Raw genomic sequence first — 56,601 nt, 5'->3', positions numbered from 1 at the left:
CGCGCCCTTCGGGGCGAACGCGCCCTCCTGGCCGAAGGAGATCACCGGGAGCAGCAGGTCGAGGGTGTAGAAGACCGGGTTGAAGGGCGGGGCCTCGTCCGGCTTCAGCGCCGGCGGATGGTGCAGGGCGTACGAGACCGAGCCGACCGCCAGCAGCGACAGCAGCCAGATGGCGGCGCGCAGCGGGCGGAAGCCATAGCCGACGGTCGCGTCCTGGACCTGGCCCCAGAGGCGGCCGTACCAGGGAAGCGTGCGCCGGTGGCGGCGCTGTTTGGCCAGCTGGACGAGGCGGGCCGCGTCCTCGTCGCCGATACGGCGGTAGGCGGCGGTCAACTGCTCGTAGGCGTGCGGGACATAGCCGTCGCTGTCCCGCTCCAGCATGGGCAGGCGGCGTTCGGCGGGTTCGTGCGGGGTGAGGGTCGTATAGCTGAGACCGTCGAGATGGACCGTGTCCGGCAACTTCTCCGGTTCCACGAACAGGACTTCCACCTGGGCCCGGCGCAGGTTGAGGCCGCCATCCAGCGGTTCGCCTCTGCGCAGCCACAGTTCTCCGACCGTGCAGCTGGTGGCCCGTAGCGCCATGTCGCCGGGGTTCGACAGACGCGCGTACGACAGGTCGAGGCGACCGGCGACACGGGCGCCCCGCAGCCCGATCCATCCCTCGACGTCCGCCTGCCGCAGCAGGAGGTCGCCCTCCACGGCGAGCGTCATGGCGTCGAGGGCGACCTGGCCGGGGTGGCGAAGGCGGGCGTCGGTGAGATTGACCGATCCGTTGACGGTGGCGCCGTTGAGCCGTATCTGCCCGTGCGCCTTCAGCCCGGGGGCATGGAGGTTCTTGCCGACGGTCATCTGGTTGAGCTGCAGCACCGGCTCCGCGGCATCCGGCGCGCTGAACTCGGCGCTCTCCATGTACAGGCTCCCCGCGATCTGCGCCCCGCCGAGCCGCACGAGCCCCCGGAACCGGGAGCGGGTCATCCGCAACACGCCCTCCACCTGCACGGCGTGGGAGGTGAGCCCGGGCAGGACCGACTCACTGAGGTTCAGCTCGCCGAGCCGGCAGGCGTAGAAGCGCGGAACCTCGTCGAAGTAGCAGTGCCGCAGCCGGGCGGGGTGGTCGACCGTGGCGTACTGGAGGTCGAGCATCCCGGAGACACGAGCGCCCATGAGACTGAGCAGCGCTATCTCGCCCTCCTCCTGAGGGCCGTTGAGCAGCAGCGCCCGCAACACCTCGGCGCGTACGGTCCGTTCCGGCCCCCAGTCGGCCCCGTCCGCCACGTCCTCGTCGGTTCCGGCGCGGAAGTCCACGGACTCCCCGCGGGCAAAGGCCCGCCACACCCGCTCCTCGGCCCGCGTCAGATCGTTGATCTCCATCAGCGGGGACTCTGACGCGGGCCGAGGCAGGTGTCAACTCGCCGGTTACGCCCTGGCGTTCCACTCCGCGACAACCGGCCACCCGTGCTCCGTCGACAGCCGGCTCAGCGTCCCCGTCTCCAGCCGGAACAGCCGCCCGTCCGACGGCGGCAACCCCAGTCGGCGGGCCGTCAGTACGCGCAGGAAGTGGCCGTGGGCCACGAGGAGCACGTCACCCTCGGGGAGCACCGGGGCGACCCGGGACAGGACCCGGTCGGCGCGCTCGCCCACCTGCTCGGGCGATTCGCCCGGCTGCCCGTCCGGGCCGGGCGGCGCCCCGTCGGTCCACAGGTCCCAGTCGGGGCGGGTGCGGTGGATCTCGGCGGTGGTGACGCCCTCGTAGGCGCCGTAGTGCCACTCGTGCAGGTCCGGGTCCGCCGCGGCCCCGGACAGGCCCGCGAGTTCGGCGGTGCGCACCGCGCGGCCGAGCGGGCTGGTGAGGACGAGCGCGAAGGCCCGGCCCGCCAGCAGCGGAGCGAGCGACTTGGCCTGTTCCTCGCCCCGCCGGGTCAGGGGCAGATCGGTCCAACTGGTGTGCTGACCCGACCGGCTCCACTCGGTCTCGCCGTGGCGGACCAGCAGAAGGTCGCCCATGACCGCTACTTCGCCGACTCGACGGAGTGACCGCCGAACTGGTTGCGCAGTGCCGCGATCATCTTCATCTGCGGTGAGTCGTCCTGCCGGGACGCGAAGCGGGCGAAGAGGGAGGCCGTTATCGCCGGCAGCGGCACCGCGTTGTCGATGGCCGCCTCGACGGTCCAGCGGCCCTCGCCGGAGTCCTCCGCGTAGCCGCGCAGCTGCTCCAAGTGCTCGTCCTTGTCGAGGGCGTTGACCGCGAGGTCCAGCAGCCAGGAACGGATGACGGTGCCCTGCTCCCAGGAGCGGAAGATCTCGCGTACGTCCGTGACGGAGTCGGCCGCCTGCAGCAGCTCCCAGCCCTCGGCGTAGGCCTGCATCATGGCGTACTCGATGCCGTTGTGGACCATCTTCGAGAAGTGCCCGGCGCCGACCTTGCCCGCGTGGACATAGCCGTACGGGCCTTCCGGCTTGAGTGCCTCGAAGATCGGCTGGAGCCGGTCCACGTGCTCCTTGTCGCCGCCGACCATGAGGGCGTAACCGTTCTCCAGGCCCCACACACCGCCGGAGACGCCCGCGTCGACGAAGCCGATGCCCTTCGCCGCCAGCTCCTCGGCATGCTTCTCGTCGTCCGTCCAGCGGGAGTTGCCGCCGTCGACGACCGTGTCGCCGGATTCCAGCAGATCACCGAGTTCATCGACGACCGACTGGGTCGGGCCGCCGGCCGGGACCATCACCCAGACCACGCGCGGGCCTTCGATCCGGTCGACCAGTTCGGTCAGGCTGCCGACATCGGAGAGCTCGGGATTACGGTCGTAGCCGATGACGGTGTGCCCGGCCTGGCGGATGCGCTCGCGCATGTTCCCGCCCATCTTGCCGAGACCGATGAGGCCCAGTTTCATCGCTGTCATGCCCTTTCACTTCTTCCTGAGCTGCGGTGGCTGCTGATCGCGGGCGGTCTGTCAGACACGGGCGCTCCCCGCCTTGCCGCCACCGCGCAGGGCGATCGCGTACATCTCGTCCGCGTTCAGGCGGCGCAGTTCCTCGGCGATCAACTCGGAGGTGGGGCGGACCTTCAGGGCGAGGGTGCGTGCGGGCTGGCCGGGCAGGGAGAGGGTGGCCAGTGGGTCCGTGGGGCGGTCGATACGGATCTCGCCGTTCACGGTGCCGAGCTGTACACCCGTGACAACAGGGCCGGGCGTGACCACGCGCTCGACCGGCACCCGCAGCCGGGCCTCCAGCCAGCGGGCCAGCAGCTCGGCGCTCGGGTTGTCGGCCTCGCTCTCGACGGCGGCCGAGATCACTTCCGCACGGGCCTGGTCGAGGGCCGCGGCCAGCATCGAGCGCCACGGAGTCAGCCGGGTCCAGGCGAGGTCGGTGTCGCCGGGCGCGTACGAGGCCACGCGCTGCTCCAGGGCGACGAGCGGGGCCTCGACGGCGTACATGTCCGTGATCCGGCGCTGGGCCAGCGCCCCCAGCGGGTCCTTCGCGGGCACCTCGGGGGCGTCCACCGGCCACCACACGACGACGGGCGCGTCCGGCAGCAGCAGCGGAAGGGCCACCGAGTCGGCGTGGTCGCCGGCCTCCCCGTACAGCCGGAGCACGACCGTCTCGCCGGTGCCCGCGTCCGCGCCGACCCGCACCTCGGCGTCGAGGCGGGACTTCGTGCGGTCGCGGGGCGAGCGGGAGACGCGCCTGATGACGACCAGGGTGCGCGAGGGGTGCTCGTGCGAGGCCTCCTCGGCCGCCTTGATCGAGTCGTACGCGTTCTCCTCGTCCGTCACGATGACCATCGTCAGGACCATGCCCACGGCGGGGGTGCCGATGGCGCGGCGGCCCTCCACGAGGGCCTTGTTGATCTTGCTTGCCGTGGTGTCGGTCAGGTCGATCTTCATGGCCTGCGCCAGCTCCGTCCGTTTCGCGTCCTGGATCTCCATTGTCGTGCAGCGACATGGCGACCGCGTGGGATCAACCACGCCCGGCGCCCGGGGATTCCCGGCCGGAGATCGTGCGCGGACACGGAGAAGGGGCGGGCCGTTCGGCCCGCCCCTTGTGGGGGGTTTCCAGAAGTGGCGTTGGTGTCAGCTAGCTGACTGGAGTACCTGCACGTAGTCGACCACCATCGGGTGGCCGGGCTCCGTGGCGGCGTCCGGGCCGCCGCCGAACGCGTTCGGGAAGGCGCCGCCCATCGCGACGTTCAGGATGATGAAGAAGCCATGGTCCGTGGCGTTGGTCCAGGTCGTCGCGTCGAGCTGGTTCTCGCGCACCGTGTGGTAGTTGTCGCCGTCGACGTAGAAGCGGATCTCCTCTATGTCGCTCGACCTGTCCCACTCCATGGCGAACGTGTGGAAGCCGGCCGTGCATGCCGCGCCGGGACACGCGGTGGAACTGCCGATGCCGGTGTTCTCGTTGCAGGGGCCGCCCGGGGCGGTGCCGCAGTGCATCGTGGCGAACACCGTGTTCTGGCCCTGGGTGTTCTCCATGATGTCCAGCTCGCCCACCATCGGCCAGTTCTGGTAGTTGCCGCGGTAGGGCTCGCCCAGCATCCAGAACGCGGGCCAGTAGCCCCTGGCCGCGGCGCCGGTGACGTTCGGCGTCTGGAGCCGGCTCTCGACGCGCAGCTTGCCTCCGGCGGGCGGCTCGAAGTCGGTGCGGTTGGTCTCGATGCGGCCGGAGGTCCAGTTGCCGGAAGCGTCGCGGCGGGGCGTGATGCGGAGGTTGCCGTTGCCGTCGAGGGCGACGTTGTCCGTGCTGTCGGTCATCGTCTCGATCTCGCCGGTGCCCCAGTTGGCGGGGCCGCCGGGGTAGCTGGTGCCCGTGGCGTACTGCCAGTTGTCGCGGTTGACGCCGGTGCCCGCGGCGCCGTTGAAGTCGTCGGTGAACACTTCCGTCCAGCCTGACGGGGGCGGGGGCGGCGACGCGTTCGCGGGCAGGGTGATCGCCGCGGCGCCGGCGGCCAGGCCCAGCGTGCTCAGTACGGCGATGAGCCAATGCCGACGAGTTTTGCGCTTGCTGTGAGATCCACTCATGGGTACCTCGTTCGCAGTGGGGGTGCGGGTGCGGGTGGGGAAGCGGGTGGGGATCCTTCATTGAGAGCGCTCTCAATGAAGCCGCGCCGACAATTTGCTCCCTGTAACTCCAGTCGTCAAGAGATAAAGCAGAGAAAGTGCTTGCGGGGGAGCGGAGTTCACACCCTGAACGAGAGGGAGGAGCGGGCGCCCGGGCGACGAAGGCCCCGGTCACAGGGACCGGGGCCTTCGTCGGGGTGGCGTCGGGCGGGATTGGGGCGGGACCGGGTCAACGGTCAGGATCGTTTCGTCAGTTGGGGCTGTCGGGGCGGAATTGCCGTGCGCAGGGGGGGCGATGATGGGAGTGGGCCAGGACTGAGCGGACATATGCGGCTCTTCGCGCATGCGCCGTCCCAGTGCCGAGCGGGCCCCGGTGCGCGTCCTTGCCGGTGAGAGGGATATCGTCCGCGTGGATCAGTGGGCGCGCCGGGGGGCGTGGAGCAGAAGGAACGAGCCACGAGACGCGAATCAGACGGCGTGATCGAGCCGTGCATCAAAAAAATCAAGCCGAGCCTCGCATGGTGGGAACCTTCGGGCCGTTTCTGACTTCCTACCGTGTGCCGCGTTGTGGCCCGAGTATCCCTTTCCTCATCTTCCTCATGGGTCACGAACGCCGCACACCACGCTCACTGACCACGCACAGGAGAACACGTATGCCCAGCCGCCGTCGCTTCCTCGCCGGGTCCGCAGTCGCGCTCGGCGTCACAGGGGCGGCCACGGCCTGCGAGTCGGCCACAACCCCGTCCACCGACGCACTTCCGCAGGCCCCCGTCATGCCCGCCGCCCAATCCCCGGCGAACGGGCTCAACTTCGTGGTGATCCTCGCGGACGACCTCGGATACGGCGAGCTCGGAGCGTACGGCCAGAAGCTGATCCGCACCCCGCGCCTGGACGCCCTCGCCGCCGAGGGCCTGCGCTTCACGGACGCCTACGCGGCCGCCCCGGTCTGCGCCCCCTCACGCTGCTCCCTGCTCACCGGACTGCACAGCGGCCATGCGACCGTGCGCGAGAATCCGTGGGGGCCCGGTGGCCAGGCCGCCCTCACCGACCGCGACTTCACCTTCGCCGAGGCACTGCACGCCCGCGGCTACCGCACCGCGCTGATCGGCAAGTGGGGCTTCGGCCCCGAGGAGCCGAACCAGCCGAGCCACCCCAACGCCCGTGGTTTCGACGAGTTCTACGGCTACATCTCGCACCGGCACGCGCACGACTACTACCCGTCGTACCTGTGGCGGAACGACGAGCGGGAGCAGATCCCGGAGAACGAGGACGGGGCGAGACGGGCCTACGCCCCCGACCTCCTCGAGGCCCGCGCCCTCGACTTCATGGACGCGCACAAGGACGAGGCCTTCCTCCTCTGCCTCACGCCCACCCTGCCGCACGCGCCGAGCCGCGCGCCGGAGATGGGGGCGTACGGCGCCAGCCCCTGGTCGCGGCCCAACAAGTTGCACGCCGCCCAGGTCAGCAACTTCGACGCCCTCGTCGGCAAGGTCACCGACCGGCTGGAGTCCCTCGGCATAGCCCAGCGCACCGTCGTGATCGTCACGAGCGACAACGGCCCGCACGAGGAGGGCCGTACCGACCCCGAACTCTTCGGCGCGAGCGGTGGACTGCGCGGCATCAAGCGCAATCTGTACGAGGGCGGTATCCGCGTCCCGCTCATCGCCTGGTCGCCGAAGCGTGTTCCGTCCGGTGTCACGGACCGGCCGACTCCGCTCACCGACCTGCTGCCGACCCTCGCCGAGCTCGCGGGCGCGCCCGCCCCGGCGGACGTCGACGGGCTGTCCATCGCCCCGCTGCTGCGTGGTGGCACGGACGCTGCCCGCCATGACCACCTGTACTTCTACCGCAACCACAACGGCCAGAGCCCGGGCGCCAACGCCATCGACCAGGGCCGGGGCCGGCAGCTCGCCGAGGCGCTGCGGCGCGGCGACGTGAAGGCGGTGCGGTTCGCGCCGGGGCAGGACCGCAACGCGCCCGACGACCAGTGGGACGTCGAGCTGTACGACCTCGCCAGGGATCCCGGCGAGCGGGACGACATCGCCGACAAGCGGCCCGCCGAGGCCGACGCGCTGGTGCGGCTGATGCGTTCGTCGTGGGTGGACCGGTACGAACGCAAGCCCTTCGGGGTGACGCTCGACGTGGCCGCACGCGGCGACGGGTTCACGGTGACGGCCACCCTCGCGAACGGCTCCGCCAGGCCGTGGACGGCTGCCGGGCTCGAACTCCGGGCCCCGGGGGACTGGAGCGTGCAGGCGCTCGGCCCGGTGAACGCGGATTTCGTCTCCGCGGGTGGTCGGCTCAGTGCGCGGTGGACGGTGACGCCCACGTCCGAGGGTGGGTGGCTGAGCTGCGTGGGCACGGCGCGGCATGCGGGGGCGTCGGTGAGGTACGTGGCGAGTGCCCACACCAGTAGCTCTGCGTGAGCGCTCCGCTGGGTGGCGCGGGGTAGCTGCGGGTGCGTTGTGGTTGCTCGCGCCGTTCCCCGCGGGGTGCCTCCGGCGGTGGGGCGGGTGCGGGTTCGTGGTGGCTGGTCGCGCCGTTCCCCGCGCCCCTGGGTGGGTGGTGGGTGCGGGGCCGTGGGCCGGTGCGTCAGCCCGTCGCAGGCCGGGCGTACGACCCGGAGCTGGTACAGGGTCCTGGTTCTCCGAGACAGAACCTAAGCGACGGGCATACGACGCACCGGCCCACGGCCCCTCCCGCCGGGGGGAGGCTGCGGGAGCGTTGGGGTGCGGGCTTTCCCGGGGCGCGTGCTTTTCGGGGTGCGGGCAGCCGCAGGCTTTTCAGGGGCGCGGGGAACTGCGCGACCAGCCACGACGGACCCGCAGCCGCGACACGACGTGTCACCCCCACCCCCTTGCGGGGGTCTGGGGCGCAGCCCCCGGTTTCGGGAAGGGGCGGCCTGGTCACTTGGTGGCCTGGGTCGGCTGTTTGCCCGGGTCCGGCTGCCAGCCCAGTGCCCGTGAGATCCCGCGGGCAGCGAGCCGTACCGCCGGGATCAACGCCGGTATCTGGGCGTCGCGTTCGGGGACCACGACGGAGACGGCCGCGATGACGGAGCCGTCCGCGTTCCGGACCGGAGCGGCCACCGACAGGGCGTCCTCGGTGACCTGACGGCTGCTCACCGCCACGCCGGAGCGCCGCACTTCGGCCAGTACGCGGCGCAGGGTGGCCGGTTCCGCGATGGTGTGCGGGGTGAAGACGGCCAGCGGCTGTGCGCAGTACGCCTCCTGGGACGCCGCGTCGCTGTACGCGAGCAGCGCGAGTCCGACCCCGGTGGCGTGCAGTGGCCAGCGGGCGCCCACCCGGATGTGCACGCCGACCGCCGAGCGCCCGGAGATCCACTCGATGTAGACGACCTCGTCGCCGTCCCGCACCGCCATCTGCACGTTTTCGTGTGTGGCCTCGTACAGGTCCTCGAGATATGGGAGCGCGATCTGTCGCAGGGCCAGGCCGCGGGGTGCCAGTGCCGCGACCTCCCATAGGCGCAGGCCCACGTGGTACGTCCCGGATGCGTCGCGTTCCAGGGCGCCCCATTCGCTGAGCGCGCCCACCAGGCGGTGGGCGGTGGTGAGGGAGAGCCCGGCCCGGCGGCTGATGTCCGTGAGGGAGAGCGCCGGGTGGTCGTGGTCGAAGGCGGAGAGTACGGAGAGGAGGCGGTCGGGCGCCGAGCGTACGGTCATCGGGTCCTCCCGGCTCGTCTCGTCCCGGACTCAGCCGAGTTCGGACTCTGCTATCCGTTGCAGAAGCGTGTGCAGCGTGTCCCGGTCGGCGGGGTCGAGGGGGTGGAGCAGGGCGTTCGTCGCGCGTCGCCCCGCTTCGTGGGAGTCGCGCAGGAACGCCCGGCCGTCCTCGGTCAGGACGATGATCCGGCTTCGGCGGTCGTCTGGCGAGGGGCGGCGCTCGGCGAAACCGAGCTTCTCCAGGTCGTCGACCAGGCCGACGATCGCGCTCGGGTCGTATCCCAGACGAGCGCTCAGCTCCCGCTGGAGCGCGCCCTCGGTCGTGGTCAGGTAGCGCAGCAGCGCGTAGTGGCGCAGCCGCAGCCCGGACTCCTGGAGGAACGCGTTGAACAGCTGTCCCGAGCGCAGACCGATCCGGTACAGCAGATAGCCGGTGTCCGAGTGCAGCCCGCGCATCCATGGCTCCTGAGCGTCGATGGCGTCGGGGTTGGTCGCGTGCTGCTGGCCGGCGATGGCGGGCTCCCTGGTCGAGGCCCCGGACGGGGGCGGGTGTGCGTGGTGCTCACAGCATGGCGCACGACTCGGCTCGCAACAACTATTGACGTCGACAATTATTGTCCTTAGCTTCGATCTCGTAGCCGCAGCTCTGACTCGACTCGCAGCCGCATCCGCTTCTCGAAGGGACCCCGTCGTGCCCAGCATCGATCTCACCGGCAAGGTGGCCGTCGTCACCGGCTCCGGCCGTGGCCTCGGCCTCGCCTACGCGCACGCTCTCGCCGCCGCAGGCGCCTCCGTGGTCGTCAACGACGTGGACGAGGCCGTCGCCGAGCAGGCCGTCAAGGCGATCACCGCAGCCGGTGGCAGCGCGGTCGCCGAGGTGGTCCCGGTCGGTACGTCCGAGGCCGCGGACCGGCTTGTCGCCCGCGCCGTGGAGGAGTTCGGGCGCCTCGACATCCTGGTCACGAACGCCGGCATCCTCCGGGACCGGGTCCTGTGGAAGATGACCGACGAGGACTTCGACGCGGTGATCACCACCCACCTCAAGGGCACCTTCACCTGCGCCCGCGCCGCCGCCGTGCGCATGCGCGAGCAGGGCGAGGGCGGCACGCTGATCCTGGTCGGCTCCCCGGCCGGGCAGCGCGGCAACTTCGGCCAGACCAACTACTCCGCCGCCAAGGCGGGCATCGCCGCCATGGCCCGTACGTGGTCGATGGAACTGGGCCGCGCGGGCATCACCGTCAACGCGATCGTGCCGGTGGCGGCCACCGCGATGACCGAGACCATCCCGGCCTTCGCCCCCTACATCGAGGCCATGAAGCAGGGCGAGCCGCTGCCGGACTTCCTGCGCAAGGGCGAGGGCTTCGGCACCCCCGAGGACTGCGCCGCACTGATCCCGTTCCTCGCCTCCGAGGCCGCCCGCGGTGTGACCGGGCAGGCCATCGGCATCGGCGGCGACAAGGTGACCCTGTGGTCCCATCCGCAGGAGATCAAGGCGGCGTACGCTGACGGAGGCTGGGCCCCCGACACCCTCGCCGACGCCTGGCCCACCTCACTGGGCGCCGAGCCGCAGACCGTGGGCGTCCCCGCGCCGAAGTTCCCGGAGGCGTGAACCATGACGACCCTCAACGTCGAGGAACTCGTCGCGATCGACGTCCACACGCACGCCGAGGTCTCCTCCAAGGGCAAGTCCTCGCTGGATGACGACCTGCACGACGCGTCCTCCGCCTACTTCAAGGTCGAGGGCAAGCGAAAGCCCACCATCGAGGAGACGGCCGCGTACTACCGCGAGCGGAAGATGGCCGCCGTGATCTTCACGGTCGACGCCGAGTCCGCGACCGGCACCGAGCCCATCGCGAACGAGGAGGTCGCCGAAGCGGCGGCAGCCAACCCGGACGTGCTGATCCCGTTCGCCTCCATCGACCCCTTCCGCGGCAAGGCGGGCGTGAAGCAGGCCCGCAGGCTGGTCGAGGAGTACGGGGTGAAGGGGTTCAAGTTCCACCCCAGCATCCAGGGCTTCTTCCCCAATGACCGGTCCGTGGCGTACGAGCTGTACGAGGTGATCGAGGAGACCGGCACGATCGCCCTCTTCCACACGGGCCAGACGGGCATCGGCGCCGGAGTGCCCGGTGGGGGCGGGATCCGGCTCAAGTACTCGAACCCTCTGCACGTGGACGACGTCGCCGCCGACTTCCCGCACCTGAAGATCATCCTGGCGCACCCGTCCTTCCCCTGGCAGGACGAGGCCCTCGCGGTCGCCACCCACAAGCCGGGCGTGCACATCGACCTGTCCGGCTGGTCGCCGAAGTACTTCCCGCCGCAGCTCGTGCAGTACGCGAACACGCTGCTCAAGGACAAGGTGCTGTTCGGCTCCGACTACCCGGTCCTCACCCCGGACCGCTGGCTCGCCGACTTCGAGAAGCTCACCATCAAGGACGAGGTCAAGCCGAAGATCCTCAAGGAGAACGCGGCCCGGCTGCTCGGACTGACGAAGCCGTAGGGGGCTACCGATGCGCAATGAGGGACTGGGGTCGTGGCCCGCACGCCGGGCCCGCAAGACACCCCGCCGCACCGCCCTGATCCACCACGACACCGAGGTGACGTACGCCGAGCTGTACGAGCGCACCACCCGCCTCGCACACGCCCTGCGCGCGGCCGGGATCCGACGTGGCGACCGGGTCGCCTACCTCGGCCCCAACCACCCCTCCTACCTGGAGACGCTGTTCGCGGCGGGCACGCTCGGCGCGGTCTTCGTGCCGCTCAACACCCGTCTCGCGGGGCCCGAGATCGCCTACCAGCTCGCGGACTCGGGCGCCAAGGCGCTCGTCTACGGGCCCTCCCATGCCGGGCTCGTGGCCGGAATGCCGGGCAGTACCGATGTGCGGTCGTACGTCGAAGTCGGCGCCGACTACGAGGAGTTGATCGCCGAGGCGTCCGCCGAGCCGATCGACCAACCCGTCGGCGCCGACGACACCTGCATCGTCATGTACACCTCGGGGACGACAGGCCGCCCCAAGGGCGCGATGCTCACCCACGGCAATCTGACCTGGAACGCGGTCAACGTCCTCATCGACCACGACCTGATCGCCGAAGAACGCGCCCTGGTCTCCGCCCCGTTGTTCCACACGGCCGGCCTGAACATGCTCACCCTGCCGGTCCTGCTCAAGGGCGGCACCTGCGTCCTGGTCGAGGCCTTCGAGCCGGCCGCCACCTTCGACCTGATCGAACGGCACCGGATCACCTTCATGTTCGGCGTCCCGACGATGTTCGACCAGGTGGCGCGGCACGAGCGCTGGGCCGACGCAGACCTGTCGTCGCTGCGGATCCTGACCTGTGGCGGCTCCCCGGTGCCGACCCCGCTGATCGCGAAGTACCAGGAGCGCGGGCTCACCTTCCTCCAGGGCTACGGCATGACCGAGGCATCGCCCGGCACGCTCTTCCTGGACGCCGAGCACGCGCTGGACAAGGCGGGTTCGGCCGGCGTGCCGCACTTCTTCAGCGACGTTCGTGTCGTACGGCCCGATATGGCGCCGGTCGAAGTCGGCGAGACCGGTGAAATCGTCGTACGCGGGCCGCATGTCATGCCCGGCTACTGGGGGCTGCCGGACGAGACCGCGGCCACCTTCAGCGACGGCTGGTTCCGCAGCGGGGACGCCGCGCGGGTCGACGAGGACGGCTACGTCTATATCGTCGACCGCATCAAGGACATGATCATCTCCGGTGGCGAGAACGTCTATCCCGCCGAGATCGAGGACCTGCTCCTGGCCCATCCGGACATCGTCGAGTGCGCGGTCATCGGCGTGCCCGACGACAAGTGGGGCGAGGTGCCGCGGGCGGTCGTCGTGCCGCGGGAGGACGTGGAGCTCGACCCGGACCAAGTCCTCGCCTCCCTGGCCGGGCGCCTGGCCAAGTACAAGATCCCCAAGTCGGTCGTACTCGCGGAGGAACTCCCGCGGACCGCCTCCGGCAAGCTGCTGAAGTCCCGGGTCCGTAAGCGGTACGGGACCAACTCTTCCAACTCTTAGCTAAGGAACGGCATATGAGCATCACCGTGAACGGCATCGACGAGCTCAAGAAGCTTGCGGGGAGTGACCTCGGTACCAGTGAGTGGATCGAGGTCACGCAGGAGCGCATCAACACGTTCGCCGACGCCACCGGGGATCACCAGTGGATCCACGTGGACCCCGAGCGCGCCAAGGAGGGCCCGTTCGGCGCCCCCATCGCCCACGGCTACCTCACGCTCTCCCTCTTCATCCCGCTGTTCACCGAGTTGCTGGACGTCGAGGGCGTCTCGACGAAGGTCAACTACGGGCTGAACAAGGTGCGGTTCCCCTCGCCGGTGAAGGTCGGGTCGCGGATCCGGCTCGTCGGGAAGCTGGCGGAGGTCGCGGACGTGCCGGGTGGGGTGCAGATCACGGTTGACGGGACGATCGAGATCGAGGGTGGGGCCAAACCGGCGGCTGTGCTGCAGAGTCTTTCTCGGTTTTACGCGTAAGCGCTCCGCTTGGGGCGCGGTTCAAAGCTGCGGGCCCGTTGTGGCTGGTCGCGCAGTTCCCCGCGCCCCTTACGGGGCCCGCTGTGGCTGGTCGCGCCCACGCGGCGGAGCCGCAAATTGATACAGCCCCGCGCCCCTATTAGCGGGCGCCCGCTTTAACGCGTACCCACCACGTCCACGAACACCGGATTCGAGTAGAACCACGTGTCCGCCCACGGATCGCCGTTCCCCGGCTCGTGCGGGATCGGACCGTGCGGGTCAACTGCCGCCCCCAGATAGCCCGTTGCGTTGCGGTTGCCGTCGCTGCCCCGCAGACGTACGTAGAAGGACTCGTCGCCCGCTGTGAGCGGAATGCGCAAGGTGTACGTGCCCTTGCGGCCCGTTACGTCCAACGCGCGCACGACCTTTGTGTCGGGGGCGCGCCAGTTGTCGCGGTCGGTCGCCGGGCCGGGTACCGCGCCGCGGATGACGTCGAGGTGGGCCAACTCGGGGAGGATTCCCTGGGGGTTGGGGCGGGAGGCGGTCGTCACGGTGACGTACAGGGTGAGCTTCTCGCCCTTGCGTACCCGCAGTCGGCCGCCGAGCGTCACGCCGCGGCCGAAGTCGCGGTCCCGCTTCACGCGGACCTCGAGGCCGTCCAGCAGATGCCCGTGGTCGAGCCAGACGCGGCCCGCGCGCAGGCCCGCCATCACCGAGCGGTAGCCGTAGCGGGTCACGCCCACGTGGGTGCGGCTGAACTGGCCGGGCCAGAAGTCGCCGCCGGGCTGGGGCTCGGTGGTGTTCACCGGGTCGGGCAGGCGGCCGGTGTTGTCGAAGTTCTGGCCGGGGAGCCAGTCGCCGTTCTTCCAGGTGTCGAACACCACCCGGTGCACATCGGAGTTGGTGGTGATCGTGAACAGCTTGCCCTCGGCGAGCATGGCGTCCCACAGGCCTCCGACGGTGGCCGTCATCCAGTCGAAGCCGCCGTACGTGACGTAGGCGTCCGCCGGATAGCCGGGCCAGGAGTTCTCCGAGGGCTTGTTCTCGTACTCGCCGCGGATCGAGGTCGGACCGCGCCAGCCGGGGATGGCGCCGCCCTGGGCGCCGGGTGCGCCCTCCACGCCGATCATGATCTCGGGGGCTGCGTCCCGCCAGTTGCGCATCTCGTGCGGGGAGTCGATGCCCAGGCGTAGTGGGTGGTTGGCGAGGACGAGCACGTCGTCGACGTAGCCGTTTCGGCGCTGCTCGGCCAGCCACTTGATGGCCTTGACGGCGTGCGCCTCGTTGCGTGGGGTGTCCGGGTGGTTCGGGCCGCCCTTGTCGTAGCCGAGCAGCTTGCCGTCGTAGGCGAGCTCGAACTTCGTGAGGATGTCGACCTCGTGTGGGCCCGGCGCCGCGAAGACCGTGCAGTGCTCGGCGCCGGGGATGTACCACTCAAGGCCCTGGAAGATCAGCTGACGCGGGTTCGCGGCCCGCGCCTTGAGGATCTCCTGGTGCTCCAGCTGCGCCCCGAACTCGGCGTGCCCGAAGTTGGAGTGCTCGTTGAACACCAGCCAGTCGAGGCCGTACTTGGCGCCCGCCTGAACGACCTGGTCGAAGGTGTACTTCGCGTCGTGGCTGTAGACGGAGTGGACGTGGTGGTCGCCGACGAGATAGGCGAGGCGGGGGTCGTTGCCGCCGAGCCCTCGGCTGTCGGCGACTGCGGGCGTCGCCAGGGAGCCGGCGGCGAAGGCGGCGCCGAACAGGCCCGCACGGCGCAGGAGTTGACGTCGGGAGACACCCTGCGGGTCCAGGGCGGCGGGGGAGACGGACGGGTCGGCCCAGTCGGGCAGTTGCTGCTCGGACATGGTGGGTGAGGGCCCCTCGGGTCAGTGGTTCATGAACGACGTGACGGGCAGGGCGCGTTCGACGATCCGTACGTCACCGAGCCGCCCGTGCAGGATCTGGTCGATCTTGCCCGCGTACTCGTAGCCGCCGAGCAGCCACGGCAGGCCGAGCGAGGTGAGCCCGACCGAGCGAGCGGTGGGATTGCGGGCGACGGGGCAGCCCTGGACGTACAGCGTGGTGTGCGAACCGTCGTTGACGACGGCGACGTGCCACCACACCTCGCGGGCCGTCTCGTCGCCCCAGTTGGTGGCGATGCCCTGCTGGTTGAGCGGCCGTACCGCCCACTGCGGGCCGGGCCCGTCCGACAGTGACAGCGTGGCGAGCGGCTCGTCCGGGTCGCCCTCGGTCTTGCCCGCCGCCCCGCCCGTACCGGTGCGGCTGATCAGCCCGCCCCAGGCGTTGCGCGACGGGTCCCAGTCGGCGGGCAGCTGGTAGAAGGCCTCGAAGGTGTAACCGCCCCTGAAGGTCGCCGAGTTGAGCGGTGCGTTCTCGGCCGTCCGCAAATAGGCGCCCCGCAGCGGCGACTTGTCGCCGTGGAAGTAGAGGCTGCCGTGACCCGGCTGGTCGGGGTGGTGTTCCGACGACCAGGTGAGGGAGCCGTCGGCGACCTTGACCACGGTGAGGTCGTTGCCGCGCCCCGACAGATCGCGGACCGTGCCGTCCATGGCCGCGCCTTCCGCATGCCCGTCGAACCGCCAGTACGCCACCGTCCCCCGCACCAGCATCTCGGAGGCGGGCCGCGGCCCCCGCGGAGACACCGGGGCGAAGCCGGAGAAGCGCTTCTCGAAGTCGATCGCCACCGAGAACCGGTCCTGGGGGCCGGTCAGTTCGATCTCCTGCCGCTCCAACTCGTTGAGCCCGTCGCCCGCGCGGCCCAGGATCCACGGGGAGATCGTCTCGACGTCGATGGTGTCGCGGTCGAGGTCGAAGCGGTAGAGGCGGATCATCGCCGCGCCGCCGTAGTAACGGTTCTGGTAGTTCGTCAGGTGCAGATGTACGTCGTTCCCGGCGGCGTTCCTGCGGACGGCGCGGGCGGCCGGCCAGTAGTGCCCGTTGAGCGTGAGGAAGATCTGGTCGTGCTCCTTGATCAGCCGGTCCCAGAGCTGCTGCCCGTACGTGGACAGGGTGTCGGCCTCGTAGACCAGTTCATGGGTGGTGAGGATGACCGGTGTCTTCGGATGCCGCGCGATGACGTCCTTGGCCCAGGCGTACCCCTGCGCCGACAGCCGCCAGTCCAGGGCGAGTACGAGCCACTGCCGGCCGGCCGCCTTGAAGAGGTGGAAGGTGTTGTAGCCGTCGGGCGAGGCGCCGCCGAAGGTCGGCTTGTCCTTGAACCGCTGCGGGCCGAAGGCGTCCAGATACGAGGTCGGGCCCCGCTGGTCGTCGGTGGAGGACTTCACGTCATGGTTGCCCGCGAGCACGCTGTAGCCCACGCCCCGCCGGTCGAGCAGCTCGAACGCCTTGCTCGCGGCGGTGACTTCGGCCTGCGCGCCGTTCTCGGTGACGTCGCCCAGGTGCGAGAGGAAGACGATGTTGTCGTCCTCACCCTGCTCCAGGATGTAGCGCAGCGATGCCTCGATCGGGGCGGGGTTGATGCTCGCTCCGTCGAAGAGGTATTGCGTGTCGGGCATCACGACGAGCGTGAAGCGGCTGCTGTCGGGGTCGGGTCTCCAGCGGGTCTTCGAGGCGGACACCGTCGGCACGGGCGCCGCCTGCGCCGTGGCCGTCGGCAGTGCGACCGCCGCCGTGGCCGCGCCGATCAGCGCGGTCGCCCGCAGGAAGTTCCGTCTGCCGGCGTCCGCCTGCTCGGCCTCGGCCTGGTCGTGCTCATGCGAAGTACAAGTACACACGTCTGCTCCGTGAGAAGAGGGACTGCTCCGGGAGAGGGGGTGGTGAGTTCAGAGCACGCGCAGGGTCCAGGCCCAGCGGTGGATGCCCGGCGTGATGAGGTACTGCGCCGAGGTGTCGGGTCCGCACGACGCCGTGCCCAGACCCCGGTGCGCGGCGTCGAGGTGCACGACGCAGCCGGGCCGCGGCACCAGCTCGTCGTGGTGCGCGGCGGCGGCCAGGTCCTCGGCGCGGTAGCGGGAGACCGAGACCTGGCTCGGCGCTCCCAGGTCCACGGCCAGTCCCGTGGCGTCCGGCGCCGACAGCGTGAACCGGCGCACCCCGTGCCGCCCGCCGCTTTCCTGGGGCCGCAGATAAGGGGTGAACAACTCGTCCACCGGGAGCGAGTGATGGCCGACGGGCGCGCCCGCGCTCCGGTCCGGATAGGACTCCCAGGGGCCCTGCCCGTACCAGTCCAGGACATCGAGCCCGCCGACCGTCTCGAAGACCGTGCCGACCCGCGCCACATCGTCCAGCGCATCGGGCAGTTCGGCCGATTCCTCGATACGGAGACCACCGGCGACCGGGGTGATCACCTGCTCGTGGCGGACGATCCCGGCACCGGTCGCGTACTCGGCCCGCACCGTCACGCGTGCGCCCTCGCGGTCCACACCCACGACCTTGCGTACGAGCGCGTCCAGGCCCCAGTCGCGCCAGCGGGCCGCCATGCCGCCGATCTCGTCGTTGTCGGTGGAGGCGCGCCACAGGCTCAGGACGGGTGGCGAGGCCAGCATCGGGTGGACCAGCAGCCCCTCCCCGTCCACCTCCACAGACGCACCGGACACCGACTCCTGCGAGGGCGCCGCAGCGACCCCCGTACTCAGCCGGACCTGTGGCAGACACACCTCCGTGCCGCGCGGCGCCCAGGCCTCGTCGCGTGCCGTCGTGACCCGCAGGGTCAGCCAGGCCTCGCCCTCCGGGATCGGGAACGGCATCGCGATCGTCTCCGAGCCGCCCGGCAGTACGTCGGGCAGCGCGGCCGGTGCGGTCTGCGTGTCGCCGTTCTCGTGCACGAGACACCATTCGGCGTTCAGCCACTCCAGACCCCGGAAATGCTGCCGGTTCTGGACCAGGAACACCCCTCGGCAGTACCTCAGCCGCACCGGCGCCGCGATCTCCCGGTGCTCGTACATCGCCGGTTTCGGCGTGCGGTCCGGGAACACCAGCCCGTCCGCGCAGAACACCCCGTCGTTCGGGCTGTCCCCGAAGTCGCCGCCGTACGCCCAGCGATGGCCGGATGCGGCGACGCCGTTGTCGTACAACCCGGCGCCTGCGCGCCCAGCCGGTCTTCCGTCGTTCACACGCTGGAGAATGCCGTGGTCCCAGAACTCCCAGATGAAACCGCCCTGAAGTCCTGGGATGGACTCGATGGCCGCCCAGTGGTCGGCGAGTGTGCCGTTGCTGTTGCCCATGGCGTGCGAGTACTCGCACTGGATGAGCGGCTTGGTCTGCTCACCCGACAGGGCGTGCGCGACACAGTCCTCGACCGGCGCGTACATCGGGCAGGCGATGTCGGAGGCGACCGACAGATCGGCCCAGTCCAGCTTGGCCGCGCCCTCGTACTGAAGGGGGCGGGTGGGGTCGTGCCGGCGTATCCAGCCGGCCGCCGCGTCGTGGTTCGCGCCGTAGTCCGACTCGTTGCCCAGCGACCAGATGATGACGGACGGGCGGTTCTTGTCGCGCAGCACCATGCGCGAGACGCGGTCGACGAAGGCCCCGAGGTAGCGGGGGTCGTCGGCGATCTCGTGGGCGTGGTCGTGGGATTCGATGTTGGCCTCGTCGACGACGTAGAAGCCGAGTTCGTCGGCGAGGTCGAGGAGCGTCGGGTCGTTCGGGTAGTGCGCGGTACGGATCGCGTTGAAGCCGAAGCGTTTCAGCACGATCAGGTCCGCGCGCATGTCGGCGGCGGAGACGGTGCGTCCGGTGAGGGGGTGGAAGTCGTGGCGGTTGATTCCGCGAATGAAGATTCGCTCACCGTTGACGAGCAGGTTCGGACCCCGGACCTCTACGTCCCGGAAGCCGACCCGGTGGTGAGAGGTGTCGGCGACCGAGCCGTCGGCGCGGTGCAGCCGGACGGTCAGCTCGTACAGCTCGGGCGTCTCGGCGGTCCAGGGGCGCACCGCGCGCACGGTCGCCGCCAGCCGGACCTCACCGAGGAAGTCGGACACCCGCATGTCCTCGGCGTTCACCCGGTCGAACTCCGCGTCTTGGACGAGCAGTTGGCCACCCAGTGCCCCGGTGACATACCAGCCCTCCGGCAGCGCGCCCGCCGCATTCCGCACCTGGCAGTCGACCCGCAGCTCCCCGTCCTGGTGCGCCCGCACCGTCACATCCGCCAGATGCAGCGGATCCGTCGCGTACAGCAGCACCGAGCGGGTGATCCCGGCGTGCCACCACTGGTCCTGGTCCTCGATGTGCGAGGCGTCCGACCACTTGATGACGGTCAGCCGCAGCGTGGCGGGATCCCCGGGGCGTACGACATCGGAGAGGTCGAACTCGGCGGCGAGATGGGAGTCCTTGGAGATGCCGACCGGACGGCCGTTCACATGGACGAGCAGCACGCTCTCGGCGGCGCCCACCTGGAGCACGATCCGGCGGCCCGCCCACTCGGCGGGGATGTCCACGGAACGCTCGTACACGCCCGTCGGATTGGCGGTGGGCGAGCTGGGCGGGAACTCACCCCACGGCATACGGAAGTTGGTGTACTGCGGCAGATCGCCCAGGTCCTGCATGGTCCAGGCGCCGGGGACCTCGATCCGCGTCCACTCGCCCGAACATCCGTGGGGAGTGGGCAGCAGCTGGAAGTGCCAGGAGCCGTCCAGGGACAGCGCGTCGCCGCGGCGGTCCACGGCGTTCATCGGCAGCCGCCCCCAGGAGGTCACCTCGGGTGTCTCCCAGGGGCGCAGCGCGATCAGCGGATCGCGTCTCATCAGCGGATGGCTCCCTTGCCGAGGTCCGCGATGATCTGCTTGGCGCCGATGGCGAAGACGATCAGGAGCGGGATGAGGGCCAGTACGGCGCCGGTCATGACCATCCCGTAGTCCGTGGTGCCGTGGACGCCGTTGAGCTGAGAGAGGGCGACCTGGAGCGTCACGTTGTCCGGGTTGGTGAGGGCGATCAACGGCCAGGCGTAGTCGTTCCACTGGCTCATGAAGGTGAAGATGCCGAGGAAGGCGAGGCCCGGCCGGACGACCGGCAGCGCCACATGCCAGTACTGACGCATGAAACCGGCGCCGTCGAGCTTCGAGGCGTCGAGCAGTTCGTCATGGATCGCGCTCTTCATGTACTGGCGCATCCAGAAGATGCCGAACGCGTTGGCCGCCGCCGGGACGATCAGCGAGGTCATGGAGCCGATCCAGCCGAGGTTCGCCATGATCACGAACTGGGGGATGGCCTGAAGCTGGGCCGGGACCATGAAGATCGCCATCATCACCGCGAACAGCACCCGCTTTCCGGGGAACTGGAACTTGGCGAAGACGAACGCGGCCAGCGAGTCGAAGAACAGGACGAGGAACGTCACCGTGGTCGCGACGAGCAGCGAGTTGAACATCGACCCGAAGAAATCGATGCTGTCGAAGAGCTTGCTGACGTTGTCGTCGAAGTGCGAGCCGGGCAGCAGCTTCGGCGGGTACGAGAAGATCTCGGTCGACGTGTGGGTCGACATGATCACGGCCCAGTAGAACGGGAAGGCCGAGAGCAGTACGCCGACGATCAGGGACACGTGGAGGGCGATGCCCCTGCGCCGGGTGCCCTCGATGAGTTTGGGCCTGGTGGGCTTGACGGGCTCGGCCTCGGCGGGCCTGGCTTCGGTGGTTGCCATGGTGACCGGTCTCCCTATTCTTCGCCCCGGCGCTGCACCAGGCGCCAGTTGATGATCGAGAAGAGGACGACGACGAGGAAGATGCCCCACGCCACGGCGGCGCCGTAGCCGAAGTCGTTGTTGTCGAAGGTCTGCTGGAAGAAGTAGAGGACCATCGTCCGGCCTGCGTGGTCGGGACCTCCCGAGAACGTCGACTCGTTGGCCGTGGTCTGCAGCAGCACCTGAGGCTCGGAGAAGCTCTGCAGTCCGGTGACCGTCGAGATGACGAGCACGAACAGCAGCACGGGCCGCATCAGCGGAAGCGTGATCCGGAAGAAGGTCTGCACGGGTCCCGCCCCGTCGACGCGCGCGGCCTCGTACAACTCGCCCGGAATCGTCTGGAGCCCGGCGAGGAAGATGATCGCGTTGTAGCCGGTCCACTGCCAGGTCATCAGGGTGGCGATGGCGACCTTGATGCCCCACGGCGTGTTCAGCCAGGCCACCTGGTCGAGACCGACCGCCTGCAACAGGGCGTTGATCAGGCCGAAGTTGGTGGAGAAGACCGAGCCGAAGATGATCGCGACGGCCACGACCGAGGTGACGTTCGGCAGGAAGTACGCGAAGCGGTAGAGGTTCCTGAAGCGGACCGCCGAGTTGAGCATCACGGCCGTGATCATCGCCAGGAAGATCATGGGGAAGGTGGCCAGCGCCCAGATGATGACGGTGTTGCCGATCGAGCTCCAGAAGTCGGTGTCGCTCAGCAGGTACTTGTACTGGTCGAGCCCCGCCCACTCCATCGAGCCGAGGCCGTCCCAGCGGTGGAAGGAGAGGTAGAGGGAGAAGCCGACCGGGATCAGGCCGAAGGCCAGGAAGAGCAGATAGAAGGGGGAGAGCGCGAGGTACAGCCGCCAGTAGCTGAGGATGCTCTTCTTCGGTTGCTCGGGCGGGGTCTCCACCACGGCCGCGGGGGGCTTTTCGACCACGGGTGCGGTCGCCATCAGACGCTCACCCCCAGGTGCTCGGCGATGCGCCGGCAATCGCTCATGGCGTCACTCCAGGCTTTCTTCGGGTCCTTGCCGAGGACGCCGACGTTCTTGATCTCGTCCCTGATCGGCTGCCCGAGCGCGACGTCGAACGGGCTGTTGAAGGCGACCGGGATCTTCTCGGCGGCCGGGCCGTAGACGTCCATCGTGATCTGGTCGCCGAAGAACGGGTCGGGCCGGCGCAGCTTCTTCATCTCGTAGGAGGCAGGGGTCGACGGGAAGAGTCCGGCGTCGAGGAAGCCCTGGGCCTGGTTGTCCGCGTTGAGCAGCCAGGTGATGATCTCGAAGGCCTTCTCCGGCTCCCGGCACGCCTTGGTGATCGCCAGGAACGAGCCGCCGACGTTGGAGGGGCCGCCCGGACAGTTCGCCACCCGCCACTTGCCTTTGGTCTTCGGCACTTCGAGCTTGAGGTCGCCCGCGGCCCAGGAGGCGTTCAACGCGCTGGGCAGCAGCCCCCTCTCCTTGGCCGAGATCGAGTCGGGCGTGCCGCTCACGAGGCTCGAGACGAGCCCGCGGCGCTTGGCCTCCACCGCGCGGTCCCAGCAGACGCGCACATGCTCCTGGTCGCCGATGAAGTGCTCGTCCTCGTCGACGAACCGCTTGGTGCCCTGGCCGATCGACATCTCGAAGACACTGCCGACGTCGTTCAGCAGGAACGCCCCTCGCACACGCTTCTTCAGCTGCTCGCCCGCCGCGAAGAACTGCTCCCAGGTGGCCATCTCCTTGGAGACGTCGGCCGGTTCGTACGGCAGCCCGGCCTTCTCGAAGACGGCGGGCTGGTAGTAGTGCACGACCGGGCCCACATCGATGGGGAAGCCGATGAGGCTGCCGTCCGGAGCGACCCCCTGTTGCCACTTCCAGTCCAGGTACTGGCTCTTGAGCTTCTCCGCACCAAGCGTCCGCAAGTCCACGAACTGATCCGCGTTCGGCAGATACGACGCCATGTCCTCGCCCTTGAGCCCCGCGATGTCGGGGACATGGGCCTGTCCGGTCATCGTGGTGATCAGCTTGGAGCGGTAGTAGCCGCCGATCTGGATCGCGTCGAGGTCGACGGCGCTGTCGTAGCGGGCCTTGGCCTGCTTGACGACCGTGTCGCTCAGGCCGCCGCTCCAGTACCACAGGACCATGTTCCGGCCGGTCGAACCGGTCGGAACGGCGCAGCCGGATGCCAGGCCGCCGAGCGCCGTGGCGGCCGTACCGGCCAGGCCCGCGCGCAGGAGGCCCCTTCGTGAGAGCCGCACAGCTCCCACCGCCTTTCGGGTCTGTTCGCGTCTTCGCATACGAGAGTTCAGTGCTGCCGGGTGGGTGCCGGTGGCGTCACGGGGGCGTGGCGGGTCGGCGGTCCCGGGTCCGCCGGCATGCGGTCGGCCAGGAAGCCGTACGCCCGCCGCAGTCCGGGATCACGGACGGACTGCCACCACTGGTGGACGCCGTACCAGCCGGGCGCGGCCAGGGCCCCGCCGTGATGGCGTACGGAGAGTCCGGCGGCCAGCACCGCGAAGCGCAGCCGCTCGCCGAGCGGCCAGCCGCCGAGCGAGGCCGCGACGAAACTCGCGCCGAAGACGTCTCCGGCGCCCGTCGAGTCCAGGACGTCGACGTCGAGGGCGGACACATCGGCGTACTCGTCCGTGGTCTGGTCGACGGCGACCGCACCGTCGCGGCCACGGGTGACCACGGCCACCGGCACCAGCTCGGAGAGCTTGCCGAGCGCGGCGGCGGCGGTGTCGGTGCGTGTGTAGGCCATTGCCTCGGTGTCGTTGGGCAGGAAGGCGTGGCACAGGGAGAGCTGGTCGAGGAGGTCGGAGGACCACTGCTGGGTGGGGTCCCAGCCGACGTCCGCGTAGATCTGTGTGCCGTTCGCCGCCGCCTTGGCGAGCCAGGCGCGCGGCTCGGCCTCGATGTGCACGAGGGCGGTGCGCGCCTCGGGCGGGTCGCCCATCAGTGTGTCCTGCGAGTACGGGGGTTCCTGGCCGTGGGTGACCAGGGCCCGGTCGTGGTCGTAGGCGAGCGCGACGGTGACCGGGGTGTGCCAGCCGGCCGCCGTGCGGGAGAGCGAGAGGTCGATGTGCTCCTGGCCGGCGAGGACGTCACGGCAGTACGCGCCGTAGTAGTCGTCCCCGAAGACCGTGGCCAGGGAGGTGTTCAGGCCAAACCGGGCCGCCGCCACGGCCAGGTTCGCGATCCCGCCCGGGCCGGCTCCCATCCCCTCGGTCCAGATCTCCTCGCCGGGAGTCGGCGGCTTGCCCAGACCGGTCAGGACGAGGTCGTAGAAGAGCAGCCCGGTCAGCAGGACATCGGGCCGTTCGTCACCCACGCACGCTTCCTCTCGTCAAAAGCCTTCCATTTCCGTGCACAGGATCGTGCGCGCATCCAGCCACTTTGGCAAGAGTCGAGCAGAATCGAGCATAGAATTGATTGCGAATGACGAGTACTGTTCACGACGTGCTGGCAGAACGACGACACCAACTCATCCTGCGGTCCCTGCGCTCAGGCGGGCCCGCCGCCGTGACCGACCTCTCGGAACAGCTGGGCGTGAGCCCTGCCACAATCCGCCGTGACCTGGTCAAACTCGAGGAGGACGGCCTGCTCACGCGGGTGCACGGCGGCGCCGTCGCCGAGGAGGGGGACCAGCCCTTCGCCGAGGTCGCGGAGGTGCGCGTAGCCGAGAAGGACGCCATCGCCGAGCGAGCGGCGACGATGATCGAGGACGGCCAGTCCGTGCTGCTCGACATCGGCACCACCGCATACCGACTGGCCCGGCAGCTGCACGGCCGCCGCATCACCGTGATCACCAGCAACCTGGTGGTCTACGAGGAACTCGCGGACGACGAGGACATCGAGCTGGTGCTCCTCGGCGGCATGGTCCGCCGCGAGTACCGCTCCCTGGTCGGCTTCCTCACCGAGGACAACCTGCGCCAGCTCCACGCGGACTGGCTCTTCCTCGGCACCAGTGGAGTGCGCCCCGGCGGGCAGGTGATGGACACGACGGTCGTCGAGGTGCCGGTGAAGCGCGCCATGATCGCGGCGGCCGACCGGGTCGTGCTGCTCGCGGACCGGGCCAAGTTCCCGGGTACGGGAATGGCGAAGGTCTGCGGACCCGAGGACCTGGACGTGGTGGTGACCAACGGTCCTGCGGACGCCGGGACCAGGTCCGCGCTGGAGGAGGCGGGCGTACGCGTGGTGCAGACATGAACCGTGTGCTGCGGACATGAACGTGGAAAGGGTTGTTGCGTGAAGCTGACGATTCTGGGTGGCGGCGGATTCCGGGTGCCACTCGTGTACGGGGCGCTCCTCGGGGACCGCGCCGAGGGCCGCGTCACCGACGTCGTGCTGCACGACCTGGACGCGGGCCGGCTCTCGGCCGTCGCCCGCGTGCTCGCCGAGCAGGCGGCCGGTGTCCCCGGCGCACCCGCCGTGACCGCCACCACCGACCTCGACGAGGCGCTGCGCGGCGCCGACTTCGTCTTCTCCGCGATCCGCGTCGGCGGACTCGAAGGACGCGCGGCCGACGAGCGGGTCGCCCTCGACCAGGGCGTCCTCGGCCAGGAGACCGTCGGCGCGGGCGGCATCGCGTACGGGCTGCGCACGGTGCCCGTCGCCGTCGACGTCGCCCGGCGCGTGGCCCGGCTCGCCCCCGATGCCTGGGTGATCAACTTCACCAACCCGGCAGGCCTCGTCACCGAGGCCATGTCCCGGCACCTCGGCAACCGCGTGATCGGCATCTGCGACTCACCGGTCGGCCTCGGCCGCCGTATCGCCCGCGTCCTCGGCGTCGCGAACCCGCGCGAGACATGGATCGACTACGTCGGCCTCAACCACCTCGGCTGGGTCCGCGGCCTGCGCGTCGCCGGACGCGACGAACTGCCGCGGCTCCTCGCCGACCCGGACCTCCTCGGCTCCTTCGAGGAGGGCAAACTCTTCGGCACCGAGTGGCTCCAGTCCCTGGGCGCGATCCCGAACGAGTACCTGCACTACTACTACTTCAACCGGGAAGCCGTCCGCGCCTACCAGGAGGCCGAGAAGACCCGCGGCGCCTTCCTGCGTGACCAGCAGGCCCGTTTCTACGAAGCGATGAAGCGCCCTGACGCCGAGGCCCTCAAGACCTGGGACAGCACCCGGGCCGAGCGCGAGGCCACATACATGTCGGAGAACCGGGACGCGGCGGGCGCCGGCGAGCGCGACGCCGACGACCTCTCCGGCGGCTACGAGAAGGTGGCTCTCGCCCTGATGCGGGCCATCGCCCGCGACGAGCGCACCACGCTGATCCTCAACGTCCGCAACCAGGGCACCCTCTCGGTGCTCGACACGGACGCCGTCATCGAGGTGCCCTGTCTCGTCGACGCCAACGGCGCGCACCCGGTCGCCGTCGACCCGCTCCCGGACCACGCGACCGGCCTGGTGTGCGCGGTGAAGGCGGTCGAGCGCGAGGTGCTCGCCGCCGCCGAGTCCGGCTCCCGTACGACCGCGGTGAAGGCCTTCGCGCTGCACCCGCTGGTCGACTCCGTGAACGTCGCCCGTCGTCTCGTCGAGGGCTACACCGCCGAGCACCCTGGCCTGGCATACCTGAAGTAGTAGACCCTCTGAAGCAGCGCCTGAAGCAGAGCCCTCCGAGGAGACCCGCACATGCATGACGAACGACGCAGGATCGAGGAGCGCGTCCAGCGCGTCCACGACCAGCGCATCAAGACCGCGATCTACGCCGCCTCCGTGCCCTTCGAGGTCGAGGCCTGGCAGGCGCCGGGGGAGCCCGTCCCCTTCGAGGAGGCCGCGTCGGCGTCGTACGCCCCCTTCGCGATGGACACCCCCTGGGGCCCGCCCTGGGGGACTACCTGGTTCCGGATGCGCGGGCAGGTGCCCGCCGAGTGGGCCGGCCGGCGCGTCGAGGCCGTCATCGACCTCGGGTTCATCGGCGACTGGCCCGGCAACCAGGCCGAGGCGCTCGTCCACCTCGCCGATGGCACCCCGCTCAAGGCCGTCAACCCGCTCAACCAGTACGTGCCCATCGGCAACCCGGCAGCGGGCGGCGAGGAGATCCACTACCTCGTCGAGGCCGCGTCCAACCCGGACATCCTCGCCGACAACTTCTCGCGCCCGACCGTCATGGGCGATGTGCTGACCGCCGGCGACAAGCCGATCTACACCTTCCAGCGCGCCGACCTCGCCGTCCTGGACGAGGACGTGTTCCATCTTGACCTGGACCTCCAGGTGCTGCGCGAACTGATGGTCCACCTCGAAGAGCACGACCCGCGCCGCCACGAGATCCTGCACACCCTGGACCGGGCCATGGACACCGTGGACCTGGACGACGTCTCCGGCAGCGCCGCCGCGGTCCGCGAGGTGCTCGCCCCCGCCCTGGCCAAGCCCGCGCACGCCAGCGCCCACACCGTCTCCGGCGTCGGCCACGCACACATCGACTCCGCCTGGCTGTGGCCCATCCGCGAGACCAAGCGCAAGACGTCCCGCACCTTCTCGAACGTCACGGCACTGGCCGACGAGTACGAGGACTTCATCTTCGCCTGCTCGCAGGCCCAGCAGTACGAGTGGGTGCGCGACAACTACCCGCAGGTGTGGGCCCGTATCCAGGAGTCCGTGAAGAAGGGCCAGTGGGCGCCGGTCGGCGGCATGTGGGTCGAGGCCGACGGCAACCTGCCCGGCGGTGAGGCCATCGCCCGCCAGCTCGTCCACGGCAAGAAGTTCTTCATGGAGCACTTCGGCGTCGAGACCAAGGGCGTGTGGCTGCCGGACTCCTTCGGCTACACCGCCGCCTATCCGCAGCTCGCCAAGCTCGCGGGCAACGACTGGTTCCTGACCCAGAAGATCTCCTGGAACCAGACGAACAAGTTCCCCCACCACACCTTCTGGTGGGAGGGCATCGACGGCACCCGCATCTTCACCCACTTCCCGCCGGTCGACACCTACAACGCCCGGTTCAGCGGCGAGGAGATGGACCGCGCCGTACGCAACTACCAGGAGAAGGGCGGCGGTACGCGCTCCCTGGCGCCCTTCGGCTGGGGCGACGGCGGCGGCGGCCCCACCCGCGAGATCATGGAGCGGGCACGGCGGCTGGCGGACCTGGAGGGCTCGCCGAAGGTCGTCGTGGAGCACCCCGACAAGTTCTTCGCGGACGCCCGCGAGGAGTACCCGGACGCCCCCGTCTGGGTCGGCGAACTCTACCTGGAGCTGCACCGCGCCACCTACACCTCCCAGGCCCGCACCAAGCAGGGCAACCGGCGCAGCGAACACCTGCTCCGCGAGGCCGAGTTGTGGGCGACCACGGCCGCCCTGAACGCGCCGGGCTACTCCTACCCGTACGAGAAGCTCGACCGGCTCTGGAAGACGGTCCTGCTGCACCAGTTCCACGACATCCTGCCGGGCTCCTCGATCGCCTGGGTGCACCGGGAGGCGGAGGCCGAGTACGCGCGGGTCGCTCAGGAGGTCCAGGCCCTCACCGCCGAGGCCGTGACCGCGCTCGGCGCGGGGGAGACGCGGGTGTTCAACACCAGCCCGTGCGACCGCGCCGAGGTCGTGCGCACCTCGGTCGGCGTCCCGATGTACACGGAGGTGCCCGCGAACGGCAGTGCGCCGCTCGGCGCGGGCGAACCCCCTCAGCCCGTGAAGGTCACCGGCCGCGTCCTCGACAACGGCCTCGTACGCGTCGAGGTGGCCGAGGACGGAACCCTGGCCTCCGTACGGGACCTGCGGGCCGACCGCGAAGTCCTCGCCGACCAGGGCAATCTGCTCCGGCTGCACACCGACCTCCCGAACTACTGGGACGCCTGGGACATCGACAAGCACTACAAGAACCGCTACACGGACCTGCTCGACGCCGAAGCCGTCACGGTCGTCGAGGAGGACCCGCTCCTCGGTGCGATCCGCGTCGAGCGCGCCTTCGGCAAGGGCTCACGCATCACGCAGACCATCACCGTCCGCGCGGGCAGCCCCCGTATCGACTTCGAGACGGAGATCGACTGGCACGAGACGGAGAAGATCCTCAAGGCCGCCTTCCCGGTGGACATCCGGGCCGCGCACTCCTCCGCCGAGATCCAGTTCGGCCACATCCAGCGCCCCACGCACACCAACACCAGCTGGGAGTCGGCCCGTTTCGAGGTCTGCAACCACCGCTGGGTGCACATCGGCGAGCCCGGCTACGGCGTCGCGGTCATCAACGACTCCACCTACGGCCACGACGTCTCCCGCACGGTCCGCGACGACGGCGGTACGACCACCACGGTCCGCCTCAGCCTGGTCCGCGCCCCGCGCATCCCCGACCCGGAGGCCGACCAGGGCAAGCACCGCTTCACCTACGCGCTGCTGCCCGGCGCGACGATCGAGGACACGGTCGCGGAGGGCTACGCGCTCAACCTGCCGCTGCGGGTGGCCGATTCGGCCGGAGCATCCGAGCCGGTCGTGAGCGTCGAGGGCGAGGGCGTGACCGTCGAGGCGGTCAAGCTCGCCGACGACGAGTCCGGCGACATCGTCGTACGCCTCTACGAGTCCCGTGGCGGACGCGCCCAGGGCACCCTGCGCACCGGCTTCCCCCTGGCCGGCGCCCAGGTCACCGACCTCCTGGAGCGGCCCCTCGCCGAGGCGGACGTGGACGGCGGCGGGGTCGCGGTGTCGCTGCGCCCCTTCGAGGTGCAGACGCTGCGGCTGTCACGGCGGAATGACTGACCCCGTTTTCCATGAAGAATTAAGAAAGGGGTAAAAGGCCTGGTCACGGCTGGTTTTCGGCCCGCCGTGACCACGGCCTGTTGCCTGTACGACACCTGAAGTTCGCCCGGTACCCCTGGGATGGCGCGGCAAGGCGAAGGTAAGAGAAAAAAGAGGGGTGTCACCGTGCGGGACCCACGTATCTCGGCGATCCGCAAAGGGCTGAAGCGCCGCGGCAGACTGATGGCCCAGGCGGTGAGCCCGCCCCGCCGGAGCCTCGACGCCATGCCGACACAGCGGACCCCGAAGGATGCGTACGCCGCCCCGCGCGCCCCGCGCCTGGTCGACTCCCCGGTCTTCGTCCTGTCCTCGGTGCGCTCCGGCTCGACCCTGCTGCGCGTCCTGCTGAACAGCCACTCCCGGATCCGCGCCCCGCACGAGATGCATCTGCGCACCCTCCACGTCCACCTGGCCCGTGACTTCACGGCCGACGCCATGAAGGCGCTGGAGCTGGACAAGGACGAGCTGGAACACGTCCTGTGGGACCGCGTGCTCCATCTGGAGCTCACCCGCAGCGGCAAGGAGATCATCGTCGACAAGACGCCGCCGAACACCCTCATCTGGCCTCGGCTGCAACGATGTTGGCCCGACGCCCGCTACATCGTCCTGCTCCGCCACCCGGGCGCGGTCGTCACCTCCCTCACCAACCGTCGCGCCGACCCGGACCACGAACAGATCCGCCGCGAGGTCCTCGACTACAGCGAGAAGCTCGACGAGGCCCGCCAGAAGCTCACCGGCGCCCACGTGATCACGTACGAGGAGCTCACCGCCGACCCCGAGACGGTCACCCGGGGCCTGTGCGACTACCTCAAGGTCCCCTGGGAGCCGGGGATGCTCGAGTACGGCAAGAAGGACCACGGCACCTTCCGCCCCCAGCTCGGCGACTGGAGCGAGACCATCAAGTCGGGCCGCATCCAGTCGGCCCGCCCGGCCGACCCGGGGGCCGAACTGCCGCCGCGGCTGGCCGAGTTGGCGCGCGAGTGGGGGTACCCGGTCGACTGACCGGGCACCCAGGCGCTCCGGGCGAGAGGGCTCAGGCAGGGGTGGGAGTGGCGGCCGGCTCCTCCCCCACTCTCGGCTTCGCTCGAGCGGGGGGACCCCCATCCGGGGCGGGGACGGCCGGCAGGGTGGGCTGGACGTCGTCCAGGCGCGGCTGCGGCAACGACACCGCACCCACCGGGCGCGGACCCGCGACCACCGCGTAGTCCCGGCCGAGGAACGGTGGTACCAGCTCGCCCGGGTCCTCGCCGAGCGCCAACCGCACTGCCGCCCAAGGGGCGTTGAGGCCGCACTGGGAGAGCTGGTGCAGACCGCCGGCCGGGCGCGTGTTGACGTCCATGAGCACCGGCTCGTCTCCGTACATACGGAACTGCACGTTCGTGAGGTAGTGCAGCGAGAAGGCCCGGGCGATGAGCCGCGCCGGCTCGATGAAGGACGGCTGCAGCGTGAAGCCGCGCCGACGGCCGTTCTTGGTCCGGCCCACCGCCATCCGCACCCGCCCGTCCGGCCCCGTCAGACAGTCGACGGACACCTCCGGCTCCTCCAGACGCGGCATCACCAGCCAGTCGACGGGGCCGTCGGCCTGCCGCAGCGCGTCGACGACGAGGTTCAGCGGCACATACGGGCTCGGGAAGCCGCTCAGGTGCATGAGTGAGAAGGGGGCGCGCGTGATGATGCGGAAGCCGACTCCGCCCGCACCCGCGGCCGGCTTGAAGCACGCCTTGTGGCCGTCCGCCTCCAAGGCGTCGACCGCCGCGACGAGTTCGTCCTCCGTACGCACCCGCCACCACGGCGGCACCGGCACCCCGAGCGCCTGCACCGCCTCGTACGCCGTCACCTTGTCATGGAAGGTCGTCACGGCCTCGGCGGGCGGCGCCAGCAGTGCCGTACCGGCCGCGGCGAACTCCTCGCGGTGCGCGGCGACCGCCGCCTGGTGCAGCACCGGCACGAACACGTCGATCGAGTGCCGGGCGCACTGATCGAGGGCGTACTCGACGTACGCGGCCGGGGACAGCCCCTTCGGTTCCAGCTCCGCGGTGTCGGCGGCGGCCAGGATGGGGGAGTCGGGGTCACCGTGCGTCGCATGGATCTCGACCGGACGGCCGCTGGGATTCTCCCGCAGCTGATCCATGAAGAACACGTTCTCCGCGTACGTGCGGTTGAGCCAGACGCGTACGCGAGAGACCATGCAGGCCACCTTTCAAGGTTCGCGGGCACGGCGAAGCAGGCCGTGCCCGGCCAAGGAGTTTGGAGGTACACAAAACCGCCGTTCGGAAACGGTGAGCGCGCGGTTGTGTAGGGCCGATCATAGGGGTTCCGAGGCATGATCGCTGCTACGTCCGTGTTACGGATTCTGCCTCGCCGGGTACGCTGCGCCGCATTCTGCCGATGGAGGTCGGATCCAGTGATCGAGGAGTTGCTCCCGGACTCGGTCGTGGCCGTGGAAGCACACGGTGACGAGCCGGCCGAGAGTGCGACGCTGTATCCCGAGGAGCAGGCGCTGATCGCTCGGGCCGTGGAGAAGCGACGCCGTGAGTTCACCGTCGTACGCACCTGTGCCCGGCGTGCGATGGACAAGCTCGGCGTTCCCCCACAGGCCGTCCTGACCGGTGAGCGCGGGGCACCGCAGTGGCCCGCCGGACTCATCGGCAGCATGACGCACTGCGAGGGCTACGCCGCCGCGGCGCTGGCCCGCGCCACCGACCTGGCCTCCCTCGGCATCGACGCGGAGCCCCATCTGCCGCTTCCCGACGGCGTGTTGGAAGCCGTGGTGCTGCCCGCCGAGGACGGCAGGCTGCGTGCGCTCTCCGTCGAGCAGCCCGCCGTCCACTGGGACCGACTCCTCTTCAGCGCCAAGGAGTCGGTCTACAAGGCGTGGTTTCCCCTCACCGGGAAGTGGCTGGACTTCATGGAGGCGGACATCGAGGTCGGCCTGGCGCCCGGGCACACCACCTCGGGTGTCTTCCGCGCCCGGCTCCTGGTGCCAGGGCCGGTGGTGGACGGCCGCCGCGTCGACCACTTCGACGGACGCTGGACGGTGGGCCGGGCTCTCGTGGCGACCGCGGTGACCGTGGCGTACGGCGGTGGTTAATCCGGTGTCCCGTTCTCGTGCGGCCGGGGATCGTCACGGCGGAGGGCACCAGGCGTGCAGCAGGCGGAAGAACGCCTCCTCGTTGCCCGCGAGGCCCGCCGCCTCCAGCGCGCGCTCGGCCTCCGCGAGGGTGGCGGGCGGTACGACGACGGGCCGGGGCGCCGTGCCGGGCGGGTCGTCCAGCGCGGCTCGTACCGTGTGCAACAGGCGCAGATATGCCTGCACGGCGGTGCGTTCGTGATCGGTCAGTACGGCGGTCGGCATCGGACGACTCTCCCGGTTCGGCTCGGCTCCTGCGTTCACGCGCCGTCGCACAGCGGTGGCGCTGGGTCCAGCTTGCCGTCCACCACTGACAATCGGGTCCGCGGCCGCGCACACCTGAACGGTGCGCGGCCGCAGACCACGGCGCGAACCCCGGCAGACCGGCACGTGGAGGAAGGAGCGGGACCGCGACAGGAGCACCGGGGGACCGGAAGCCGGAGGAGGCCAGGCCTGGCAGTGAGCTTCCAGGTCTGGAATATTTGCCGGGCAGGGTCCGGCATGTGAGGAGTAGTCAGCAGATGCGTCGCCTTGTCACGCGGCTGGTCGGAGAATTCCAGGCCGAGAAGGAGACGGGACGTATCGGTGCGTCACTGGGCAGCCGCCGGCCGCAGGTCTGAGCATGGACGCCTCCGCCTACTACTACATACCCGCGTTCGTCTGCTGGGCCGGACTGGGACTGAAGCTGCCCGGCCTGCTGAACGCGTGGCGCGACCCCTTGGTCCGGGCCGTCTGCTGGGTGATCTTTCTGGGCGGCGCCGGCTTCTTCCTCGCCGCTCCCCGCACCGTCGCCGGGATCAACGAAGCGACCGGCATCGCGAACTTCTCCGGCCCGCTGGTGTACGCGATGGTGAGTGCCTACAGCGCCAGCTGCCTGCTGCTGATCATCCACTGGCGTGGCGGGCCCGAGGCGTACGTGCGCCGCCTCACCCGGCGCTGGAAGGCCGGCTATGCCGTCCTGGTCGCCGTACTGATCACCCTGTTCGTCCTGGGTGACGCGCCCATCGAGCGGCGCACCGATTTCGACACGTACTACGCCACGACACCGTGGATCGGGCCGATGATCGTGCTGTACCTGCTCGGCCATATGACGGCCGCCGTCGTGACCACCGTTCTGTGCGGGCGCTGGGCGCGGGAGGTGCACGGATGGCTGCGGGCCGGACTGTGGCTGCTGGTCCTCGGCTGGCTGCTCAACCTGTCCTTCAGCGGTCTCAAGCTCACCGCGGTGATCGCGCGGTGGACGGGCCGGGACTGGGACATGCTGAGCACGCTTCTGGCGCCCCGCCTCGTGGGCCTGGCGGCGGCCGTCGCCACCGCCGGCTTCACCGTGCCGCTCCTCGGCCCGTGGGGGAGTGCCGTCTGGCGTGCCGTGACGACATGGCGGCGGCTCGGCCCGCTGTGGCGGGAACTCGGCGACACCCACCCTGGCAGTCCGCTCGCCGCCTCGATTCCCTGGTACTCCTCGCCGTTCATCCGCCTCACCCGACGCGAGGCCGGGATCGAGGACGGGCTGCGACTGATCCGTCCCTACTTCGATGACCACGTCCGCTCACGCGCCCGGACAGCGGCCCGTGCCGCGGGCCACAGCGCCGACAGCGCCGCCCGCATCGGCCACGCGGCGATGGTCGCCGCGGCTGTGCGCGCCTGCCGACGTGCCGGACCGGTCACACCGGCGGCCCTCTTGGAGAACGGCGAGAACACCGAGAACGCCGCGCACACCGAGTACGCCGAAGCCACCGAACTCCCCGCCACGCGCTCGTCCTTGATCGGTATCGCACACGCCTTGCGTACGTCCCCCATCGTGGCGGAAGCCCGTCGGCAGTCCGCCCGGCAAGCGGTCGTCAGCCATGACTGATGCGGCGGCGCAGCGCCTCGTATCGGAGCAACAGTTATCGGGAGCAACAGAAGGAGTGTCCGACTTGTCTGACAGAACTGCCCCTCGTCGCACCGCGGTGGTGGTCGGAGGGGGGATGACGGGCATGCTCGCCGCCGCCGTACTCGCCGACCATGCCGACGTCACCATCGTCGAACGGGACCTGCTGCCGGACGACCCCCAGCCACGCAAGGGACTGCCGCAGGCCCGTCACGCTCACCTGTTCTGGTCCGGCGGCGTCAAGGCCCTCGAGGAGATCCTGCCGGGCATCACCGGCCGACTCGTCGACCGCGGCGTCCGGAGAGCCCGCGTCATGACCGACCTGGTGTCCAGGGCTCCGTCGGGCCACTGGTTCCGGCGGTTCACCCAGGCCCGGCACAGCTTCCTCGTGGGCAGCCGTGATCTGCTCGACGCCGTGATCCGCGCCGACGTGCTGCCGGACCGGCGGATCACCCTGCTGCAACAGACCGAACTGCTGGGCCTGGAAGGCAGCGCGGACCGCGTGACAGGAGTGCGCATACGCGAGGCGGACTCGGAGCGCACCCTCCCCGCCGACCTGGTCATCGATGCGAGCGGGCGCGCCAGCCGCGCTGCCCACTGGCTGGGGGACCTGGGGCTGCCGCCCGTCCACGAGCGCACCGTCGACGCCGGAATCGGCTACGCCAGCCGGATCTACCGCCCACCGGCCGGCGCCGTCGACTTCCCGATCTTCAACGTCCAGGCCGAGCCCCAGGCCAACCCGGCGCGGGGCGGCGTCATCCTCCCGATCGAAGGCGGCCGGTGGCTGGTGACCCTGTCCGGCAGCCGCGGCGGGCAACCCACCAGCAACAACGACGAGTTCGTGCCCTTCGCCATGAAGCTGGCCCACCCCCTCATCGGCGAACTCCTCACCAGGGCCGAACCCGAAACCGACGTCATCACCACCCGCAGCACCGCCAACAAGCGCCGCTACTACGAGAAGGCCGCCCGCTGGCCCGAAGGCTTCGCCGTCCTCGGCGACGCCGTCGCCGGCTACAACCCCATCTATGGGCACGGACTGAGCGCCGCCTCCCAGAGCGTCCTCGCTCTGCGCGGTGTGCTGCGCGAGCAGGAACTCACCGCACCCGGCACGGCACGGCGCATCCAGAAGGCCGCGGCCCGGCCCGTCGACAACGCCTGGAGCCTGGCCGTGGGCCAGGACGTGTTCCGGCCGGGCGCCAGCGAGCAGCCGCCCACCCGGCTGGAGAAGACGCTTGCCGCGTTCGTCGACAAGGCCGCCGACGCCGGCTCACGCAATCCCCACGCCCTGCGGATCCTGCTGGACGTGATGAGCATGGAGAGGGACCCGACGCGGCTGCTCATGCCCGACATGCTCGCCCTGGTCTATCTCGGCCGGAAGAAGCCCCGGTTGAGCGGACCTCCGCTGACCGCGAAGGAGGCCGCCGTGACGACGGGGGACTGACGCAGGGCGAGGGACATCCGTACCAGGTCGCGGGGCCCTTCGGTGGACGCGGGCGGTGCCGCGTCCGCCGGCGCCGAGCTGATGACCCTGCCCTCCGGGTCGGCGGCCCTGGCCCGCATCGCCGCCGTCACCATCGCCGCGTCGGCCTCCGCCTGCGCCTGGACGGGATCGGAGCCCGCGGCCACGGCCGCTTCGTAGGCGCCCGCACGGATCTCGGCGTCGAAGTACGGGTACAGCGCGAGCATGCCGTCGTGGATGTCGGACTCCCGCTGGGTCACCTGGAGTTCGGCGGGCGACCACCACGAGATGCGTACGGCACGGTCCTTGGGCGGCGCGAGGGGCCTCAACTCCCGCCACAGCGGCCCGAGCCGGCGATAGGTGGACCAGGTGCTCCAGATGTCCCCGATACGCTGGCCGGCCGGCGGAAGACAGAAGCCGAGCGCGGTGAGCTGCATCCCGACGGAGGCCATCGCGGGCGCCACATAGGTGCTCAGGTCGTCCAGGTCCTGGCCGTTCCACCGGGCGACCACCGCGATGAACTTGGTGACGGAGTAGGGGATGTTGCACGAGAAGCCGAGCGCGATGATCAGCAGCCCGGCCCGCAGCCAGCCGCGTACCTGAAGCGCCCAGCGCCAGCACATGACGTCCATCGCGACGCCCCCGACGGTGAGCGACACGAGGTAGAGCACGATCATCTCGCGGAGGAACGGCGTGTTGGCGTAGTACGTGTCGAGGTCCCGCAGCCGTTCCTCCGGAGCGTCCCCGAGGACGAAGAGCACGACCAGCGCCACGATCACCACGCCGTACCCGGCGATCCAGCGGCGGGAGGCCCGTCGGGTCGCCTCCGGCGGACCGCCGCGCCAGTTGATGATCACTACCAGACAGGCGGCGCTGAGGGCGCTCAGCAGGCCGTAGACGAGCGGCGCCGAGACGTTCGCGATGCCGGTGAGGCGGTTGACATCGGCGATCGTCGGCGGGGCGGCGAAGAAGAACACCAGGCCCGACAGGGCGATCAGCGTGCACACGGAACGCTGCAGCGGATCGTGCCAGGAGCGCAGTAACGCGGGCGTCTTGATGGCGAGCGCGATCGCCATCGCGAGAGCCGGTATGTAGTAGCCGGAGTCATCCATGGCGCGGCGGTTCAGCCCCGCGGCCCGCGGTAGCCGAGGGACGCCCCGATCCGGCCCGCGACCCCGTCCCGTGACACGGGCCCGCGCTGTGCCGAACCGGCAAGCCACGCACGGCACTTGCTGGCCAGCAGCAGCCCGAAGCCCTCCGCGTCCCGCTCGTCCGCGAGGTCGAACCGGGTCCTGGCGGCCACCTTCAGGACGGTCGCCTGCAGATCGGCGTCGTCGGACAGCAGCCGGGCGGCGACGGCCGCGCCCTCCACGTGGTGGGCGCAGTGCCCGGCCTTCATGTGCCACAGCTCATGGCCGAGGATGACCAACTGGTGGTCGGGCGCGGTGCGTTCCTCGATGACCACGAGGTCCTGGTCCGCCATGTCGAGCCAGAGCCCACTGGCGGTGCCGGGCGGGAAGGCGGCCATACGGAACTGCACCGGACGGCCGCGGCGTCTGCTCATGGCTCCGCACAGCGCGGCGTACAGGTCGGCGGGCTCCGCCGGTGCCGGGAGCGAGAGCTCGCCGATCAACTCGCCGCACAGGCGGCGCATGTCCCTTCCGATGCCCACTGTTCTCCCCCGGCTCACGACTCGGGCCGCTTGACGCTCTCCAGAAGCATGTCCAGCCATTCCGCGACCTTGTCCCGGTGCTGGTCCGTCGGCAGCTGTGCGGCGCGCCAGGCGATGCCACGCACTCCGTGGTCCTGGAGCAGCTGCTCGAAGGGGTCGTCCGGGCTCGCGGCCGCCGCCGCGGCTCTCTCGCGGTCGGCGAGCTGCTGGAGCAGCTCCTGCTCGCAGCGCTGGAGGGCGCCGGCCAGCGCCTCGGGGTCCTCGGCTGTCAGGAACCCGGCGTGCACTCTGAAGAAGCGCTGAATGGCGTCGCAGTGCTCCATGGTGGGGCGCCGGTCCCCGTTGATCAGAGCGCCCGCCTGCTGACGCGACATACCCGCGCCGTCGGCGATCTCCTGCTGGGTGTACCGGCGGCCGTTCGGCTTCAGACGCGTACGGCGCAGCAGGTCGAGGCGTTGCAGGAAGCGGGTCTGCAGATCCGGCTCACCGGCGGGCCTGCCGCTCAGCAGCGCCTGGACCACGACCTCCGGCACACCGGACGCGACGGACAGCCGCCGGACGTCGAACACCTGGCGGTGCGGCACACCGAGCCGGTCGGCGAGGGCGGCGACCCGCGCCACGACGGCCGGCAGCAGACCCGTCGCCGTGGCGCCCGGAACCTCGAAGCCATCCGTCACCGACAGATCTCCCACGTTTCTCGACCGGCCGTGAACTGTGCAGCACACGGTGAACTGCCCGGAGATTAGCCCCTGGTTCGAACTCGCATCCAGCGCTCGCCACAACTGTGGCGCGATTCGTTCGTCAACGGGCGGCAAATGCCACGATAGTTGACGCCACCGATCCGGGGATAGCAGGATCGCGACGCCGCGTGTAAGGCCGCAGAGGCAAGAGGGGTGACCTCCCGATGGAGTACCAGGCAGGAGGGCAGCGGTCGCGGCCGCGACCCGCCCCCGAGAGTCTGAGGGCCCAGGCCTATTTGCAGGATTACGCCGCATTACTGGAGGCCGTCCCCTTCCCCTCCGTCGTCTTCGACCACCGCTGGGACGTAGTCCTCACCAACGACGCGTTCGAGACACTTTTCCGCGGTGTCGGCCCGCATCCCACGGCCATGCCGGGGGACAATTTCCTCCGGTTCGTCCTGTTCCATCCGGACGCGGGCACGGTCCTCGCTGAGCATGAGTCGAGCTGGTGCCTGCCGATGCTGGCCCACTTCGCCGCGGCGATGGAGCGGCACGGGCAGGACCCGGTGCTGCGGTCCATCCTCCGGGACATCGCGCACGACCCGATCATGGACGCCGCGTACCGGCACGGACTGCCGCACTGGATCCGCTCGGTCGGCCCCGACGTCCTCGAACACGACGGCGCGGTACGGCCGTTGTGGCACCCGGACCCCCGGTGGGGCCGTACCGACTGCCGGATCGTCGGCGAGACCCCCAAGACCCTCAAGGACATGGGCTATACGCGCATGACGCTGGTCCTGCGGGACGCTCGCCGCTCGGCGGGACCGGTACGAACTGCTGCGCGCGTGCGGCGGGCGACGAGTCACCTCAGCGTGGTGCCGGCGGCCGAGGCGTAAGCGTTCCGCTGGGGGGCAGTTCGGACCTGCGGGCCCGTCGTGGCTGGTCGCGCCCACGCGGCAGAGCCGCAAATCGATACAGCCCCGCGCCCCTGAGGGCCTGCGGCCCTCTCAGGGCGCGGTATCGCAACCGGACTTCACCAAGGCCGCTCAGATATCAGCGAGTTGGAGGCGTGTCCGCCTTCACGTCCTTCGTGTCCTCCAGGTCCGCCGCCCTGCCGCGCTTCGCCGCCTGGATCTGCTCGTACACATGCGTCCGCAGCTCGGCGAAGCGCGGGGCCACCCGGGTGTGCAACTGGTCGCGCTCGGCGGGCAGATCGACCTTCAGCTGCTCCTGGACGACGGTCGGGGAGGCGGAGAGGATCAGCACCCGCTCGCCGAGATACACCGCCTCGTCGATGTCGTGCGTCACGAAGAGGATCGTGATGCCCCGCTGCTGCCAGAGCCCGCGCACCAGATCCTCCAGATCGGCGCGCGTCTGGGCGTCCACCGCCGCGAACGGCTCGTCCATGAGCAGCACATCCGGCTCGTACGCCAGCGCGCGGGCGATCGCCACCCGTTGCTGCATACCGCCCGACAGCTGCCACGGGTACGCGCCCGCGGCGTCGGAGAGGCCGACCGACTCCAGGGCGTCGGCGACCAGCTCACGCCGCCTGGAAGTGGTCAACTTCTTCTGTTTCAGCGGGAGTTCGACGTTGTCCCGGACCCGCATCCAGGGGAAGAGACTGCGCCCGTACTCCTGGAAGACGAACGCCATCCCGGGCGGCGGCCCGCTCACCGGGCGCCCGTCCAGCAGGACTTCGCCCGAGGTGGGCGTCAGCAGTCCGCCCATGCACTTCAGCAGCGTCGTCTTGCCGCAGCCCGACGGCCCGACGAGACAGACGAGTTCGCCCGCGTCGACGGTGAACGTGAGGTCGCGCACCGCTTCCACGCGGCGTCCGGAACCCTCGTAGACCTTCTTCAGGCCTCGTACGTCCAGCATGGACTGCCCTTTCGCAAGCGTCACGACGACCGCCGGGAGGTGTCGCGCAGACCGTGGTACCAGCCGAGCGCCCGCCGCTCGACCAGTCGGAAGAGTACGGAGAGGACGAAGCCGAGGAGGCCGAGCAGCAGGATGCCGGTCCACATGTCGGGGATGGCGAAGCCGCGCTGGAACTGGACGATGGTGAAGCCGAGCCCGTTGCTGGCGGCGAACATCTCGCTGATGACCATCAGGATGATGCCGATGGACAGCGCCTGCCGCAGGCCCGCGAAGATCTGCGGGCTCGCCGAGCGCAGGACCACGTGACGCAGGCGTGCCGTGCCGGTGATGCCGTACGAGCGGGCCGTCTCCGTCATCACCGAGTCCACCGCCCGCACGCCCTCGACCGTGTTGAGCAGGATCGGCCACACACAGCCGCTCGCGATCACCGCGATCTTCATCGTGTCGCCGATGCCCGCGAACAGCATGATGACCGGCACGAGCACGGGCGGCGGCACCGCGCGCAGGAACTCCAGGACCGGTTCGCACACGGCCCGCACTCGGCGGTACGAGCCGATGACCACGCCCACCGCTACACCCACGACGGCCGCCGACGCGTAACCGGCCAGCAGCCGCAGCACGCTCGGCACGACGTCGGCGCGCAGCCGCTCGCCCGTCCACACGTCCGGGAACGTGGTGAGGATCGTGCGCAGCGGCGGCCAGTACACGTCCGTGCTGCCGTCGGACGCGAACCACCAGGCGATCACCAGCAGCAGGGGCAGCGCGAGGACGAAAAACAGCCGCAGGCCCAGGTCTTTCACACCGCCACCTCCCCGCGCACCGACTGGTGCCAGGCCAGCGCCCGGCGCTCCACGGTTCGCGCGCCCACGTTGATCAGCAGCCCCAGCACACCGGTGACCACCACCAGCGCGTACATCTCCGGCACGGCCTGCGAGGTCTGGGCGACCGCGATGCGCTGGCCCAACCCCGGTGCGCCGATGACGAGTTCGGCGGTCACGGCCAGGATGAGGGCGACCGCGGCGGCCAGCCGGACGCCCGTCATGACGTACGGCAGGGCCGTCGGCCACAGGACGTGGCGGACCCGGGCCCAGGTGCCGAGGCCGTAGGAACGGGCCGTCTCCATGGCGACCGGGTCGACGTCCTGGACGCCGTACATCGTCTGGATCAGCATCTGCCAGAACGAGGCGTAGACGACCAGCAGGAGCACAGACTGCAACTCCGTGCCGTAGAGCAGCACCGCGAGCGGAATCAGCGCGACCGAAGGGATCGGGCGCAGGAACTCGATCGTGGACGCGGTCGCCTCGCGCAGGAACGGCACAACCGAGATCACGACTCCGGCGAGGATCCCGGCCGTCACTGCGATCGCAAGGCCCAGCCCCCAGCCGGTGAGCGTGTCCCCGAGCGCGGTCCAGAACGCCTGGTCACCGAGCTCGGTGACCAGCGCGTCGGCGATGCGGGTGACCGGCGGGAAGTAGTCCTCGGAGACGATGCCGAACCGCGAGACCGCCTCGCACAGTACGAGGAAGCCCGCGAGTCCGGCCGCGCCCAGCAGAGCGTTCGTGGCTTTCACGGCAGCAGCGCGTCCAGGTCCGGGGACTCCTTCAACTGACCGTCCTGCTTCGCCAGTTCGGCCAGCCGCTCGATGGAGGCACGGTTCGGCTCGGCCGGGAAGTGCGGCAGGGTCAGCTTCTCCAGCAGGGTCTCGGGGATCTTCGTGTACGTGGCGACGATCTCGCGGACCTCGTCCGGGTGGCTGTCGGCGTACTCCAGGGACTCGGCGGTCGCCTCCTGGAACTTCTTCACCAGCTCCGGGTTCTGCTTGGCGTACTGCTGGGAGGTGAAGTACATGGCCACGGTGAGGTTCGGATCCACGTCGTAGAAGCTCGACGCGATGGACGTCCCGCCGGCGGCCTTGACGGTGGAGAGCGCGGGCTCCGGCGTACAGGCTCCGTCGACCTGCCCGTTCTCGAGCGCGGCGGGCATCTGGTCGAAGGGCATCTCGACGAACTGGAGCTTGGAGGGGTCGCCGCCGTCCTTGCGGACCGACTCCTTGATCGAGGTGTCACAGATGTTGTTGAGCGAGTTGACCGCGACCTTCTTGCCCTCCAGTTGCTTGGGGGACTTGACCGGGCTGTCCTTCTTCACCGTGGTGCCCATGAAGTCGGCACCTTCCTCGGCGGTGGAGGCGACGCCGTTCGCCACGACCTTGACGGGCACCTTCTTGGACTGGGCGACCAGCAGGGACGTCGTGTTGCTGAAACCGAACTGGAACTGGCCGGAGACGACACCGGGCACGATCGCGGCCCCGCCCTGGGCGGGCGTCAGCTCCAGTTTGAGACCGCGCTCGGAGAAGAAGCCCTTCTTCTGGCCCAGATACAGGGGGGCGACGTCCAGGATGGGAATGATGCCGACCTTGACCGTGGTGGTGCCGTCGGCGGAGGTGTCCCCGCCCGACCCCGTGGAGTTGGACGAACCACAGGCCGACGCGGCGACGAACACCGCTGAGACCGTCAGGCCGATGAGCAGGCGACGCATGACTCCCCCTAATGGGACAGTGCTTGGAAGAAGGGCTGTGCGCAGACCGCACAGTAGTGCTCATCGGGAACGTAGAACGCCGCCACAAGAATGGTCAATGCCCATGACGTGCACGTCGTTGACAGTTGTCGAAGTGTGCTCCTAGCGTGCGCAGAGCGCACCCTCGTGCGTACAGAACGCACCGCCGTGCGTCCTATGGAGGCGATAATGCCTGCTGCAGCCCGCGAGCCGCACTTCGTGCAGTCCTTCGAGCGTGGCCTCGCGGTCATCCGCGCCTTCGACGCCGACCATCCAGAACTGACACTGAGCGACGTGGCACGCGCCTGCGAACTGACCCGCGCCGCCGCCCGCCGCTTCCTGCTCACCCTCGTCGACCTGGGATACGTCCACACGGACGGGCGGATGTTCCGGCTCACCCCGCGCGTGCTGGAACTCGGCTACTCGTACCTGTCCAGTTTCACCCTGCCGGAGATCGCCGAGCCCCATCTGGAGCAGCTCGTCGCGCAGATACGGGAGTCGTCGTCCCTGTGCGTCCTCGACGGCGACGAGATCGTCTACGTGGCGCGCGTACCCACGCGCCGCATCATGACCGCGACGATCACCGTCGGCACCCGCTTCCCGGCGCATGTGACCTCCGTGGGCCGGGTGATCCTCGCGCATCTGCCGGACGAGGAGATCGACGCCCGGCTCGCCCGCGCCGACCTGCGGCCCTTCACCGCCCGCACGCTCGTCTCGGCCGGGCCGCTGCGCGCCGAACTGCGTCGCGTACGCCGTCAGGGGTACGCGATCGTCGACCAGGAACTGGAGGAGGGGCTGCGCTCGGTCGCCGTCCCGGTGCGTGACCGGGACGGCGAGGTCGTGGCGGCGGTCAACGTTCCCGTGCACGCCGCCCGCAACTCGGTCGAGTCCGTACGCCGTGACCTGCTGCCCCATCTGCTGGCCACGGTCGCCCGGATCGAGGCCGACCTGCGGGTCACCGGTCTCACAGGTCCAGCACGAGACGCTTCCCGCGGCACCGGGACACACAGATGAGCATGGTCTCCCCGGCCTCCCGCTCCTCGTCGGTGAGGACGGAGTCACGGTGGTCGGGGGTGCCCTCGAGGACATCGGTCTCGCACGTTCCGCAGGTGCCCTCGGTGCAGGAGTAGAGCACCTCGACGCCGGCGGCTCGTACGGTGTCGAGCACGGAGACGTCCGCGGGGACGGTCAGGGTGTGGCCCGAGCGCTCGAGCACGACCTCGAACTCGGTGTTCTCGCCCGTCTCCTGGGCCTTCGGCTCGAAGCGCTCGACGTGCAGCGCCCCCTTCGGCCACACCGCGCACCGCGCCTCGACCGCGTCCAGTAGCGGGCCGGGGCCACAGCAGTAGACAAGCGTGTCCGGGGCCGGCTCGGCGAGCGCCGCGTCGAGGTCCAGCAGCCCCGTCTCGTCCTGCGGAGCGATCCGTACCTTGTCCCCGTACCGCGCCAACTCCTCGGTGAACGCCATGGAGTCGCGGGTGCGCCCGCCGTACAGCAGCGTCCACTCGGCCCCCGCTGCCTCGGCCGCGGCCAGCATCGGCAGGATCGGGGTGATGCCGATGCCGCCCGCGACGAAGCGGTAGCGGGGGGCGGCTGCCAGGGCGAAGTGGTTGCGCGGGCCGCGCACACGGGCCTTGTCGCCCGCCGCCAACTGCCCGTGCACATAAGCGGATCCGCCGCGCCCGTCGGGCTCCCGGAGCACCGCGATCCGCCATACGTGCCGGTCGGCCGGGTCGCCGCACAGCGAGTACTGCCGCTCCAGGTCCGGGCCGAGCAGCACATCGATGTGCGCGCCCGGCTCCCAGGCGGGGAGTTCCTCGCCCAGCGGATGGCGCAGGGTCAGGGCGAGTACGCCGTCGGCCGCCACATCCCGGCGGTCGACGACGAGTTCGGCTTCGTACACGGTCATGAGCTGTTTCCTTGCGGCTCGTGGCCTTGCGGGTGGGCGAGCATCCACTCCCACATCTCGATGGGGTCCTGGGCGGTGTGCTCGCGGCCGCAGTGACAGGTGCCGTGCAGGATGTCGGTGCCCGGCAGCCAGTCGATGCGGTAGATCTCGCCGGTGGGACTGCTCACTGAACCTTCTCCATGGGCTTGGCGCCCTCCTCGACCAGACGGGCGAGGATACGGCGGGCGGCCAGACCGCCGGTGTCGATGTTGATGCTCAGCTCCTGGTACCCCGTACGCTCCGAGCCCAACGTCTTCTGCAGCAGATTGAGCGCGGTCACGTCCTGCATGACGACCGTGTGGTTGTTGCCCCGCAGGAACTCGGTGACCTCCTCGTCGTCCGTCGCCCAGTCGCGCGAGACGGCCCAGAAGTCGTACACCTTGCCGTCGTCGGACGGCGTGATGGCGTACGTGATCTCGGTGTGGAAGCCGTTCGGGTCGCTGCCGTCCGCCTCCGGCAGCACGCCGACCGGCGCGATCCGGCTGTGCAGCAGATAGAGGCACGGCGTGTGGTACTCGATGTCCTGCCAGCGGGTGATACGGCCCTCGATGCCGGTCGACTTGGCGTAGAACGGCGGGCATTCGGCGTCGTCCATGTGCCGGCTCACGCGCACGATGCCCGCACCTTCGTCGACCTCGGTGGTGATCGGCGTCTCGGCGACCTCCGGGGTGCCGATGTACCCGCCGTGCAGATACGTCTCGTGCGAGAGGTCGAGGAGGTTGTCGACCAGGAGGCCGTAGTCGGCGTCGATCGGCTCCATGCCGCGGACGGTGGTCCAGCCGGGGGAGTCGAGGTGCTTGGCCCGCGGGATGGTCTGCGGGTCGGCGAGGCCGGGGTCACCGATCCACACCCAGATCAGGGAGTCCTGCTCGACGACGGGGTACGAGGCGACGCGCGCGGTGCGCGGTACGCGTTTCTGTCCGGGCACGTACACACAGGTGCCGGTGGTGTCGTACGTGAAGCCGTGGTAGCCGCACACGATCCGGTCGCCGTCGAGGCGGGTCGGGGCCTCGGACAGCGGGTAGCGGCGGTGCACGCACCGATCGTGCAGGACGACGGGCGTCCCGTCCTCCTCGGTGCGGTAGAAGACGAGCGGTTCACCGAGGATCGTACGGCCGAGCAATTCGCGCCCGACCTCGTGTGAGTAGGCGGCGACGTACCACTGGTTCCTGGCGAAGGCGGTCATGTGCGGCATCTTTGCGGCTCCCGTCTCTGGTAGTGGTGGCATCGTCCGGGAGAGCGCCACGGGACCGCAATGCCGCTTCCGCCTCGCGGAAGAACTCCTGTAAACCCGCTGTTCAGAGCGGGTTTACGGGGCCAAGCGGGCTACGGCAGCAGTACGATCTTGCCGCCGACGTGTCCCGTACGGCTCAGGTCGAGCGCGGCGGCTGCCTCCGCGAGGGGGTAGGTGCGCCAGACCGGGACGTGCAGTCGTCCTTCCTCGATGAGGGGGAGGATGTCCTGCAAAGCCCGAATGCCGTTCCCGCTCGCGCCGTCCGTGTGGACCTGGACGCCCAGGTCGGCGGCGTCGAAGGCCACCAGGGTGAGGACACGCTCGGGGCCTCCCGCGAGTTCGATGGACAGCGGGATCTCGCCGCGGCCGGAGGCGTCGAGTACGGCGTCGACTCCCTCGGGGGCGATCTCCCGTACCCGGTCGGCGAGCCGTTCGCCGTACGCGACGGGGAGCACGCCGAGCGAGCGCAGCCGTTCGTGGTTGGACTCGCTCGCGGTGCCGATCACGCGCGCGCCACGGGCCACGGCGAGCTGGGCGGCGAACGTGCCCACACCACCGGAGGCGGCATGGATCAGCAGGGTCTCGCCCTGGGTGACCTTGAGGCGGTCGAGAACCGTCCACGCGGTTCCGCCCGAACCCGCCAGAACTCCGGCGACCTCCCAGGGAACTGTGGCCGGCTTGGCGACCAGTGCGTCGGCGGAGGCGACCGCACTCTGGGCAAAGGCCGGGGTGAGCGAAGTCCCGAGGACCTCGTCGCCGACGGCGAAGTCGGTCACTCCCTCCCCGACCTGGTCCACCACACCGGCTATGTCGTACCCGAGGCCCGCGGGCAGGTCGAGGGGCATCATCTGGCTCATGAACCCCTGCATGATCTTCCAGTCGAGCGGATTGACACCTGCCGCCCGTACCGCGATCCGCACTTGGCCCGGGCCCGGGGCGGGCGCCGGAACGTCTACGACGCGCAGCACTTCGGTGGTGCCGTACTCGGAGAACTGCACTGCAAGAGTCATCTTGATCAGCTCCACATTCTTGCCGGGATAAATGGTCCGGTAATGCATGGGGTAAGCGGTTCGGGGAGATGGGCGAGGGCGGCGGTCACCGCGGTATCACTGGCCGCAGGAGCCGGAATGGTCGCAGTGCGGCTGCAGTTGACTGCTCCCGCAGCCGCACAGCACGGCCCTGGTCTCGGTGTGCGTACCTTCCTGCGTGTCCAGCGACAGTTCGCCGCGCACGATCAGCTGTCCGGCAGGGGTCCGGGTGATGTGGGTGGGCCGGTCCGGAGTCTCTCCGCCGCCACCCGCCAGTTCGTACTGCAGCGCACCCGTGGGGCAGCGGCGTACCACTTCGGCCAGCCGATCGGCCGGGGCGGCATCGGGTTGAATCCACGGACGCCTGCTCGGGTCGAAGACCTCGGGCAGGCCCCTGATGCACTCGGTGGCGTGCAGACAGCGCCTCGCCTCGAAGGTGACGGTGATCTCCGGCGCCTCGTAGGCCTTCTTCTGGGGTTTGCCGCTCATGCGGGCCTCCCTTACTGGGTCTTCGCCCGGGTCAGTCGCTGACCTGGCTCCGGGATTGGTACAGCAGGTCGGCGTACTCGGGGTGGCGGCCGATCCAGCCTGTGTAGAAGGGGCAGATGGCCAGCACCCTCAGCCCTGCGTCGCGTGCCTCGTCGAGGGAGGTCCGAGCGAGTGCGGAACCGATCCCCTGGCCCTCGTGCCCCGGTGCCACCTCGGTGTGGACGAACGCGATGAGTTCAGCTGTGCGGATGTACTCCGCGTAGCCCGCGAGCGTGGGTTCCCCGTCCACGCGTGCTTCGTAGCGGCGGGCTTCTGGTACGTCGATCACCTTGACCGTCACTTGTCCTCCTTCGAATCCCTCGTTGATGAATCCACAGAATAGGCTCGAAAAGGTTGACGTGTCAACCTTTGTTGAGTAGCAACGGTGGCGGAGGGCTCGCTCGGAGTGGCTCTGGGGCAGGGTGCAGCCCGCAGCTTACTGCGCCGCCGCTTGCTCAGCCGCAGTCCTTGTCCAGCTCTTCGAGGATGCGGTTGGAGATCTGGGCGAGCATGGCGAGCTCTGCCGGGCTGAGCGGGTCGATGAACAGGTGGCGCACTGCTTCGACATGACGAGGGGCCGCCGTCGCGATGGCCTCACGGCCGGCGGCGGTGACGCAGACCAACGCCACGCGTGCGTCGGTGGGGCAGTCCTCCCGGACGACCAGACCGCGCTTGGCCATCCGGTTGACGTGGTGGGACATCCGGCTCTTCTCCCACTCCACAACCCTGGCCAGCTCCAGGACGCGCAGCCGGCCCTCGGGGGCTTCGGTGAGGTGGACGAGTACTCCGTAGTCGGCGACGGACAGGCCGGACTCGGCCTGCACCCGGCGGCCCAGCCGACCGGCGAGCTTTTCCTGCATCCGCACAAAGCTGCGCCAAGCGTGTTGCTCGGGCTCGGAGAGCCAGCGCGTTGTGTCAGTCATACGTGTCAGTGTAAACGATTGGTTGATGCATCATCAATGCGCCGCGAGGCGTCGTTCTCGGCGGCGGTCGAGGTTTTCGAGCCCGGATATGGAAAGATCTTCGTTAAGGTTGACACGTCACCATGCCCGGGTTAGGTTCTTGTTGACGCATCAACCTTAAGTCTTCGGGCAGGAGCAGTAGCTATGAGTGAGCAGAAGGTCATCGCGGTCGCCGGAGCAACGGGCGCCCAGGGCGGCGGCGCCGCGAGGGCGATCCTCGCCGATCCGGAGTCGGGCTTCACGGTGCGCGCGCTCACCAGGAACCCCGACTCGCCCGCCGCCAGGGAACTCGCCGCGCTCGGTGCCGAGGTCGTCCAGGCGGACTTCTACGACGAGCCGAGCGTGCACAAGGCGTTCGAGGGTGCCTACGGCGCCTTCCTGGTCACCAACTTCTGGGCGCACGGCTCGGCCGAGAAGGAAATCGAGGAGATCAACGTTCTGGTGCGGGCCGCCAAGGCCGCAGGGCTGAAGCACGTGGTGTGGTCGACGCTGGAGGACACCCGCGAGCTGCTGCCGCTGGACGACAGCCGGATGCCCGTCCTCCAGGACAAGTACAACGTGCCGCACTTCGACGTCAAGGGCGAGGCCAACGAGCTGTTCCGCCAGGCCGGGGTGCCGACCACCTTCCTGAACGCGACCTTCTACTTCCAGGGCTTCCTGAGCTACTTCGTCCCCAAGCGCGGCGAGGACGGCGTGCTGACGCTGACCCTGCCGATGGAGGACGGCAAGCTGCTGGCCGGGGTGGACGTGACGGACATCGGCCGGACGGCCTTCGCCATCCTCAAGGGCGGCGCGCCGTTCATCGGCCAGACCGTCAGCCTGGCCGGCGACCACCTGACCGGGGCGCAGTACGCGGAGAAGCTGGGGGCCACGCTCGGCGAGCCGGTGCGCTTCCAGTCCGTGCCCTACGACGTCTTCCGCACCCTCGACATCCCGGCGGCCGACGAGCTCGGCAACATGTTCCAGTACTACGGCGACTTCGACCAGGAGTTCACTGGCTCCCGTGACCTGAACCGGCTGCGGGAGATCAACCCGGCGCTCAGGAGCTTCGACGCCTGGCTGGCCGAGAACGCCTCGACGATCAAGGCGAGCTGAGCGAGTCCCGCTCTCGCAGGCGCCGCGGGCGCCGAGCAGTTGAAGGAGACGGTGGGCGGACCTTCGCCCGCCGTCCGGCGCTGTCGAGAAACCCGTTCAAGGAGATCCCTGGTGCGTAATCCGGCCGTGGCACAGCAGTTGATCGATGTTCTGCGACAAGCAGGGGTGGAACGGATCTACGGCGTCGTCGGCGACAGCCTCAATCCCGTTGTGGACGCGATCCGCCGTACTGACGGCATCGAGTGGATCCATGTACGCAACGAGGAGGCGGCGGCGCTGGCTGCCGCGGCCGAGGCACAGCTGACCGGGCGGCTCGCGGTGTGCGCGGGCAGTTGCGGCCCGGGCAACACCCACCTGATCCAGGGCCTGTACGACGCGAACCGCACCGGGGCCCCGGTGCTCGCGATCGCCTCCCACATTCCGTCGAAGCAGATCGGTACCGGGTTCTTCCAGGAGACGCACCCGGAGCGGCTGTTCACCGAGTGCAGCCAGTACTGCGAAATGGTGAGCCAGCCGTCGCAGATGCCCCGCATGGCGCGGATCGCCGTACAGCGCGCGCTGTCCGACAACGGGGTGTCGGTGCTGGTCATGCCCGGCGACCTGTCCCACGCATCCGCCACCCACCCCACCGGATCCAGCAACTTCGTCACCACCCGCGGCCGGGTCGTACCGCCGGCCGAACAGGTTCAGGAACTCGCGGCGAAGCTCAACGCGGCAGAGAAGGTGATGGTCTTCTGCGGTGCCGGCGTACGCGACGCGCACGCCGAGGTGATGGAGCTCGCGGGCCGGGTGCACGCGCCGGTCGGGCACACGCTGCGCGGCAAGGAGTGGATCCAGCACGACAACCCGTACGACGTCGGCATGAGCGGGCTGCTCGGCTACGGCGCCTGCTACGACGCCATGCACGAGGCCGACCTGGTGGTCCTGCTCGGCACCGACTTCCCGTACGACGACTTCCTGCCGCAGGCCAACACCGTACAGATCGACCATGACGCGGGGCGGATCGGGCGGCGGACCGCGCTGGAGCTGGGCGTGCACGGCGACGTGGGCGAGACGCTGCGCGCGGTGCTGCCGCTCATCGAGGCGAAACGCGACCGCTCATACCTGGACCGGACGCTGCGCCACCACGCCAAGTCCCTGGAGAACGTGGTCTCCGCCTACACCCACAACGTCGAGCACCACATGCCGATCCACCCCGAATACCCGGCGTCGATCCTCGACGAACTCGCCGACGACGACGCGGTGTTCACCGTCGACACCGGAATGTGCAACGTGTGGGCGGCCCGCTACATCACCCCCAACGGCCGCCGCCGTGTGATCGGTTCCTTCCTGCACGGCACCATGGCCAACGCCCTCCCGCACGCCATCGGTGCCCAGTTCGCCCACCCCGACCGTCAGGTGATCTCGATGTCGGGCGACGGCGGACTCGGCATGCTCATGGGCGAGTTGCTCACCGTCAAACTGCACAAGCTGCCGGTGAAGACGATCGTCTTCAACAACTCCTCCCTCGGCATGGTCAAGCTGGAGATGATGGTCGACGGCCTGCCCGACTACCAGACCGACCACGAGCCGGTGGACTACGCCGCCATCGCCGCCGGGGTCGGAATCCACTCGATCCGCATCGAGAAGCCGGGCCAGATCCGCGAAGGTTTGCGGGAGGCGCTGTCGTACGACGGACCGTGCCTGGTGGATCTGGTCACCGACCCCAACGCGCTGTCGATTCCGCCGCACATCTCCGGCGGACAGGTGAAGGGATTCGCCTTCTCAGCAGGGCGGACGGTGCTCAACGGGGGCGTGGGGAAGATGCTCGACCTGGCAAGGGCCAATCTGCGCAATGTCCCGAGGCCGTGAACCTGAGATGTCGCACGTAGCGCGCGCCTGACTCCTGAGAGGTGTTGATGATGACGTGCACGCTCTCGATCCTTGAGTTCCCTTCGGAAACTATGCACACGGTCCCGGCGTGTTCGTAACGCGTACTGCCACCCGTCACACAGGCGCCACGAGGCCTTCCCTGACATTCGGTGCTCTTGGAACACTCAGCCCGCACAGATCCCACCGTTTCGCACCACCGTCAGGACAAGAGGTCTTCTGCCTATGCCTGAATTGAATCCTCCCCTCCCTGAAGGGGGAGGGGATTCCTGGCTCAGGCCGCCTCCTGGAGCAGCGCTCCAGGAGGTCTTCCGCCATCGGCACCAGCCGGGTTGAGACCAGCCCGGACGAGCATGACGCGTGCGGAGTTCTTGTCCCGTGGACTCGCTGTTCCACACGCGGTGCAGGTGTAGGTGCGCTCACCCAGCGGCAGGCGGTGCTTGGCTCTCGCTCCGCAGTGCGCGCAGTCCATCGTGGTGTGCGCGGGGTGTACCAGGCGGATGTCCCGCCCGTGCTTGCGGCCCATCTCGATCAGGGCCTGCTTGGTGGCGCCGATGGCGGCGTCGGCTGCCTTGCGGGCCATGCTGGTCTTGGCCAGGAACGTCGGCTTGAAGTCCTCCACGGCCAGGGCGTCGTGGTCGCGGACGACGGACTTGGCCCACTTGCGGGCCGTGTCCTGGCGCTGCCGGGCGACCTTCTGGTGCGCCTCGGCCCGCAGCTTCTTCGCCGCGCGATACCCCTTCGACCCGGCCTTGCCCTGCTGCGGTTTGCGGCGGGCCATCATCCGGTCGTACCGGGTCAGCTTCGCCTGGGCCTTCCGCCCGTGCTGGGCGTGCGGCAGGTCGTGCGCGTCGGACGTGGTGGTCGCGGTCTCCTTCACGCCCCAGTCCACGCCGAGTGCGCGGCCGGTCTGCGGCAGCGGCTGGACCTGGGCGGGCACCACGAACGAGCAGTACCAGTGCCCCAGGCTGTCCTGGTACACGCGCACCGAGGACGGCTCGGCTGGCAGTTCCCGCGACCACACCACGGTCAGGACGATGCCGCCCGCCAGGTGCAGCCTGCCGTCCGTCAACCGGAACCCGCGCTTGGTGTAGTTGAGCGTGGGCAGCGTCTCGCGCTTGGTCTTCCACGCCGGCATCCCCGCCCGGCGGTGCTGCGGAACCCCCTCGCGGATGTCCTTGTGCGCCTTGGCCCTGGACTTACCGAAGTCCCGGATGAGCTGCTGCTGGGGAACCGACGAGCCCTCCCGCAGCCACGGCGTGCGCGCCCGGGCCTCGGTCAGCATCCTGTCGAGCTGCGCCGGGCCGCACGTTTGCTTGTCGGTGTCCTCGGGACGGTTCTGGTTCCAGGCGTGGACCTGCTTCGACTTGGCGACGCACTCGTTCCACAGCCAGCGGCACCGGTCCCACTCCGCCGCCAGGGCGGTGCGGGCGGTCAAGGACACGCGCAGCCGGTAGGTGTAGCGGGCCTGCCCGGCCTCCGCAGCCGCCGTCACCTGCGCCATCTCGCCCCCTCCCGGCCCCTGGCCGGGACACTGTGCCGTCCCGGACCCTGCGAAGGACCATATGTGCGACGCCAGCACAAACGCACCCCGCTCCCACGGCCACCACCCCGACCAGCGATCACAGGCACGCGTGTTCGCATCACCCTCGGCGATGCCGACAGCGGTACGGGCGCTCCGCGCCCTGAACCGAATGCGGCGACGCTCCGCGTCGCGACACCCGGATGCGATTCCCCCGGCGTGAACACCAGTGCCTCCTCGCAAGAAACAGGTGAACCCCGCGATGCCCCGGCAGGAACGCGGACTGCGGCCCGCCCGCCCGCTGCTGTACGCGCCGCTGACCGACGGCGAAGCGGACCCGGCGGCCGGCACGTTCACGCTCACCTTCGCCTCCGGCAAGAAGGCGGGCGCCACCTTCTACGTCACCTCCGGCAACCGCACCGACGGCCCGTGGACGTACACCACTGAGGCGGGCAAGAGCGTGTCGGACACCTGGAACTCCGCGTACTCCAACGGTTCGTACGACCTCACAGTGCACGGGCCGAACGGCTTCCTGCGCACGTTCAAGGGTCCCGGCAAGGCGGCCGGACCGGAGGCCACCGCGCGCCATGTCGGGGACGACGTGGAGCTGACCTTCACGAACAAGGGCTCCGAGGCGGTGACGCTCAAGCTCGGCAACAGCTATGGCGGGCGGCCCAGGACGTTCAGGGTGCGGCCGGGCGCGACCGTGCGGCACATCGTGGATCTGAGGGCGAGCAGGCGCTGGTACGACCTGACCGTCGTCGCGTCCGGCACGGACAGCTCGTTCCTGCGACGCTTCGCCGGACATGTCGAGAACGGGCGGCCGGGTGTGAGCGACCCGGCGCTCGGTGCGGACAGCGGAATCTGATCGGGAAGGACGCCGGCCGTACGTCCGTCAGAGTGGCGTGAGGTGTCCCGGCGTGGCTTGCCGGGGCACCAACGCCGGTTCGGGCGACGCCGATTCGGGTTTCAGCGCCAGTACCGCGGCGACCGGGTGCTCCTCCTCGGCCTCCGGAACCGAACGGGGCGAGCGGGACAGCGTCACCACGCCCCGGGCCGCGATCGCCGCCCCCGCGAGCGCGAGCAGCAGACCCGCCGCCCCACCCCGCAGGCCCTCGCCGAGCAGTGAGAGCCCGATGACCGCGGCGGCCACCGGGTTGGCCAGGGTCACCACGGCGAGGGGTGCGCCGAGGCCGCCCTGGTAGGCGGTCTGCGCCAGCAGCAGTCCGCCCACCGCGAAGGCCGCGACCAGCAGGGCCACCACGATCACCTGTGCGCTGAGCAGCGGACCCGAGCGGTCGGTCGCGGCCACCGTCACGGTCTGCGTGAGCGCGGAGGCGACACCCGAGGCGAAGCCGGACGCGGCCGCGTGCCGGAGCCCGGGGCGGGCGCCGGGCCGGGACAGTGCGCCGATCACGACCGCCGTCACGCCCGCGACAGCCAGCGCCTCCGGCACGCTCAGCACGTCGTCGGGCGCCGGCCCGGACGCCGTGACGAGCAGTGCGGCGAGCCCGGCCAGTGTGAGCGCCGTACCGCGCCACTCGACGGCGCTGACCCGCCGCCCCGCCACCCGCGCGCCCAGCGGCACCGCGGCGACCAGCGTGAGCGCGCCGAGCGGCTGGACCAGGGTGAGCGGGCCGTACTTCAGGGCGGCCACATGCAGCAGCGCGGCGGACCCGTTGAGCGCGACCGACCACCACCACGCACCGCTGCCGAGGAGGCGCAGTACGCCCGAGTCGGAGGTCCGGGAGGCCAGTCGCTCCTGGGCCACGGCTGCGGCGGCGTAAGCAACAGCGGAGAAGAGGGACAGCACCACGGCGACGACGGTGGCGTTCATCGGACGGCTCCCACGAGTTCCGGTGCCTTCGCCGATGTCACGGGCTTCGAGGGTCCGTTCGCGGTCGTCGTCCGGTGCGGCAGACGCACCACCGCGAGTACGCCGCCCAGCAGCGCCGCCGCCACGCCCGCGTCGAGCCAGTAGTGGTTGGCCGTACCGACGATCACCAGCAGGGTGAGCAGCGGATGCAGCAGCCACAGCCAGCGCCAGCGTGACCTGGTGGCGACGATCAGGCCGATTGCCACCATCAGCGCCCACCCGAAGTGCAGCGACGGCATCGCCGCGAACTGGTTCGACAGCGAGTCCGCCTCCGGCGAGGCCCCGTACACCGTCGGCCCGTACACCTGCCCGGTGTCCACGAGGCCCGCCATGCCGAGCATCCGCGGCGGAGCGAGCGGGACCGCGAGGTGCACCACCAGGGCGGCGGCGGTGATCGCGGCGAGGGCGCGGCGGGCCCACACGTAATGCGTGGGGCGGCGCAGATATAGCCAGATCAGGAAGGCCGCGGTGGCGGGGAAGTGCACGGTCGCGTAGTAGGTGTTCGCGAGGTGCACGAGGGTGTCGCCGTGCAGCAGTGCGGATTGCACGGCTCCTTCGCCTGGCAGGTGCATGGCCCGTTCCAGGTCCCAGACGCGGTCCGCGTTGCGGAAGGCCTCGTCGGTGTGGCCCGTCGCCAGCAGCCGGCCGAGCTTGTAGACGAGGAAGAGTCCCGCGACGAGCAGGAGCTCACGGAAGAGGGGTGGCCGCCGTATCGCGGTGGTGCCCGCTCTTGCCGATCTTGCCGAATTCAGTTCTCTGGATGATTTGGTTCGGGCTTCCATCCCCCGGCCCCCTTGCTGACAGTCCTGCGCGAGGTGGTGCGTGGTGAGCCCAGGAGGGGATCCACTCGACACAGGGGTGGGTCCTGTCCAAGGCTCATCGATACGCCACTGTACCGATACGGATTCGTACCGATACGCCACTGTACCGAAACGATTCTGTTTCGGTACAGTGGCGTATCGATAGACGTACGACACACTGGAAGCAGGCCACGGAAGCAGGCCGGGCCCCGGACACGAGCGAGGAGACGAGCCCATGACGCCGCAGGCAGCGGACGACTCGGAGACGGTCGTCGCCGCGCGCCGCTCCAAGCTCACGCCCGAGCGTGAGCGGGAGTTCTTCGATGCCGCGCTCGACCAGATCCGCGAGTGCGGCTATGACGCGCTGAGCATGGAAGGCATCGCCACCAGCACCAGGTGCAGCAAGTCCACGCTCTACCGGCAGTGGAAGACGAAACCCCAGTTCGTGGCGGCGGCGCTGCGCGCCAATCACTGTCCGCGGCTCGCGGGCATCGACACCGGCTCGCTCGCCGGCGATCTGCGCGCCGCGGCGCGGGCCGCGGGAGAGCGGTCCGACGACGACACCAAGCTGGTGCAGGCGTTGGGGCACGCCGTCATGCAGGACCCGGAACTGCAGTGCGCGCTGCGCGACGCGCTGATCGAACCCGAACGCGCGGCACTCAAGGAGATGCTCCGGCGCGCGGTCGACCGCGGCGAGATCGCCGCCGACCATCCGGCCCTGGAGTTCGTGCCCGCGCAGCTGCTCGGCATGATCCGGGTCCGTCCGGTCCTGGAGGGGCAGTACGCGGACGCCGACTATCTCGTCCGTTACGTGGACGCCGCCCTGATCCCCGCCCTCGGACTGTCGGAGGTCACCTGAGACTCAGGCCGTCGGTCCGTGGGACGACCGGACGACGGCCTGTTCGCGCCGCACCGTGGGGACGGGGGCGGCGCGCACCCCCGGCCGGGTGGGATGCCTCC

General features: G+C 69.9%; 49 protein-coding genes and 2 pseudogenes (1 of these 51 running past the window's edge). 18 read left to right on the top strand and 33 right to left on the bottom strand.

Going from position 1 to position 56,601, the window contains the following annotated elements; translation table 11 throughout:
• From ACYVO6_RS41715 to ACYVO6_RS41695, 5 genes and pseudogenes are all read right to left on the bottom strand, one after another.
• Positions 1 to 1,371: the 5' portion of a membrane-associated oxidoreductase gene (locus tag ACYVO6_RS41715; RefSeq protein WP_461070836.1), read on the bottom strand. Its footprint begins 93 nt before the window's first position; only the first 1,371 of its 1,464 coding nucleotides appear in the window; the start codon lies at positions 1,369 to 1,371; its stop codon lies off the left edge, out of view.
• Between the two features lie 45 nt (positions 1,372 to 1,416).
• Positions 1,417 to 2,004: a histidine phosphatase family protein gene (locus tag ACYVO6_RS41710; protein ID WP_461070834.1), complete on the bottom strand. Its 588-nt coding sequence runs from the start codon at positions 2,002 to 2,004 to the stop codon at positions 1,417 to 1,419.
• A 5-nt stretch (positions 2,005 to 2,009) separates the two neighbouring features.
• Positions 2,010 to 2,888 (bottom strand): phosphogluconate dehydrogenase (NAD(+)-dependent, decarboxylating), encoded by an 879-nt coding sequence (gene gnd, locus ACYVO6_RS41705; RefSeq protein WP_461070881.1) that lies wholly within the window; start codon positions 2,886 to 2,888, stop codon positions 2,010 to 2,012.
• 60 nt (positions 2,889 to 2,948) lie between these two features.
• Complete coding sequence (gene opcA / locus ACYVO6_RS41700) at positions 2,949 to 3,881, bottom strand: glucose-6-phosphate dehydrogenase assembly protein OpcA (protein WP_461070879.1); 933 nt, start codon at positions 3,879 to 3,881, stop codon at positions 2,949 to 2,951.
• 195 nt (positions 3,882 to 4,076) lie between these two features.
• Positions 4,077 to 5,015: pseudogene (locus tag ACYVO6_RS41695) on the bottom strand (glycoside hydrolase family 16 protein); the annotation flags it as partial.
• 692 nt (positions 5,016 to 5,707) lie between these two features.
• Here ACYVO6_RS41695 and ACYVO6_RS41690 point away from each other — a divergent pair.
• Entirely contained in the window at positions 5,708 to 7,480 is a 1,773-nt protein-coding gene (locus ACYVO6_RS41690; protein WP_461070832.1) for a sulfatase-like hydrolase/transferase, read from the top strand.
• A gap of 480 nt (positions 7,481 to 7,960) precedes the next feature.
• Here ACYVO6_RS41690 and ACYVO6_RS41685 read toward each other — a convergent pair whose 3' ends face one another.
• Both ACYVO6_RS41685 and ACYVO6_RS41680 read right to left on the bottom strand, forming a co-directional pair.
• Entirely contained in the window at positions 7,961 to 8,737 is a 777-nt protein-coding gene (locus ACYVO6_RS41685) for an IclR family transcriptional regulator (RefSeq protein ID WP_461070830.1), read from the bottom strand.
• A 30-nt stretch (positions 8,738 to 8,767) separates the two neighbouring features.
• A complete protein-coding gene (locus tag ACYVO6_RS41680) occupies positions 8,768 to 9,193 on the bottom strand; it encodes a MarR family winged helix-turn-helix transcriptional regulator (protein ID WP_461070828.1) in 426 nt (141 codons plus the stop codon).
• Positions 9,194 to 9,428: 235 nt separating this feature from the next.
• Here ACYVO6_RS41680 and ACYVO6_RS41675 point away from each other — a divergent pair, with 235 nt between their 5' ends.
• Genes ACYVO6_RS41675 through ACYVO6_RS41660 form a run of 4 tightly spaced genes read left to right on the top strand, consistent with a single transcriptional unit; the run spans position 9,429 to position 13,229 of the window.
• Positions 9,429 to 10,346, top strand: a complete 918-nt coding sequence (locus ACYVO6_RS41675; protein ID WP_461070826.1) for an SDR family NAD(P)-dependent oxidoreductase — start codon at positions 9,429 to 9,431, stop codon at positions 10,344 to 10,346.
• Positions 10,347 to 10,349: 3 nt separating this feature from the next.
• Entirely contained in the window at positions 10,350 to 11,234 is an 885-nt protein-coding gene (locus tag ACYVO6_RS41670; protein ID WP_461070824.1) for an amidohydrolase family protein, read from the top strand.
• A 10-nt stretch (positions 11,235 to 11,244) separates the two neighbouring features.
• On the top strand, positions 11,245 to 12,759 hold the full coding sequence (gene menE, locus ACYVO6_RS41665) for an o-succinylbenzoate--CoA ligase (RefSeq protein WP_461070822.1): 1,515 nt from the start codon (positions 11,245 to 11,247) through the stop codon (positions 12,757 to 12,759).
• A 14-nt stretch (positions 12,760 to 12,773) separates the two neighbouring features.
• On the top strand, positions 12,774 to 13,229 hold the full coding sequence (locus ACYVO6_RS41660) for a MaoC family dehydratase (RefSeq protein WP_461070820.1): 456 nt from the start codon (positions 12,774 to 12,776) through the stop codon (positions 13,227 to 13,229).
• A 155-nt stretch (positions 13,230 to 13,384) separates the two neighbouring features.
• On the opposite strand, the gene ACYVO6_RS41655 is transcribed toward ACYVO6_RS41660, so the two are convergent.
• Genes ACYVO6_RS41655 through ACYVO6_RS41625 form a run of 7 tightly spaced genes read right to left on the bottom strand, consistent with a single transcriptional unit; the run spans position 13,385 to position 24,138 of the window.
• A complete protein-coding gene (locus tag ACYVO6_RS41655) occupies positions 13,385 to 15,055 on the bottom strand; it encodes a PHP domain-containing protein (protein WP_461070818.1) in 1,671 nt (556 codons plus the stop codon).
• 21 nt (positions 15,056 to 15,076) lie between these two features.
• On the bottom strand, positions 15,077 to 16,945 hold the full coding sequence (locus tag ACYVO6_RS41650; protein WP_461070816.1) for a LamG-like jellyroll fold domain-containing protein: 1,869 nt from the start codon (positions 16,943 to 16,945) through the stop codon (positions 15,077 to 15,079).
• Positions 16,946 to 16,993: 48 nt separating this feature from the next.
• Positions 16,994 to 19,912 (bottom strand): glycoside hydrolase family 2 TIM barrel-domain containing protein, encoded by a 2,919-nt coding sequence (locus tag ACYVO6_RS41645; RefSeq protein ID WP_461070814.1) that lies wholly within the window; start codon positions 19,910 to 19,912, stop codon positions 16,994 to 16,996.
• Positions 19,912 to 20,802: a carbohydrate ABC transporter permease gene (locus tag ACYVO6_RS41640; RefSeq protein WP_461070812.1), complete on the bottom strand. Its 891-nt coding sequence runs from the start codon at positions 20,800 to 20,802 to the stop codon at positions 19,912 to 19,914. Before ACYVO6_RS41640 ends, ACYVO6_RS41645 begins: the two co-directional genes overlap by 1 nt.
• 14 nt (positions 20,803 to 20,816) lie before the next feature.
• A complete protein-coding gene (locus ACYVO6_RS41635) occupies positions 20,817 to 21,779 on the bottom strand; it encodes a carbohydrate ABC transporter permease (RefSeq protein ID WP_461070810.1) in 963 nt (320 codons plus the stop codon).
• Entirely contained in the window at positions 21,779 to 23,065 is a 1,287-nt protein-coding gene (locus tag ACYVO6_RS41630) for an extracellular solute-binding protein (protein ID WP_461070808.1), read from the bottom strand. Before ACYVO6_RS41630 ends, ACYVO6_RS41635 begins: the two co-directional genes overlap by 1 nt.
• Before the next feature lie 47 nt (positions 23,066 to 23,112).
• On the bottom strand, positions 23,113 to 24,138 hold the full coding sequence (locus tag ACYVO6_RS41625) for a carbohydrate kinase family protein (RefSeq protein ID WP_461070806.1): 1,026 nt from the start codon (positions 24,136 to 24,138) through the stop codon (positions 23,113 to 23,115).
• 128 nt (positions 24,139 to 24,266) lie between these two features.
• Between ACYVO6_RS41625 and ACYVO6_RS41620 the strand changes: the two genes are divergently transcribed.
• The 4 genes from ACYVO6_RS41620 (at position 24,267) to ACYVO6_RS41605 (ending at position 30,536) form a co-directional block, all read left to right on the top strand.
• Complete coding sequence (locus tag ACYVO6_RS41620) at positions 24,267 to 25,016, top strand: DeoR/GlpR family DNA-binding transcription regulator (protein WP_461070804.1); 750 nt, start codon at positions 24,267 to 24,269, stop codon at positions 25,014 to 25,016.
• Between the two features lie 39 nt (positions 25,017 to 25,055).
• A complete protein-coding gene (locus ACYVO6_RS41615; RefSeq protein WP_461070802.1) occupies positions 25,056 to 26,396 on the top strand; it encodes a 6-phospho-beta-glucosidase in 1,341 nt (446 codons plus the stop codon).
• 51 nt (positions 26,397 to 26,447) lie between these two features.
• Positions 26,448 to 29,495, top strand: coding sequence for an alpha-mannosidase (locus ACYVO6_RS41610; RefSeq protein WP_461070800.1), 3,048 nt, complete (start codon positions 26,448 to 26,450; stop codon positions 29,493 to 29,495).
• Between the two features lie 165 nt (positions 29,496 to 29,660).
• Positions 29,661 to 30,536 carry a sulfotransferase family protein gene (locus ACYVO6_RS41605; protein WP_461070798.1) on the top strand — a complete coding sequence of 292 codons (876 nt, stop codon included), beginning with the start codon at positions 29,661 to 29,663 and terminating at the stop codon, positions 30,534 to 30,536.
• A 31-nt stretch (positions 30,537 to 30,567) separates the two neighbouring features.
• On the opposite strand, the gene ACYVO6_RS41600 is transcribed toward ACYVO6_RS41605, so the two are convergent.
• Positions 30,568 to 31,722 (bottom strand): ATP-grasp domain-containing protein, encoded by a 1,155-nt coding sequence (locus tag ACYVO6_RS41600; RefSeq protein ID WP_461070796.1) that lies wholly within the window; start codon positions 31,720 to 31,722, stop codon positions 30,568 to 30,570.
• A 216-nt stretch (positions 31,723 to 31,938) separates the two neighbouring features.
• Here ACYVO6_RS41600 and ACYVO6_RS41595 point away from each other — a divergent pair, with 216 nt between their 5' ends.
• Positions 31,939 to 32,625, top strand: a complete 687-nt coding sequence (locus ACYVO6_RS41595) for a 4'-phosphopantetheinyl transferase family protein (RefSeq protein ID WP_461070794.1) — start codon at positions 31,939 to 31,941, stop codon at positions 32,623 to 32,625.
• Between the two features lie 33 nt (positions 32,626 to 32,658).
• Here ACYVO6_RS41595 and ACYVO6_RS41590 read toward each other — a convergent pair whose 3' ends face one another.
• Positions 32,659 to 32,889: a hypothetical protein gene (locus tag ACYVO6_RS41590; RefSeq protein ID WP_461070792.1), complete on the bottom strand. Its 231-nt coding sequence runs from the start codon at positions 32,887 to 32,889 to the stop codon at positions 32,659 to 32,661.
• 397 nt (positions 32,890 to 33,286) lie between these two features.
• Here ACYVO6_RS41590 and ACYVO6_RS41585 point away from each other — a divergent pair, with 397 nt between their 5' ends.
• Together ACYVO6_RS41585 and ACYVO6_RS41580 are read left to right on the top strand one after the other, a co-directional pair.
• Positions 33,287 to 34,519, top strand: coding sequence for an MAB_1171c family putative transporter (locus ACYVO6_RS41585; RefSeq protein ID WP_461070790.1), 1,233 nt, complete (start codon positions 33,287 to 33,289; stop codon positions 34,517 to 34,519).
• A 64-nt stretch (positions 34,520 to 34,583) separates the two neighbouring features.
• Positions 34,584 to 35,978: an FAD-dependent oxidoreductase gene (locus ACYVO6_RS41580; RefSeq protein ID WP_461070788.1), complete on the top strand. Its 1,395-nt coding sequence runs from the start codon at positions 34,584 to 34,586 to the stop codon at positions 35,976 to 35,978.
• On the opposite strand, the gene ACYVO6_RS41575 is transcribed toward ACYVO6_RS41580, so the two are convergent.
• The 3 genes from ACYVO6_RS41575 to ACYVO6_RS41565 are packed head-to-tail and all read right to left on the bottom strand — an operon-like array spanning position 35,900 to position 38,345.
• Entirely contained in the window at positions 35,900 to 37,108 is a 1,209-nt protein-coding gene (locus ACYVO6_RS41575; protein ID WP_461070786.1) for an MAB_1171c family putative transporter, read from the bottom strand. The genes ACYVO6_RS41580 and ACYVO6_RS41575 overlap by 79 nt on opposite strands.
• Before the next feature lie 11 nt (positions 37,109 to 37,119).
• Positions 37,120 to 37,650, bottom strand: a complete 531-nt coding sequence (locus ACYVO6_RS41570) for a toxin-antitoxin system, toxin component (protein ID WP_461070877.1) — start codon at positions 37,648 to 37,650, stop codon at positions 37,120 to 37,122.
• A gap of 32 nt (positions 37,651 to 37,682) precedes the next feature.
• Complete coding sequence (locus tag ACYVO6_RS41565; protein WP_461070784.1) at positions 37,683 to 38,345, bottom strand: helix-turn-helix domain-containing protein; 663 nt, start codon at positions 38,343 to 38,345, stop codon at positions 37,683 to 37,685.
• Between the two features lie 227 nt (positions 38,346 to 38,572).
• Here ACYVO6_RS41565 and ACYVO6_RS41560 point away from each other — a divergent pair, with 227 nt between their 5' ends.
• A complete protein-coding gene (locus tag ACYVO6_RS41560; protein WP_461070782.1) occupies positions 38,573 to 39,244 on the top strand; it encodes an MmyB family transcriptional regulator in 672 nt (223 codons plus the stop codon).
• Positions 39,245 to 39,401: 157 nt separating this feature from the next.
• Here ACYVO6_RS41560 and ACYVO6_RS41555 read toward each other — a convergent pair whose 3' ends face one another.
• The 4 genes from ACYVO6_RS41555 to ACYVO6_RS41540 are packed head-to-tail and all read right to left on the bottom strand — an operon-like array spanning position 39,402 to position 42,761.
• Positions 39,402 to 40,226, bottom strand: a complete 825-nt coding sequence (locus ACYVO6_RS41555; RefSeq protein WP_461070780.1) for an ABC transporter ATP-binding protein — start codon at positions 40,224 to 40,226, stop codon at positions 39,402 to 39,404.
• 20 nt (positions 40,227 to 40,246) lie between these two features.
• Complete coding sequence (locus ACYVO6_RS41550) at positions 40,247 to 41,026, bottom strand: ABC transporter permease (protein ID WP_461070778.1); 780 nt, start codon at positions 41,024 to 41,026, stop codon at positions 40,247 to 40,249.
• Complete coding sequence (locus ACYVO6_RS41545; RefSeq protein ID WP_461070776.1) at positions 41,023 to 41,796, bottom strand: ABC transporter permease; 774 nt, start codon at positions 41,794 to 41,796, stop codon at positions 41,023 to 41,025. The genes ACYVO6_RS41550 and ACYVO6_RS41545 overlap by 4 nt, the downstream gene beginning before the upstream one ends.
• On the bottom strand, positions 41,793 to 42,761 hold the full coding sequence (locus ACYVO6_RS41540; RefSeq protein ID WP_461070774.1) for an ABC transporter substrate-binding protein: 969 nt from the start codon (positions 42,759 to 42,761) through the stop codon (positions 41,793 to 41,795). Before ACYVO6_RS41540 ends, ACYVO6_RS41545 begins: the two co-directional genes overlap by 4 nt.
• Positions 42,762 to 42,968: 207 nt before the next feature.
• Here ACYVO6_RS41540 and ACYVO6_RS41535 point away from each other — a divergent pair, with 207 nt between their 5' ends.
• On the top strand, positions 42,969 to 43,793 hold the full coding sequence (locus ACYVO6_RS41535) for an IclR family transcriptional regulator domain-containing protein (protein WP_461070772.1): 825 nt from the start codon (positions 42,969 to 42,971) through the stop codon (positions 43,791 to 43,793).
• Here ACYVO6_RS41535 and ACYVO6_RS41530 read toward each other — a convergent pair.
• The 7 genes from ACYVO6_RS41530 to ACYVO6_RS41500 all read right to left on the bottom strand — a co-directional run bounded on the left by ACYVO6_RS41530 (position 43,744) and on the right by ACYVO6_RS41500 (position 48,440).
• On the bottom strand, positions 43,744 to 44,688 hold the full coding sequence (locus tag ACYVO6_RS41530; RefSeq protein ID WP_461070770.1) for a PDR/VanB family oxidoreductase: 945 nt from the start codon (positions 44,686 to 44,688) through the stop codon (positions 43,744 to 43,746). The genes ACYVO6_RS41535 and ACYVO6_RS41530 overlap by 50 nt on opposite strands.
• The gene (locus ACYVO6_RS41525) at positions 44,685 to 44,855 is read right to left on the bottom strand and encodes a hypothetical protein (RefSeq protein ID WP_169786235.1); all 171 of its coding nucleotides are present in this window, start codon (positions 44,853 to 44,855) and stop codon (positions 44,685 to 44,687) included. The genes ACYVO6_RS41530 and ACYVO6_RS41525 overlap by 4 nt, the downstream gene beginning before the upstream one ends.
• Positions 44,852 to 45,922, bottom strand: coding sequence for a Rieske 2Fe-2S domain-containing protein (locus tag ACYVO6_RS41520; protein WP_461070768.1), 1,071 nt, complete (start codon positions 45,920 to 45,922; stop codon positions 44,852 to 44,854). Before ACYVO6_RS41520 ends, ACYVO6_RS41525 begins: the two co-directional genes overlap by 4 nt.
• Before the next feature lie 131 nt (positions 45,923 to 46,053).
• Complete coding sequence (locus tag ACYVO6_RS41515) at positions 46,054 to 46,971, bottom strand: NADP-dependent oxidoreductase (RefSeq protein ID WP_461070766.1); 918 nt, start codon at positions 46,969 to 46,971, stop codon at positions 46,054 to 46,056.
• Between the two features lie 96 nt (positions 46,972 to 47,067).
• Positions 47,068 to 47,478 carry a (4Fe-4S)-binding protein gene (locus ACYVO6_RS41510; RefSeq protein ID WP_461070764.1) on the bottom strand — a complete coding sequence of 137 codons (411 nt, stop codon included), beginning with the start codon at positions 47,476 to 47,478 and terminating at the stop codon, positions 47,068 to 47,070.
• Positions 47,479 to 47,509: 31 nt separating this feature from the next.
• A complete protein-coding gene (locus tag ACYVO6_RS41505; RefSeq protein ID WP_461070762.1) occupies positions 47,510 to 47,818 on the bottom strand; it encodes a GNAT family N-acetyltransferase in 309 nt (102 codons plus the stop codon).
• 154 nt (positions 47,819 to 47,972) lie between these two features.
• Positions 47,973 to 48,440, bottom strand: coding sequence for a MarR family winged helix-turn-helix transcriptional regulator (locus ACYVO6_RS41500; protein ID WP_461070760.1), 468 nt, complete (start codon positions 48,438 to 48,440; stop codon positions 47,973 to 47,975).
• Positions 48,441 to 48,623: 183 nt separating this feature from the next.
• Between ACYVO6_RS41500 and ACYVO6_RS41495 the strand changes: the two genes are divergently transcribed.
• On the top strand, positions 48,624 to 49,574 hold the full coding sequence (locus tag ACYVO6_RS41495; RefSeq protein ID WP_461070758.1) for an NmrA/HSCARG family protein: 951 nt from the start codon (positions 48,624 to 48,626) through the stop codon (positions 49,572 to 49,574).
• Between the two features lie 111 nt (positions 49,575 to 49,685).
• Entirely contained in the window at positions 49,686 to 51,425 is a 1,740-nt protein-coding gene (locus ACYVO6_RS41490) for a pyruvate dehydrogenase (RefSeq protein ID WP_461070756.1), read from the top strand.
• A 292-nt stretch (positions 51,426 to 51,717) separates the two neighbouring features.
• Here ACYVO6_RS41490 and ACYVO6_RS41485 read toward each other — a convergent pair whose 3' ends face one another.
• A complete protein-coding gene (locus tag ACYVO6_RS41485) occupies positions 51,718 to 52,947 on the bottom strand; it encodes an RNA-guided endonuclease InsQ/TnpB family protein (protein ID WP_461070754.1) in 1,230 nt (409 codons plus the stop codon).
• 244 nt (positions 52,948 to 53,191) lie between these two features.
• Between ACYVO6_RS41485 and ACYVO6_RS41480 the strand changes: the two are divergent.
• A pseudogene (locus tag ACYVO6_RS41480) lies at positions 53,192 to 53,833 on the top strand (phospholipase domain-containing protein); the annotation flags it as partial.
• Positions 53,834 to 53,860: 27 nt separating this feature from the next.
• Here ACYVO6_RS41480 and ACYVO6_RS41475 read toward each other — a convergent pair.
• Entirely contained in the window at positions 53,861 to 54,802 is a 942-nt protein-coding gene (locus ACYVO6_RS41475) for a DMT family transporter (RefSeq protein ID WP_461070752.1), read from the bottom strand.
• Positions 54,799 to 55,623 carry a phosphatase PAP2 family protein gene (locus ACYVO6_RS41470; protein ID WP_461070750.1) on the bottom strand — a complete coding sequence of 275 codons (825 nt, stop codon included), beginning with the start codon at positions 55,621 to 55,623 and terminating at the stop codon, positions 54,799 to 54,801. Before ACYVO6_RS41470 ends, ACYVO6_RS41475 begins: the two co-directional genes overlap by 4 nt.
• Before the next feature lie 253 nt (positions 55,624 to 55,876).
• Here ACYVO6_RS41470 and ACYVO6_RS41465 point away from each other — a divergent pair, with 253 nt between their 5' ends.
• Positions 55,877 to 56,500: a TetR/AcrR family transcriptional regulator gene (locus ACYVO6_RS41465; RefSeq protein WP_461070748.1), complete on the top strand. Its 624-nt coding sequence runs from the start codon at positions 55,877 to 55,879 to the stop codon at positions 56,498 to 56,500.
• The last annotated feature ends 101 nt before the right edge of the window (positions 56,501 to 56,601 follow it).

This window comes from Streptomyces pseudoechinosporeus (assembly GCF_054783935.1).
This window is presented reverse-complemented; position numbering and strand designations above follow the sequence as displayed.

Excerpts from the sequence above, each read along its gene's own strand:
- ACYVO6_RS41530 (WP_461070770.1), bottom strand. The coding sequence starts at position 44,688 with ATGACCGTGTACGAAGCCGAACTCGTCGTCGACCGCCGGGATGTGGCG.
- ACYVO6_RS41710 (WP_461070834.1), bottom strand. The coding sequence starts at position 2,004 with ATGGGCGACCTTCTGCTGGTCCGCCACGGCGAGACCGAGTGGAGCCGG.
- ACYVO6_RS41470 (WP_461070750.1), bottom strand. The coding sequence starts at position 55,623 with ATGGAAGCCCGAACCAAATCATCCAGAGAACTGAATTCGGCAAGATCG.
- ACYVO6_RS41535 (WP_461070772.1), top strand. The coding sequence starts at position 42,969 with ATGCCTGCTGCAGCCCGCGAGCCGCACTTCGTGCAGTCCTTCGAGCGT.
- ACYVO6_RS41560 (WP_461070782.1), top strand. The coding sequence starts at position 38,573 with ATGGAGTACCAGGCAGGAGGGCAGCGGTCGCGGCCGCGACCCGCCCCC.
- ACYVO6_RS41600 (WP_461070796.1), bottom strand. The coding sequence starts at position 31,722 with ATGGTCTCTCGCGTACGCGTCTGGCTCAACCGCACGTACGCGGAGAAC.
- ACYVO6_RS41495 (WP_461070758.1), top strand. The coding sequence starts at position 48,624 with ATGAGTGAGCAGAAGGTCATCGCGGTCGCCGGAGCAACGGGCGCCCAG.
- gnd (WP_461070881.1), bottom strand. The coding sequence starts at position 2,888 with ATGAAACTGGGCCTCATCGGTCTCGGCAAGATGGGCGGGAACATGCGC.
- ACYVO6_RS41690 (WP_461070832.1), top strand. The coding sequence starts at position 5,708 with ATGCCCAGCCGCCGTCGCTTCCTCGCCGGGTCCGCAGTCGCGCTCGGC.
- menE (WP_461070822.1), top strand. The coding sequence starts at position 11,245 with ATGCGCAATGAGGGACTGGGGTCGTGGCCCGCACGCCGGGCCCGCAAG.
- ACYVO6_RS41645 (WP_461070814.1), bottom strand. The coding sequence starts at position 19,912 with ATGAGACGCGATCCGCTGATCGCGCTGCGCCCCTGGGAGACACCCGAG.
- ACYVO6_RS41660 (WP_461070820.1), top strand. The coding sequence starts at position 12,774 with ATGAGCATCACCGTGAACGGCATCGACGAGCTCAAGAAGCTTGCGGGG.
- opcA (WP_461070879.1), bottom strand. The coding sequence starts at position 3,881 with ATGAAGATCGACCTGACCGACACCACGGCAAGCAAGATCAACAAGGCC.
- ACYVO6_RS41500 (WP_461070760.1), bottom strand. The coding sequence starts at position 48,440 with ATGACTGACACAACGCGCTGGCTCTCCGAGCCCGAGCAACACGCTTGG.
- ACYVO6_RS41465 (WP_461070748.1), top strand. The coding sequence starts at position 55,877 with ATGACGCCGCAGGCAGCGGACGACTCGGAGACGGTCGTCGCCGCGCGC.
- ACYVO6_RS41515 (WP_461070766.1), bottom strand. The coding sequence starts at position 46,971 with ATGACTCTTGCAGTGCAGTTCTCCGAGTACGGCACCACCGAAGTGCTG.
- ACYVO6_RS41510 (WP_461070764.1), bottom strand. The coding sequence starts at position 47,478 with ATGAGCGGCAAACCCCAGAAGAAGGCCTACGAGGCGCCGGAGATCACC.
- ACYVO6_RS41485 (WP_461070754.1), bottom strand. The coding sequence starts at position 52,947 with ATGGCGCAGGTGACGGCGGCTGCGGAGGCCGGGCAGGCCCGCTACACC.
- ACYVO6_RS41685 (WP_461070830.1), bottom strand. The coding sequence starts at position 8,737 with ATGACCGTACGCTCGGCGCCCGACCGCCTCCTCTCCGTACTCTCCGCC.
- ACYVO6_RS41570 (WP_461070877.1), bottom strand. The coding sequence starts at position 37,650 with ATGCGCCGCCTGTGCGGCGAGTTGATCGGCGAGCTCTCGCTCCCGGCA.
- ACYVO6_RS41610 (WP_461070800.1), top strand. The coding sequence starts at position 26,448 with ATGCATGACGAACGACGCAGGATCGAGGAGCGCGTCCAGCGCGTCCAC.
- ACYVO6_RS41640 (WP_461070812.1), bottom strand. The coding sequence starts at position 20,802 with ATGGCAACCACCGAAGCCAGGCCCGCCGAGGCCGAGCCCGTCAAGCCC.
- ACYVO6_RS41590 (WP_461070792.1), bottom strand. The coding sequence starts at position 32,889 with ATGCCGACCGCCGTACTGACCGATCACGAACGCACCGCCGTGCAGGCA.
- ACYVO6_RS41670 (WP_461070824.1), top strand. The coding sequence starts at position 10,350 with ATGACGACCCTCAACGTCGAGGAACTCGTCGCGATCGACGTCCACACG.
- ACYVO6_RS41555 (WP_461070780.1), bottom strand. The coding sequence starts at position 40,226 with ATGCTGGACGTACGAGGCCTGAAGAAGGTCTACGAGGGTTCCGGACGC.
- ACYVO6_RS41680 (WP_461070828.1), bottom strand. The coding sequence starts at position 9,193 with ATGCGCGGGCTGCACTCGGACACCGGCTATCTGCTGTACCGGATCGGT.
- ACYVO6_RS41575 (WP_461070786.1), bottom strand. The coding sequence starts at position 37,108 with ATGGATGACTCCGGCTACTACATACCGGCTCTCGCGATGGCGATCGCG.
- ACYVO6_RS41635 (WP_461070810.1), bottom strand. The coding sequence starts at position 21,779 with ATGGCGACCGCACCCGTGGTCGAAAAGCCCCCCGCGGCCGTGGTGGAG.
- ACYVO6_RS41585 (WP_461070790.1), top strand. The coding sequence starts at position 33,287 with ATGGACGCCTCCGCCTACTACTACATACCCGCGTTCGTCTGCTGGGCC.
- ACYVO6_RS41655 (WP_461070818.1), bottom strand. The coding sequence starts at position 15,055 with ATGTCCGAGCAGCAACTGCCCGACTGGGCCGACCCGTCCGTCTCCCCC.
- ACYVO6_RS41520 (WP_461070768.1), bottom strand. The coding sequence starts at position 45,922 with ATGCCGCACATGACCGCCTTCGCCAGGAACCAGTGGTACGTCGCCGCC.
- ACYVO6_RS41540 (WP_461070774.1), bottom strand. The coding sequence starts at position 42,761 with ATGCGTCGCCTGCTCATCGGCCTGACGGTCTCAGCGGTGTTCGTCGCC.
- ACYVO6_RS41475 (WP_461070752.1), bottom strand. The coding sequence starts at position 54,802 with ATGAACGCCACCGTCGTCGCCGTGGTGCTGTCCCTCTTCTCCGCTGTT.